Source organism: Massilia scottii (assembly GCF_030846495.1).
GTDB lineage: Bacteria > Pseudomonadota > Gammaproteobacteria > Burkholderiales > Burkholderiaceae_D > Telluria_A > Telluria_A violaceinigra.
The window spans coordinates 1-57,671 of record NZ_JAVCWM010000031.1 but is presented as its reverse complement, the minus strand read 5'-3'; the positions used below and the strand labels follow the sequence as shown (position 1 = coordinate 57,671).

49 protein-coding genes are annotated in these 57,671 nt (G+C 59.6%); 32 read left to right on the top strand and 17 right to left on the bottom strand.

Annotation, left to right across the window (positions count from 1 at the left end; genetic code table 11):
* The first annotated feature begins 820 nt into the window (after positions 1–820).
* From RBA41_RS28795 to RBA41_RS28725, 15 genes are all read left to right on the top strand, one after another.
* On the top strand, positions 821–1,639 hold the full coding sequence (locus tag RBA41_RS28795; protein WP_306627804.1) for a hypothetical protein: 819 nt from the start codon (positions 821–823) through the stop codon (positions 1,637–1,639).
* Between the two features lie 116 nt (positions 1,640–1,755).
* Complete coding sequence (locus RBA41_RS28790; RefSeq protein ID WP_166899142.1) at positions 1,756–2,757, top strand: N4-gp56 family major capsid protein; 1,002 nt, start codon at positions 1,756–1,758, stop codon at positions 2,755–2,757.
* Positions 2,758–2,828: 71 nt separating this feature from the next.
* On the top strand, positions 2,829–3,182 hold the full coding sequence (locus RBA41_RS28785) for a hypothetical protein (protein WP_166899199.1): 354 nt from the start codon (positions 2,829–2,831) through the stop codon (positions 3,180–3,182).
* A gap of 9 nt (positions 3,183–3,191) precedes the next feature.
* Entirely contained in the window at positions 3,192–3,821 is a 630-nt protein-coding gene (locus RBA41_RS28780) for a hypothetical protein (RefSeq protein WP_306627803.1), read from the top strand.
* A 44-nt stretch (positions 3,822–3,865) separates the two neighbouring features.
* A complete protein-coding gene (locus tag RBA41_RS28775; RefSeq protein WP_306627802.1) occupies positions 3,866–4,486 on the top strand; it encodes a phage adaptor protein in 621 nt (206 codons plus the stop codon).
* A gap of 31 nt (positions 4,487–4,517) precedes the next feature.
* On the top strand, positions 4,518–4,928 hold the full coding sequence (locus RBA41_RS28770) for a phage tail fiber protein (RefSeq protein ID WP_306627801.1): 411 nt from the start codon (positions 4,518–4,520) through the stop codon (positions 4,926–4,928).
* Positions 4,929–4,935: 7 nt separating this feature from the next.
* Positions 4,936–6,114, top strand: coding sequence for a hypothetical protein (locus RBA41_RS28765; protein WP_306627800.1), 1,179 nt, complete (start codon positions 4,936–4,938; stop codon positions 6,112–6,114).
* Positions 6,111–6,389: a phage fiber-tail adaptor protein gene (locus RBA41_RS28760; protein WP_306627799.1), complete on the top strand. Its 279-nt coding sequence runs from the start codon at positions 6,111–6,113 to the stop codon at positions 6,387–6,389. The genes RBA41_RS28765 and RBA41_RS28760 overlap by 4 nt, the downstream gene beginning before the upstream one ends.
* On the top strand, positions 6,389–8,299 hold the full coding sequence (locus RBA41_RS28755) for a hypothetical protein (protein WP_306627798.1): 1,911 nt from the start codon (positions 6,389–6,391) through the stop codon (positions 8,297–8,299). Before RBA41_RS28760 ends, RBA41_RS28755 begins: the two co-directional genes overlap by 1 nt.
* Before the next feature lie 7 nt (positions 8,300–8,306).
* Positions 8,307–8,768 carry a hypothetical protein gene (locus RBA41_RS28750; RefSeq protein ID WP_306627797.1) on the top strand — a complete coding sequence of 154 codons (462 nt, stop codon included), beginning with the start codon at positions 8,307–8,309 and terminating at the stop codon, positions 8,766–8,768.
* Between the two features lie 323 nt (positions 8,769–9,091).
* On the top strand, positions 9,092–9,520 hold the full coding sequence (locus tag RBA41_RS28745; protein WP_306627796.1) for a hypothetical protein: 429 nt from the start codon (positions 9,092–9,094) through the stop codon (positions 9,518–9,520).
* A complete protein-coding gene (locus RBA41_RS28740; RefSeq protein ID WP_306627795.1) occupies positions 9,517–10,047 on the top strand; it encodes a glycoside hydrolase family 19 protein in 531 nt (176 codons plus the stop codon). The genes RBA41_RS28745 and RBA41_RS28740 overlap by 4 nt, the downstream gene beginning before the upstream one ends.
* Positions 10,044–10,583: a hypothetical protein gene (locus tag RBA41_RS28735; protein ID WP_306627794.1), complete on the top strand. Its 540-nt coding sequence runs from the start codon at positions 10,044–10,046 to the stop codon at positions 10,581–10,583. Before RBA41_RS28740 ends, RBA41_RS28735 begins: the two co-directional genes overlap by 4 nt.
* Entirely contained in the window at positions 10,580–12,340 is a 1,761-nt protein-coding gene (locus RBA41_RS28730) for a hypothetical protein (RefSeq protein ID WP_306627793.1), read from the top strand. Before RBA41_RS28735 ends, RBA41_RS28730 begins: the two co-directional genes overlap by 4 nt.
* Complete coding sequence (locus tag RBA41_RS28725; RefSeq protein ID WP_306627792.1) at positions 12,341–13,891, top strand: phage tail tip fiber protein; 1,551 nt, start codon at positions 12,341–12,343, stop codon at positions 13,889–13,891. It begins immediately after the preceding gene.
* A gap of 14 nt (positions 13,892–13,905) precedes the next feature.
* Here RBA41_RS28725 and RBA41_RS28720 read toward each other — a convergent pair whose 3' ends face one another.
* Positions 13,906–14,922 (bottom strand): hypothetical protein, encoded by a 1,017-nt coding sequence (locus RBA41_RS28720; RefSeq protein WP_306627791.1) that lies wholly within the window; start codon positions 14,920–14,922, stop codon positions 13,906–13,908.
* A 72-nt stretch (positions 14,923–14,994) separates the two neighbouring features.
* Between RBA41_RS28720 and RBA41_RS28715 the strand changes: the two genes are divergently transcribed.
* The 8 genes from RBA41_RS28715 to RBA41_RS28680 all read left to right on the top strand — a co-directional run bounded on the left by RBA41_RS28715 (position 14,995) and on the right by RBA41_RS28680 (position 33,126).
* Entirely contained in the window at positions 14,995–15,339 is a 345-nt protein-coding gene (locus tag RBA41_RS28715; protein ID WP_306627790.1) for a hypothetical protein, read from the top strand.
* Positions 15,336–15,512 carry a hypothetical protein gene (locus tag RBA41_RS28710; protein ID WP_306627789.1) on the top strand — a complete coding sequence of 59 codons (177 nt, stop codon included), beginning with the start codon at positions 15,336–15,338 and terminating at the stop codon, positions 15,510–15,512. The genes RBA41_RS28715 and RBA41_RS28710 overlap by 4 nt, the downstream gene beginning before the upstream one ends.
* A gap of 103 nt (positions 15,513–15,615) precedes the next feature.
* Entirely contained in the window at positions 15,616–16,038 is a 423-nt protein-coding gene (locus RBA41_RS28705) for a hypothetical protein (RefSeq protein WP_306627788.1), read from the top strand.
* A gap of 144 nt (positions 16,039–16,182) precedes the next feature.
* Positions 16,183–16,761: an aspartyl/asparaginyl beta-hydroxylase domain-containing protein gene (locus RBA41_RS28700; RefSeq protein ID WP_306627787.1), complete on the top strand. Its 579-nt coding sequence runs from the start codon at positions 16,183–16,185 to the stop codon at positions 16,759–16,761.
* The gene (locus RBA41_RS28695; RefSeq protein ID WP_306627786.1) at positions 16,742–17,050 is read left to right on the top strand and encodes an AraC family ligand binding domain-containing protein; all 309 of its coding nucleotides are present in this window, start codon (positions 16,742–16,744) and stop codon (positions 17,048–17,050) included. The genes RBA41_RS28700 and RBA41_RS28695 overlap by 20 nt, the downstream gene beginning before the upstream one ends.
* A 1-nt stretch (position 17,051) precedes the next feature.
* Positions 17,052–17,762, top strand: a complete 711-nt coding sequence (locus RBA41_RS28690; protein WP_306627785.1) for a hypothetical protein — start codon at positions 17,052–17,054, stop codon at positions 17,760–17,762.
* A gap of 11 nt (positions 17,763–17,773) precedes the next feature.
* Complete coding sequence (locus RBA41_RS28685) at positions 17,774–19,489, top strand: hypothetical protein (RefSeq protein WP_306627784.1); 1,716 nt, start codon at positions 17,774–17,776, stop codon at positions 19,487–19,489.
* A gap of 23 nt (positions 19,490–19,512) precedes the next feature.
* Positions 19,513–33,126 carry a PLxRFG domain-containing protein gene (locus RBA41_RS28680; protein WP_306627783.1) on the top strand — a complete coding sequence of 4,538 codons (13,614 nt, stop codon included), beginning with the start codon at positions 19,513–19,515 and terminating at the stop codon, positions 33,124–33,126.
* A gap of 250 nt (positions 33,127–33,376) precedes the next feature.
* Here the strand turns inward: RBA41_RS28680 and RBA41_RS28675 are convergent, their stop codons facing one another.
* Positions 33,377–33,685 (bottom strand): H-NS histone family protein, encoded by a 309-nt coding sequence (locus tag RBA41_RS28675; RefSeq protein ID WP_306627782.1) that lies wholly within the window; start codon positions 33,683–33,685, stop codon positions 33,377–33,379.
* 305 nt (positions 33,686–33,990) lie between these two features.
* On the opposite strand from RBA41_RS28675, the gene RBA41_RS28670 reads away from it, so the two are divergent.
* Both RBA41_RS28670 and RBA41_RS28665 read left to right on the top strand, forming a co-directional pair.
* On the top strand, positions 33,991–34,188 hold the full coding sequence (locus tag RBA41_RS28670) for a hypothetical protein (protein ID WP_306627781.1): 198 nt from the start codon (positions 33,991–33,993) through the stop codon (positions 34,186–34,188).
* A gap of 591 nt (positions 34,189–34,779) precedes the next feature.
* Positions 34,780–35,358, top strand: coding sequence for a hypothetical protein (locus RBA41_RS28665; protein WP_306627780.1), 579 nt, complete (start codon positions 34,780–34,782; stop codon positions 35,356–35,358).
* Positions 35,359–35,527: 169 nt separating this feature from the next.
* Here RBA41_RS28665 and RBA41_RS28660 read toward each other — a convergent pair whose 3' ends face one another.
* Positions 35,528–36,598 (bottom strand): PDDEXK nuclease domain-containing protein, encoded by a 1,071-nt coding sequence (locus tag RBA41_RS28660; RefSeq protein WP_306627779.1) that lies wholly within the window; start codon positions 36,596–36,598, stop codon positions 35,528–35,530.
* Between the two features lie 219 nt (positions 36,599–36,817).
* Complete coding sequence (locus RBA41_RS28655; protein ID WP_306627778.1) at positions 36,818–37,705, bottom strand: SprT-like domain-containing protein; 888 nt, start codon at positions 37,703–37,705, stop codon at positions 36,818–36,820.
* Positions 37,706–37,899: 194 nt separating this feature from the next.
* On the opposite strand from RBA41_RS28655, the gene imuA reads away from it, so the two are divergent.
* Positions 37,900–38,484 (top strand): translesion DNA synthesis-associated protein ImuA, encoded by a 585-nt coding sequence (gene imuA / locus RBA41_RS28650; RefSeq protein ID WP_306627777.1) that lies wholly within the window; start codon positions 37,900–37,902, stop codon positions 38,482–38,484.
* Positions 38,485–38,572: 88 nt separating this feature from the next.
* Here the strand turns inward: imuA and RBA41_RS28645 are convergent, their stop codons facing one another.
* The 3 genes from RBA41_RS28645 to RBA41_RS28635 all read right to left on the bottom strand — a co-directional run bounded on the left by RBA41_RS28645 (position 38,573) and on the right by RBA41_RS28635 (position 44,548).
* On the bottom strand, positions 38,573–39,061 hold the full coding sequence (locus tag RBA41_RS28645; RefSeq protein ID WP_306627776.1) for a hypothetical protein: 489 nt from the start codon (positions 39,059–39,061) through the stop codon (positions 38,573–38,575).
* Between the two features lie 173 nt (positions 39,062–39,234).
* Positions 39,235–39,702, bottom strand: a complete 468-nt coding sequence (locus tag RBA41_RS28640) for a DUF4265 domain-containing protein (RefSeq protein ID WP_306627775.1) — start codon at positions 39,700–39,702, stop codon at positions 39,235–39,237.
* On the bottom strand, positions 39,692–44,548 hold the full coding sequence (locus RBA41_RS28635; protein ID WP_306627774.1) for an RHS repeat-associated core domain-containing protein: 4,857 nt from the start codon (positions 44,546–44,548) through the stop codon (positions 39,692–39,694). Before RBA41_RS28635 ends, RBA41_RS28640 begins: the two co-directional genes overlap by 11 nt.
* A 570-nt stretch (positions 44,549–45,118) precedes the next feature.
* On the opposite strand from RBA41_RS28635, the gene RBA41_RS28630 reads away from it, so the two are divergent.
* Together RBA41_RS28630 and RBA41_RS28625 are read left to right on the top strand one after the other, a co-directional pair.
* A complete protein-coding gene (locus RBA41_RS28630; protein WP_306627773.1) occupies positions 45,119–46,162 on the top strand; it encodes a DNA-binding protein in 1,044 nt (347 codons plus the stop codon).
* A gap of 6 nt (positions 46,163–46,168) precedes the next feature.
* Complete coding sequence (locus RBA41_RS28625) at positions 46,169–47,347, top strand: tyrosine-type recombinase/integrase (protein ID WP_306627772.1); 1,179 nt, start codon at positions 46,169–46,171, stop codon at positions 47,345–47,347.
* A 51-nt stretch (positions 47,348–47,398) separates the two neighbouring features.
* Here the strand turns inward: RBA41_RS28625 and RBA41_RS28620 are convergent, their stop codons facing one another.
* From RBA41_RS28620 to RBA41_RS28590, 7 genes are all read right to left on the bottom strand, one after another.
* A complete protein-coding gene (locus RBA41_RS28620; protein WP_306627771.1) occupies positions 47,399–48,151 on the bottom strand; it encodes a hypothetical protein in 753 nt (250 codons plus the stop codon).
* A 447-nt stretch (positions 48,152–48,598) separates the two neighbouring features.
* Positions 48,599–49,666, bottom strand: a complete 1,068-nt coding sequence (locus RBA41_RS28615) for a ParB/RepB/Spo0J family partition protein (protein WP_167093070.1) — start codon at positions 49,664–49,666, stop codon at positions 48,599–48,601.
* Positions 49,667–49,668: 2 nt separating this feature from the next.
* Positions 49,669–50,877 (bottom strand): ParA family protein, encoded by a 1,209-nt coding sequence (locus RBA41_RS28610; RefSeq protein WP_167093072.1) that lies wholly within the window; start codon positions 50,875–50,877, stop codon positions 49,669–49,671.
* Positions 50,878–51,012: 135 nt separating this feature from the next.
* Positions 51,013–51,384 carry a hypothetical protein gene (locus RBA41_RS28605; protein ID WP_306627770.1) on the bottom strand — a complete coding sequence of 124 codons (372 nt, stop codon included), beginning with the start codon at positions 51,382–51,384 and terminating at the stop codon, positions 51,013–51,015.
* Positions 51,385–51,469: 85 nt separating this feature from the next.
* Positions 51,470–51,952, bottom strand: coding sequence for a hypothetical protein (locus RBA41_RS28600; RefSeq protein ID WP_306627769.1), 483 nt, complete (start codon positions 51,950–51,952; stop codon positions 51,470–51,472).
* Positions 51,915–52,229: a hypothetical protein gene (locus RBA41_RS28595; RefSeq protein WP_306627768.1), complete on the bottom strand. Its 315-nt coding sequence runs from the start codon at positions 52,227–52,229 to the stop codon at positions 51,915–51,917. Before RBA41_RS28595 ends, RBA41_RS28600 begins: the two co-directional genes overlap by 38 nt.
* 279 nt (positions 52,230–52,508) lie before the next feature.
* Complete coding sequence (locus RBA41_RS28590; RefSeq protein ID WP_099883110.1) at positions 52,509–52,694, bottom strand: hypothetical protein; 186 nt, start codon at positions 52,692–52,694, stop codon at positions 52,509–52,511.
* 201 nt (positions 52,695–52,895) lie between these two features.
* Here RBA41_RS28590 and RBA41_RS28585 point away from each other — a divergent pair, with 201 nt between their 5' ends.
* Positions 52,896–53,897 (top strand): DNA-binding transcriptional response regulator, encoded by a 1,002-nt coding sequence (locus RBA41_RS28585; RefSeq protein ID WP_306627767.1) that lies wholly within the window; start codon positions 52,896–52,898, stop codon positions 53,895–53,897.
* On the opposite strand, the gene RBA41_RS28580 is transcribed toward RBA41_RS28585, so the two are convergent.
* The 3 genes from RBA41_RS28580 to RBA41_RS28570 all read right to left on the bottom strand — a co-directional run bounded on the left by RBA41_RS28580 (position 53,898) and on the right by RBA41_RS28570 (position 56,094).
* Positions 53,898–55,034, bottom strand: a complete 1,137-nt coding sequence (locus tag RBA41_RS28580; protein WP_306627766.1) for a DUF4902 domain-containing protein — start codon at positions 55,032–55,034, stop codon at positions 53,898–53,900. It abuts the gene before it with no gap.
* A gap of 415 nt (positions 55,035–55,449) precedes the next feature.
* The gene (locus tag RBA41_RS28575) at positions 55,450–55,623 is read right to left on the bottom strand and encodes a hypothetical protein (protein ID WP_306627765.1); all 174 of its coding nucleotides are present in this window, start codon (positions 55,621–55,623) and stop codon (positions 55,450–55,452) included.
* 24 nt (positions 55,624–55,647) lie between these two features.
* Positions 55,648–56,094, bottom strand: a complete 447-nt coding sequence (locus tag RBA41_RS28570; RefSeq protein WP_306627824.1) for a helix-turn-helix domain-containing protein — start codon at positions 56,092–56,094, stop codon at positions 55,648–55,650.
* Positions 56,095–56,346: 252 nt separating this feature from the next.
* On the opposite strand from RBA41_RS28570, the gene RBA41_RS28565 reads away from it, so the two are divergent.
* The 3 genes from RBA41_RS28565 to RBA41_RS28555 form a co-directional block, all read left to right on the top strand.
* Entirely contained in the window at positions 56,347–56,658 is a 312-nt protein-coding gene (locus RBA41_RS28565) for a hypothetical protein (RefSeq protein ID WP_306627764.1), read from the top strand.
* Between the two features lie 118 nt (positions 56,659–56,776).
* A complete protein-coding gene (locus RBA41_RS28560) occupies positions 56,777–57,079 on the top strand; it encodes a hypothetical protein (RefSeq protein ID WP_306627763.1) in 303 nt (100 codons plus the stop codon).
* A gap of 334 nt (positions 57,080–57,413) precedes the next feature.
* The coding region (locus RBA41_RS28555) for a helix-turn-helix domain-containing protein (protein ID WP_306627762.1) at positions 57,414–57,671 on the top strand (258 nt) is incomplete at its 3' end.

Sequence of the window (57,671 nt, the reverse complement as noted above, 5' to 3'; positions counted from 1 at the left end):
TCCCTTTTCTCCCCAGCTCTAGCATAAATGTCCCTATGCAACAGTGGAAAGTTCATTTCTCCTCCGGACGCACTGCCTTACGTTTGCTCGACCAAACAATCCACAGAATGAGAGCCGCGATGTATATGGTCAACATCGTCAAATCGCTATGGACCACACGTTCTAGTGGGGTCAAGGAGCGCAACCCATTATTCACAGCGCGCCAGTCGGGCCGCACTGTATAGAATGTCAGAGTCTGCACGACCAATACACATGCCAGGACGGCATGGAAGCGCAGCGCAGTTAAAGTAGCGCCGTAGTGTCGTGCTCGCACGACAGCAAATGAGCACGTTGAAAACAAGATGTTAAAACTCATCATCAACCCTAAAAATACGGGCCAAAATCCGCAGTCGAAGCTGTAGTAGTACATTATCCCGGTCCGTAACAAGTCGGCGGCTAAAAGCGGGCAGAGGCATGCAAGAAAAAGAGCCGGTGCCTTCCATGTTCGTTTGCTCATCGTAGTCTCAGTGAAACGGCCAGCGATTATCAAACCACCAAATCGCCTGGAAGGATGTCACTGCAGGCACAGTAGCGCAGGTTAATACTACGAGTGTTCTGTCATGGCGCCTTCCCTTTCGACCGGCATGGGACCGCTAGGGTCTCAGAGGTCATCAGTGCTCCCCGTACGCTCCCGACCGCGGCTGTCAATTGAACTTGACGGTAAAAAACGTGATCGGCCGATCAGCTGTGCATAACCGTTCCATCGAATCTTGGACATCTCCCGCACCCGCCACGAGCGGGATTTTTTTCGCCCGATTCTGCTATCCCACAGGAGAACCACATGCCAACCACCCAAAAGCAACAGACACAAGACGCGGCCGATTTCGCTGCAGAGTTCGATGCGGCCGACGCCGAACCGACGGCGCAGAGCGAGGATGAGGCATTCGGCCTCGCCGATGAAGCTGGCGCCGGCGCCGCGGCCGAGGACCCCGCCGATGCCCCAGCTGCAACCCCCGCCGCCGCACAGCCGTCCGGCGACGAAGCGCGCCTCAAGGAAGGGGAAGCGCAGCTGCACGCCAAGGAGGCCGAGCTGGCGGCCAAGGAAGCGACGCTCGACACGTCCAGCGTGGACGAGAGCCAGGAAAGCGAAGGCGCCGCCGACCCGGCCACCGACGCCGTCGGTGCCGCTGACAACGACTATCCTGAAAAAGCCCTGGCGGACGACTTCGGACCCGAATTCGTGGACCTGATAAAGCGGCTGATTGCCAAGGTATGCGCCGACAAGGTGGGCGAAGGCCTGGGAACACTGTCGAGCACGGTTGACGAAGTCATCCAGCACTTGCAGGGCGAGCGCAACGCCAACCACTTCAAGGCCATCGCGGCTGCGCATGAAGATTTTACCGATGTTGTTGAATCGTCCGAGTTCAGCGCCTGGAAGGACGGTCAGGAGCCAGCCGAGCAGGCGCGCCTGTCGCAGGTCATCGACGCCGGCAGTACGCAGGAAATCATCGACATGCTTACGGATTTCAAAGCATCGAAGGGCGGCGGCGTGGACGACAGCGAAATCGACGGCGCCGAAGGCGTGCGGTCGAGCGGCCTGACCCTGCCCAAGGAACCGTCCGGCGACGACGACTTCGCGGCGGCCTGGAACGAACACTAAAAAAGTGGTCCGTGCCAGTGCGGATCTCACTGGTGAACGCTGCTGTTGGCGCCCCAACAGATCCACGCATCTCTGCGGCTCCCGCCGCTATCAATTCCCCCTTATTAGGAAACTCCATGGGCAATACCACCTACGGCGACATCTCGCCGCGTACAGCCGCGTACGCGAACAAGCAACTGCTCAAACGCGCCATCCCTTACCTGTGCCTCGAAAAATTCGGCCAGGCCAAGACCCTTCCCGCCAATTCGTCCAAGACCATTGTCTTCCGTCGCTATTCGGCACTGGACACCACTCCGTCGGCGCTGGTCGAAGGCGTCACGCCTGGCTCGCAGACCATGGCGTCCACCGATGTGCCGTGCATGCTGACCCAGTACGGCTCGATGATCACCATCACGGACATCATCGAAGACACCCACGAGGACAACGTCCTGAATGAAGCGATCGACCTGCTGGGCGAGCAGGCCGCGCAAATGATCGAGCGCATGCGCTACGGCGTGCTGCGCGCTGGCACAAATGTGGTGTACGCCAATGGCGCCACGCGCGCGGCAGTGACCGCCCCGATCTCGCTGGCGGTCCAGCGCAAGATTGTCAAGGCCCTGAAACGCCAGAACGCCGAGCCCATCACCAAGGTGGTCAAGTCGACGGCGGCATTCGGCACCGAACCGGTCGCGAAAAGCTACATCGGCCTGATTCACCCCGACATGGAGTCGGACGTGCGCAACATGCTGGGCGCAGACGGCAAGTCATGCTTCGTGCCGATCGAGAAGTACGGTTCGATGACCCCGTACGAAAACGAGATCGGCAAGGTCGAGGACGTGCGCTACCTGTCCTCGACCATCTTCGTCCCATTCATCGACGCCGGCGGCGACAAGGGGCTGATGACCTCAACCACCGGCGTCAAGGCCGACGTCTACCCGGCCCTGTACATCGCAACCAACGCCTATGCGGTTGTGGCGCTCAAGGGCATGTTCGCGCTCACGCCCATGGTAGTCAACGCGAAGCCGAGCGATTCGGACCCGCTGGCACAGCGCGGCCGCGTGGCGTGGAAGGCGATGCAGGGCGCCGTGATCCTCAACGACCAGTGGATGGTGCGCGGCGAGTTCGCCGTCACCGCATAACCCCGGCCAGCCCATGAAACGCCCACTTCGGCGGGCGTTTTGCATTTCCCCTCAATTTCAGGAGCATCACCATGGCAGCAAAAGACACCACCAGCGTTACCACCATCGACGACGTCCCCAAGCCCGTCGAGATCAAGAAGGGCCTCGACATCGCTGTCGTGGACCACGGCGACAACCTGACGGGCGAGAAGGTCCAGGTCACGATCGCCAACGGCGCCGGAGAGCTGGGCCGCCAAGCTGTTTTCCTGAGCATCAACGGCCACGGCTTCAACGTGCCGCGCGGTGTCCCGTGCGACGTGCCTATCGAAGTGGCGGCCATCCTGGAAAACGCCACGATGACCGAATACGAGGCGGGCGCCAACGGCGCCACCATCGAGCGCGAAGTGCAGCGCTTTAGCTACAGCATCAAGTACCTGCGCAAATAAGCGGTCGCCATGGCGAACCTCTCCGACTTCTTTTCGCACGTGCTGCCCTATGTGACCGGTTGTTCGTATCCGCTCGCGGAACAGCATATCCGCGACATCTGTATCGACTTCTGCACGCACGCCCCTGTCGCCCAGGTGGCAACCGATCCCCTCGATGTGATCAGCGGGGAGCGGCAATACGACATCGACACCCCGGCGGGCAGCGTGGCCACGATCATCCTTGAAGCGGCGTACTACGCGCGGCCGCTACGAATCTGCAAGACGGGGGACCTGCACCTGGCGTCCCAGCAGGGGCGAACCGGGGAGCCGTGGAGCATTCAGCAGGCGGCCGCGAACGTCTTTACGCTCGACGCCACGCCGACGCAGGATGCCGCCCAGGCGATCAAGCTGCTGGTGGCGACCAGACCCGCCCGCACGGCCGACACGGTCGCCGATGTGCTGCTTGAGGATTATGCCTTCGACATCGGACAGGGTGTTGTCGGGCGCCTGATGCGAATAGCGGGGCATGAGTTCACCAATTTGGCCGCGGCGGGCCTCTACACCCGGGACTACGAGATCGCGCGCACCGCCGCGCGTATTCGCGCCGAGCAATCATTCGGCCGCACTACGAGCCGCGTTCGCCCCCGCGCCTTCGGCTGAACACCTCCAGGGCGACGCTGTCGCCCCACCACGCAAGGATTCACATGCCAACCATGCTCGCCGGCGCCGTCATCGGCCGCGCTGCCCGTCTGCTGCAGGACCACGAGTACATCCGCTGGACCCAGTCCGAAATGCTCGACTGGTTGATCGACGGCCAGCGCGAGGCCGCCCTGATCAACCCGGCGATCTTCGTCTGCACTACGCTGGTGACGCTCGCAGCCGGGACCCTGCAGCACTTGCCGAGCGACGGCAAAGTGCTGCTGGACGTGCCCCGCAATGCCAACGGCTACGCGATCACACGCATTGCCCGCAAGGCGCTTGACGCCCAGGTCCCCGACTGGCATTCGCCGGCGCGCGCCAAGACGAAAGTGCTGCACTTCTGCTTTTCGGGTGATGACGCGAAGACTTTCTATGTCTACCCCCCGTCGCCTGGCGGCAATGCGGTGACGGCGGTTTACGAGGCGGTCCCGCCCGCGCTACTACTGGGCGACCCGATCGCGCTCGATGACAGCTATGTCGGCGCGCTGGTCGACTACCTCATGTACCGCGCCTACGAGAAGGACAGCGAGTACGCGCCAGAAAACGCCGGCTTCGCGGCCCTGCACCGGGGAGCTTTCAACGCCCTTGTAAAAGGCAATGCGCCGGCAGCCGCTTCACCCACCTGACTTACCCATTTCACATTTATAGGAGCCACTCATGGCTGGATTATCCGTTTACGCCGAAACTTCGGTGCTCAACGCACTGCTGCGCGGTACGAATTTTGTAGCTCCGCCGACGGCGGCGTTGCGCCTGGCGCTGTGTACCGCCGACCCGACCGATGCGGGCAACCTGAACGAAATCGCGTCGGGCACGTGGTATACACGTCAATTGACTGGCGCGTTTACCGCGCCGGCACCGGGCGGCGCCGGCCAGCAAGTGTCCAATTCGGCGTCCATCACCTTCCCCGCGGTGACTGGTGCCGCCGTCACCGTGACGCACGTCGCCGTCTTTGACGCCCTCAATGCCGGCAACATGCTGTTCTCGGCGCCGATGCTGTCCTCGAAGACGCTGCAAACGGGCGATGTCCTGTCCTTTGCCCCTGGCACCCTGATCGCGAATCTGAACTAAGCCAGGGATGAATTCCTTCGGCTTAAACAGCGCGGCCGTCAATGGAAGTGCATCGCGGGCGGTTTTTGGCGAAGCGCTGTTTTCCGCCACCGGGTCCCTGGCCGCCGATGCGACCCGTACGCAGTACGGGGGCGCTGTCGCAACTGGCTGGGCGGCCGGCGAGGACGCCGGCGGCGTGAGAATGGCGATGGGCGCCGCCATGGTCCGTCCGGAATTCTATGCGTCGGCCGAATGGGTGCTGGCCACGACGGCGGGCGCAATCTCCTACGCGGTCCTCACCGCGCGGGCCGCGCACACGGAAGTGTTGTTCACCGCAGCTTTTGGCTTTGCCGCTGGCGGCACGACCATCCGCCCAGGCGTCGCCGGCGCCGCCGCTGCCTTCACCGCGCACGCCGACCCGCTGGTCACGATCGGCTACGCCGCCACAGGTATCAGTACGCTCTCCGTGTATGCGGAAGCGAGCGTAAAGCGAAGCGGGCAGGGTACGACGGAGCGCGACGGCTACGCGTCGGCCACTTCCGGCCTGACGGTCATTGCCACTGCAATGCGGACGGCCATGGGCGTCGCTGCCACCTTGGCCAGCTTCAGCGCGTCCACCGACTCGGTGAAGATTCACGCCGGTGGCGCAATCATGGCGTCCACGCTCGGGATCTTGGCCGTCGGGTCTTCGGACGGTTGCCGGGCAGAGTTCACCAGCTCGTTGAGCGCGCAACCGACGTTGACTCACCCGGGGCAGGCCGATTTCGCATCCGGCCTGCGCGCCACGGCCGTGCCCACGGTCACGATACAAGGCGAGGCGCAGCTTGTCCTGATCGTGTCCGGATGCACTGCCGACGCGCGCCTTGCCCTGCAGGGCGCAGCAGACTTCCTCTTGGCGGGGACGCTGTCGGCAGATAGCCGGCTGGCCCTTCAAGGCGCCGCGACCATGGCCGGCCTGGCTCACCTGGCGCCGGCACCGTGGGTGTACCGCATGGCGGAAGCGCCGGCCTACCTGGCAGGCTCGCTGATCGCCGACGGGGTGCGTATTTGCATGGGCGAAGCCAAGGCATCGATGGTATTCGGTGCGAACGCCGAGCCGGCCACGAACGCCGCAGTTGCGGCCCCCTCCAGCCGCACCATGCACATCACGCGCGAGATCCGCAGCACGCGCACTCCATTTGAACGACGCACCATGAGGGCGACATGAGTTTAGGCACCTTTACCAAGCAACCGATTGAAAAGCTTGATTACGACGTTCTTTACGACGACTGGCTCACCCCGGGCGATGGACTCGGGGTGGTCAAAGTCACGATCGACAAACCGGGTTTGACGTCACCACGCCAGAACGTGTCGTCATCGGCCCTGAAGGTGTGGATCGCCGGTGGCACCGATGGCGTCACCTACAAGGTGACGGTGACGGCGGAAACCGACGACGGGCGCATCAAGCAGGACGAATTCAAGATCAAGGTCAAGGAGTATTGATGACACAGCTTTTTACCAACAACGCCGAATCGGTGCTCGCCGCGGGCATCACCGCCGCGGCGACAACGATCACCTTGAAGGCCGGGGAGGGGGCGCTGTTCCCCAACCCTCTCAACGGAGACTTCTTCCTGATCACGCTTTTTCAGCGCGTGGGCGCCATCGAAATGAATTGGGAAATCGTCAAGTGCACCGCCCGCGCTGGCGATGTGCTGACGGTGGAGCGGCTGGTCGAGGGGAGCACGCCACGCGCATTCAACGCCGGCGACCCGGTCAGCCTGCGGCTTACCGCCGGTGCGGTCCTGCCGGTGCACCAGGGCGCGCTGACCGGCGCGTTGAACGAAGCTGCTCCCATTCCCGTGATCGCCGCATCGTCGATGGCGATTGCCAACGCGGGCGCCAACACGCTGATCGTCAGCGGCGTGGCGTCCATCTTCACGTTCGATGCCGCGCCACCTGGCGCAGTGCGCCGCATGGTCTTCACCGATGCGGCGACGCTGGTTCACAACGCCGTGTCGATGATCCTAACCACGGGGGCCGATATCCTCACCGCCCGGGGCGACTGTGCCGAATGGCTCTCTGGTGGGAAGGGCAACTGGTCGATGTTGAGCTACACCCGTGCCAGTGGGAGCCCTGCCGGCGTCGTCCCCATGGCGCAGGCAGTGGCCGGACAGACCGCGACGGGCAGTGCCCTGATCACTGCCGCCGACGCGGCCGCTGCGCGCGCAGCCCTCGGCGTCAGCGCCAGTAATTACAGCCCGGGCGATTTGCTGACGTCCGTGCGCAAAATGGCGGTACCCGATTGGCTCCCATGCGATGGAAAGCCCTACCTCAAAAGCAGCTACCCCGCGCTGTATGCCGCCGTCGGCCCTGCTGCTGCCGGCATTGTCAAGCTCGCCGCGCCTGTCTCGCCGCCCGCAGCGTCGAGCGCAGGGTGCGCATTCACCCCGGACGGACAAATTCTGGCCATGGCGCAGGCTACCGCACCCTATCTGATCCTGTACAAGCGCAGCGGCGATACGTTCACCCGCCTTTCCCTGGCCGTGCCGCCAACCGCGTTCACGTACAAGGTCGCCTTCAACGCCGACAGTACTTTGATGGCGGTGGCGCACTCGGCATCGCCATTTTTGGCAATGTACAAGCGGTCCGGTGATACTTTTACCCAAATCAATGTGTTGACCCCCAATCCGGCCGGAACGTCAAAAGCGGTCGCGTTCAGCCCGGACGGCAATTTTTTGGCGTGTGGGGACGATACCGGAATCAACCTCCGCCTCTATAGCCGAAGCGGCGAAACGTTCTACTCAGTCGGGATTGCTGCGCCGAAAGGTTATGCTACTGCAGTCGCTTTCAGCGCCGACAGCCTGTATTTAGCCGTGGCGGCTTCGGCATCTACCGCGCTGACAATCTACAAACGCGCCCCAAACGGCCAGAGTTATGTTGCCTTACCGGAGCAGACCGTTTCGGGGCTGAGCGGTGTCAACGGCGTCGCGTTCAGCCCCGACGGCGCTGTGTTGGCCGGTGCGCTGACAACTGGCAATTTCATCTGTCTTTTTGCCCGGGATGGGGACAAATTCACAAGGTTGCCCGACCCTGCAGTCCTGCCCGCAGGGCAGAGCAACTCCATTGCATTCACCCCCGACGGCGGTACGCTCGCCCTGGGCCATCTCAGCACGCCGTTTCTCACCTTGTACGCCCGTGAAGGAACGACATTCACGAAATGGCCCAGCTACACATCGCCCGGGGGAGGGGTACAGCATATCTCGTACACCAGCGATGGCGCGTATTTCGCGCTGTCGATGAGCGAAGCCCCCTACATGGCCGTCTACAGCGTGCTCTACGACGTGGGCACCCAGTTTCTCGTGCCGACGCTGGCGTCGCCAGGCGGGGGATTCAAACAGTACATCAAGACATAAGGAAGCCATGATTACTTTGCATATCCGGGACGAATACGGAATTTTCCTTGGCAGCGTGACGGTGGACGAAATGGGGCCGCTCCCCGAGCGTTCGGTCGCGCAGGCCCCGCCGATCCTCACCGGCACGCAGGTCGCGCGCTGGAACGGCGACGGCTGGGATGTCATGGCCGCGCGGCCGGCGCAGTCCGACGGCGCAGTCGCGCCAACCCAGGCCGAGTACACCGCGGCGCTCGAAGCGACGTACGACGCCAAGGCTGCGGAACGCGGTTACGACAGCCGTTTGACGTGCGCGCTGCGCGCGGGCTACGCAGGTCCCTTTCAGAAGGAAGCGACGGTCTTCGCGATCTGGATGGACTCATGCAACGCCAAGGCGTACAGCATCATGGGCCAGGTGCTGCGCGGCGAAATAAAGTACCCGACCGTCGTGGCCCTTCTTGCCATGATGCCGACGATGGCGTGGCCGCAATGACGCGCCTGACCCTGTTCGGCTTCCTGCTGCTCGGCCAGGCCGCGAACGCGCTGACCGTGGTGCGCATGGCATAGGCAATCCTTGTCGGCAGCGACAAGGCGCGGGTCATCGCCATTTCCTACGACCAGCTGGCCAATGCCGCGTTCAATGGAAGCGAGGACGAAACCATCAGCGGCCGTGCCGGCCGGGCGCGCACCCAGAGGCGTGTTTGGGGATGCGTCCTGTGTCGACTGTTAGACCGTATCGACAAGGATCACTGTACGCGCTCCGCCGGAACGTGACACCCAACCCCGCTTCGGCGGGGTTTTTCATTCAAGGACCCTATGGCAGTCGAAACCACCGCGGCAACCGGCGCACTTATCAAATTCTTCGGCGTACCGCTACTCACCAGCGCCGCCGCCACTTCACTGGGATTCATGTTCATGTGGCCTAAGACCCGCAAAGAAGCCTTCCTTCGTATCGGCACCACCATCATCTTTTCCACCCTGTGCGGCCCGCTGTTGGTCGTGGCCGTGCGCTCATGGTGGCCTGGCCTCTTCGATGCCGCGCGCGACATCGCGATCATGTACGGGGTCGATCCGGCGCTGGGCGTGGTTTTCATCGCCGCACCGGTGCTCGTGCTGGCCGGCCTGCCGGCATGGTGGGCACTGGGCGCCATCGTGCGCTGGTTCGGGCGCCGCGAAGACAAGGACATTGGCGAACTGGCGCGCGATGCGGCCGCAATCGTCCACAACGCGCGGGGTGGAGCATGACGCTCGATCAGCTGGTGCGCATCTTGCCTTACGCGCGGCCCCGCGCCGCCAAGTACCTTGCGTGGCTGAACGCGGCCATGACGGAATTCGACATCGGCACGCCGGCACGCCAGGCGTCGTTCATTGCCCAGCTGGGACATGAATCGGCGCATCTGCGCTATGTCGAGGAACTGGCGTCCGGCGCCGCCTACGACACTGGCCGGCTCGCCCTACGACTTGGCAACACGCCTGGGGCGGACGGCGACGGCCAGAAGTGGAAAGGGCGTGGGTTCATGCAAGTGACGGGCGCGGCGAACTACGCCGCGTGCGCCGCCTACTTCGGCATTCCGCTCGGGCGCATTTCGGCCTGGCTGGTCACGCCGGAGGGCGCCAGTCGTTCAGCCGGCTGGTTCTGGAAAACCCACGGGCTGAACGAACTGGCCGATGGCGGCGATCAGGTCGCGGTAACGCGGCGCGTCAACGGGGGCGTCAACGGCCTGGCCGACCGTCTGGCCCTGTTCAACACGGCGCGCAAGGTGCTGGCATGACCGGCGCGCTGCTCTCGCCCGTGCCGCTGTGGGCGCGCTGCGCGTTGCTGGTGGCGGCCTGCTGGTGCCTCTTCCTTCTCGGCCAGCTGCATGGCGAACGCAAGGCCGGCGAGGCCCACTTGGCGTACGTCGGGCAGCAGGCCGCCCAGGTGGTCAAGGTCGCCAAGGCCCAAGTCCAAGTGTTGGTGAAGACCGAAACGAAATACCGCGACCGCATTCAGCGGATCTACGTCAAAGGAGACGAAATTGAAAGACAAGTACCTGTTTATGTATCGGCTGTGGATAGCCGTGCTTATGGCGTTAACGTTGGCTTCGTGCGCAGCTACAACGCCGCCTGGAGCAATGAGCCTGCCGGACCTGCCGGCGACGCTGACCGTGGACCCGCCGGCGTTCCGCTTACTGATATTGCCCAAGCCGATGCCCACAACGCCAGTTCCTGCTTCGCCTGGCGCGAACAGGCTCTCGGACTGCGCGAAGCCTACATCAACCTGCAGGCCGTAACGAACGGCAACAGATCGAAGGACGTTACCCCGTGAGCCCTCCCATCAACTTGCGCAAATTCGGCGGTTTGCTTCCGCGCGTGCCGCTGACCGACTTGCCCATCAACGCGGCCGCGGTCGCGGAGAACATCGATTTCGGCTACAACGAACTGCGCTCGCTGCGCGGTGACTTCAAGATGCGCGATCTGGCGATTGTGGCCCGCTCGGTGTTCAGCGTCGACGGCCTGCGCTTCTACGTGTGGCCGGATGACGTTGACGCCGTTGTCAGCCCGCTCCAAAACGGTCCAGCCAGCGACAGGCTTTATTACACCACCGGGAGCGACTTCCGGGTCGCGCCGATCTCGCTGGCCACGATCGCCGGCGCGCCGCCGTCGACCAGCTTCCGCGTCGGCGTGCCGCGGCCGTCCACACCGCCCCGCATTAACGTCGAGCACCCGGTGGCCCCGAAAGGGCCGATCGCCACCGTCGAAGCCACGCCAGCGGACACGTATCAGGCGCGCCTGACGGCCGCGCAGCAGGCGGCCGATGCCACCTTCAAGTCGTCGGTCGTCACCGGTACCGAAAACCGCACCTACACCTACACGTACGCCAACGTGTATCAGGAGCAGGGGCCGCCCAGCGAGGCGGCCCTGATCGAAGTGAAGGCGATCACGTTCAATGGCGTGACAACCTACAGCAAGGTGACGGTCGAAGTGGCGTTTGACGGCACCGGGGAATATGTCCCCATTACCGGGGCAAGGCTCTACCGCCAGGGCGGGGCCAGTGAAGAATATTTCTTCGTCAAGACCATCAGCGGCACCGAAGGCAAGGTGCAGACGGTCGACACGACTGGCGCGGGTGCGCTCAACGAGGTGCTTCAAAGCGAGAACGCCTACCCGCCCAGTCCACAGCTTACCGGCCTTTTCAACATCGGGAACGGCATCCTGTGTGCATGGAAGGGACGGGAACTGTGGTTCAGTGATGCCTACCGTCCTTGGTCCTGGCCACCGGCCTACATGATCACGGTCCCGCATACGATTGTCGGCGCCCACGTCCACGCCGCTGGCGCGCTGGTGACGACGGTTGCCGAGCCTTCGCTAGTTTCCGGGGTCAGTCCGGACGCGATGGCCGAAATCCCGCTCGATATCGCGCACGCCGGGGCGTCGAAATGGTCGGTCATTAGCATCGCCGGCCGCGCTCTATACGCCTGCCATGACGGCATTGTGGCCGTTGAAGGCAGTTCAGCCAGCATGGCGCTCTCCGATCGCTTCTTTACGCGTGAGGTCTGGCGCGAGCGGTGCGGCGCCGGCCTGGCCAGCATGCAGTTCGCGCGCTACGACGGCAAGTTGATCGTCTTTTCCAAAACCGGCGCCTTCGTGCCGTTCATGATCGACTTGTCCGAAGGGGGCGAGATGACCGACCTGCCGCAGCTGGTGGCCAGCACCGCCGCCGTCCTCACGACATCGGACCAAATGTATGTCGTGAGCGGGGCGACGCTGCGGCAGTTCGGCGGCGGCAGCATGCTTCCCCTGCGCTGGGCCACGGGCGATATCGTGCTTCCCGCGCCGGCCGTGCTGGCAGTCGCCCAGGTGGAATGCACTGGCGACTTCACGATCCGGTTCTACCAGAAGGGCCGGCTGGGTTTTACCAAGACCGTCGCCAGCGGCGAGACGATTTTCTATCTGCCCACCGAGCCGCGCGACGGCCATGCAGGGCTGGAACCGTCCGACCGGTGGAAGTTTGAGATTTCCGGTACCGGACGATTCAAGCGGTTGCGCGCGGCGGCATCCATTCGTGGTTTGAAGGAGATCTAGATGGCCGTATCCGTACCTCCAATTTCCACCGCGTCCATCCTGGCCGTCAAGGACCCGCAAACGCGCGAGGTGTTGCGCGCCATGGCGAACGGCATTGCGGTGCGCAACGGCGATGTCGGCTCGGGTAACGACGCTTTTCTGACCTTGGGCGACCTGCAGAACGATCCTGCCATCGCGGGAAAGCTGGCGAAGTCACTGGCGGGCCCGATCATCGAGGGGGTGGGCAAGCCGGGCAGCCCCATGTTCGACCTGGCCGAAAAGCTGCAGGACAAGATCATGGCGTCGCCGGCGTGGCTCAATATGTTCTCGGCCGTCACGCTGATCCAGGCGCCGGACTCGGTCCCCGGCAGCGCGGCCTGGCTGCTGCAGCAGGAAGCCAAGGCGCGTGGTGCCGCGGTCACGCGCGTGGACACCGTGATCAAGGAAACCAACCTGTCGCTCGCGAAGACGACCGAAACACTCACGTCGTCCATTGGCGCGGCCGGTGCGGCGATCAAGGAAGAACGCGAGGTGCGTTCCACGCAAAACGAGGCGATGTCGCAGTACGTGCAGCAGTTCGTCACGTGGACGAACCAGTCCTTCGTGGGCGTGCAGAACGAACTGACCACGCGCACCAACAACGACAATGCCCTGGCCAGCGCGATCAACACCATGTGGGCGCGCGTGGGCCTCAATCAGGCGCTGGTCCAGACAGGCACCCAAATTGCCGTGAACCCGGTAGGGAGTGCCCTGACGAAGTTCGAGCAGTTGCAGGCGACCGTCACGGACCCCGCGACCGGCTTGGTCAAGAGCTACGCCGCCCTGCGCCAGGAAGTGAACCTCACGAATGACAAGGTTGCGGGCCTGTCCGGCAAATGGGCCGTCAAGCTCGATCTGAACGGCTACATTGCCGGCGTCACGCTCAATTCCAGCGTGTCTACGGGGGGCAAGGCCGAATCGTCGTTCATCGTGCTGGCCGATACTTTCGCCGTAGGCGCTCCGGGCAAGCCGGGAATCGTGCCGTTTGCGATCGATGCCAAAACGGGGCTCGTCGCCGTGCGCGGCGATCTGGTCGCCCAAGGCAGCATCACCGGCTACCAGCTAGGGGCATACTCGATCTCCCGCGACAAGCTGGCCCTGAAAGTGGTGGGCGGCGCGCAGATCGACGACTTGGCCGTTGACACGCTTAAAATCGGCAACAACGCCGTGACCATCCCGCTGTACCTGTCGGGCTCGGGCAGCGGCGCGATTTCGGCCGGCACGACGCGCATGGTGGGCCAGATCGCCGCCTACTACCCGGCCGAGGTCGACATCGTGGCGCTCGTCACGTGGAAGGCCGCAGCCTGGAACATCGGCGGGAACACCGGCGTCATCCTGCACGTCGACGGGCGCCAGTTCCACTACCAGTCCGATTCCAACATCAACACGTATGCCCTGTCGCACGCGACATCGGCCAGGGTTCGATTGTCCCAGGGCCACCACACATTCACGGTGACGTTCAATAACGAGTGGCACCAGGGCACCTACGACCTGGGCGACTGGTCCGTCACCCTACTTGGAGTAATGCGATGACCACACGGCTGATATCATTTATTAATAACGCGCGTCCCTGGCGCCGGTAGTAAAGCTGGTGAACTGGTCGCATTTCCTCGCTCAACCTCCAAGAGAGTTTGTCCCTTCAAAATCCCACTAATTGTCGCTTTCGATGGCACGGTTAACGAATCAACAGTTTCTATCGATGCGTCTTTAACTGGGACACGCCATCCATGGCCCGTATCAGGGTCCCATAAAATAATGGCTGTCGAAGTAGTAAGGACGACGCGACCTCGCCCAAAGTCACGGCGATCGTTAGCAACTGCTACGCACTGCGCGTAGGTCGTTTTTGAATTTCCTACCTGTTTCTTTCCTACCTGTTTCAAAAGCGCGTTTCGGTTTCTAATCGGCGCGCATTCTAATGGCGATACGACGTACTTTTGAATGTGAGCTTTGCCGAATTGCAATCCAATAGTCGTTGGTGTAGTGAGAAGCCCAATGACTCCAAAGAATATGCCTAACCCCAAGACCAATATAGCCGGGAACCCGGCATTAAAAACGGCGCCAACCAATCCGCTTTTGGCGATCAGCATGGCGTTGCTGTCAGCTGGTTTAGGTGGTTGAAAAACAGCTAGTATTCTAGTATAGAAGCGTGCCTTTTGGAGCCTCACTACGTTGTGCCGATTCATAATAATTATAACGAAAAAAACAACCATGGCTATAGTTGCGGGAAGAATCGCAAGAAATATTTCTATATATAAATATTCTGGTGGCTTATCAGTCAAGCTGTTCAACATTTGTACTGCCGCCCAGAGTGATAACTCAATGTAATCAAATGACGAGCCAATGAGGAGGTGATGCGGTATTTCCACAGTGCTTTCGACAGCCATTGCCACTCCTTCGCCTATCAACGCGAGCGTTGTGCCTATCAATGCGAGGAACGCCGCGATTATTGAAAAAAATGCAGAAATCTTAGCGCTGATAGAAAAGGTTTTTTTCTCTTTCGGTTTGGCAGGTTTTTTTTTGAATTTTGAGAAAGCAGATTGTCGTGCGTTGAGTTTAGGAGACATATATTTATGTATTTCTCATTTAAATAAAAAGAATGAAGGGGGCATTTTGAAATTTAAACTTAGAGTAATGCGATGACAACATTTGCGAAATACGATATCGACGGCCGGGTCCTGTTCCATGGCGACGTGCCCAAGTCGATGATTGCCCTGCAAGGGGACCGGGTGTTCGTTGGCGACATCGACGGCCGGACCCACTACGTGCGGGACGGGCACAAGTACGCCCGGCCGGCCAATCCGGCATTGCTGGTCGGGCTCGACCTGACCCAGCTGCCGATGCCGTGCGACGTGGTCATCAACGACAAGACCTACCCATGCGGGGACGGGCGCGCGACGCTCAGTTTCAAACTTCCGGGCCGGTACCGCGTGCGGGTGGTTGCGTTTCCTTTCCTTGACGCAAATTTCGAGATCCAGGCATGATTATCTATCACAACGAAGATGTCGATCAGTTGCGCCGCGCAGCGTACCCACCGCTTGCTGACTTGGCTGATGCGATGTACTGGCAAAGCCGGGGGCAGCGCGGCAAGATGGATGAATATAATGCCGCAGTGGAAGCGGTAAAGGCCCGCTACCCGAAACCTTCCACGGTATAGCGGCTAACAAGTGTGGTAGGAATTTTCCTATTTGTATTTGAACAAAGTTTGGGGCAAAACGCGGGTATAGAATTCCTGGCAAGAACATGATCAGGGGATAACCATGAATCGGGTCAACAGCAACAACAACAGCGGCGAAAATGCTTTCTGGACCATTTTTGGCCTCATGGTCCTGGCTGGAATCTGGCTCTGGCGGCTCGTCCACGGCATGGCAGCGACGATGGGCGTCGAACCCCGTTCCGCCGCGATTCTCTTGCTTGGCGCTGCAATTGTGCTCACGGGGTGGTGCGCTGTGGCACTTCTGGAGTTGGGGTGGAAGTTTGCAGTCTGGCTAGGCGCGCTGTTTCCCGCATTTCTCACGCCGGCGATCCATGACTGGGCTCAATCACAGCCCGCGCGGCTGGGCGCCCAATATGCTCCCTTCGAGGACCCGGCGCAGGCATGGTGGGGAAGCAGCTGGGTCCATGGCATTGCTTTTGGCCTGATTGTATTCGTTGCCTATCTCATCACAAGAGAGCCCGACTAAAGTGCACTTCTTCCAATCGGAATTCCCCCCTTCATCGGGGGTTTTTTTTCGCCTGAATTTACCCACCAGGAGCGCGCCGCCTAAATTCTAAGTTTTTCAAAAACCGGCCATATGATCCCGCCTCAATCACAGCGGGGGAATCAAATGGCTAGTTTTAAACACATCGCAACAGGCATCGAGGTCGCGGCGCTGCTGGCCGCGCTGGAGGCGAAACCCCACCTGTTCGGCCTGCAAACGGCACGCGCGGCCGCCTACGATTCCCCGCACCGCGCGATGACGGACATCTGGGTCCGGTTCAACGACATCGCCAACCTGGGCCCCCATTTCACCGACGAGCACGATTCGGTCTGGTATCCGGCTTACGCCGAGCTGCCCGAGCTGACCCCGATCATCTTCGGGCTGATGGCGCACGTCCACGGGGAGCGACTCGGCGGCGTGCTGATCACGAAGATTCCCGCCGGCGGCCGCATCGAACCGCACGTCGACCATTGCTGGCACGCGGACTACTACGACAAGTTTTATATCCCCCTGCGCAACGAGCCCGGCGCCCTGTTCCATTTCCCCGAGGGTGACATCGTCGCCGCTCCTGGCGACTGCTATTGGTTTGACAACGGCGTGACGCACAGCGTGACCAACGACAGCCAAGCAGACCGGATCTCGCTGATCGTCTGCATCAAAACCGACAATTTTAAGGAACTGAAACGTGATCGACTTGAAGATTAAGCATCATTTCTCTGGCCGCGAGTATGCCAAGGAAATGTCCCTGCCAGCCCGGCACTACGCCGAAACGCACTCGCATAACTTCGACCACCTGAGCATCCTGGCGCGCGGCACCGTGACCGTGACCATCGACGGCGCCGTGGAAACACATGTCGGGCCGACCTGCATCACGATCCGCGCCGGCCAAGTGCACCGCATCGAGGCAATCACCGATTCGGTGTGGTTCTGCGTGCATGCCCACGTAGGCACGGACCCCGACAAGGTCGATAGCGTCCTGATCAAGGAGGCTTGATATGCCATGGGCAGCAGCGGCAGCAATTGGAAGCGCACTTATTGGCGCGAACGCATCGAGCAGAGCCAGCAAGAAAGCGGCGGCATCCGCGAATAAGGCCATCGATGCGAATGCCTATCAGGGCGAGATCGCCATGGACCAGTACGAGGACTACAAGAACTTCGCCCGTCCGGTAGAGCACTCGGTGTACGCCGACGCTATGAATACCGACACGCCGGAAGCGTACGACAAGGCGGCCGGCGACGCGCAGGCGTCGGTATCGAGCCAGCTGGGCATGGCGCGCGAGCGCATGGCCCGTACGCCCGGCCTGGACCCGTCGAGCGCCGCCGCCCAGGCCGCTACCACGAGCATGGAACTGAAAGGCGCCGCCATGGGCGCGGCGGCGGCGAACAAGGCCCGTGACGGAATCAAGGACAAGGCATTCGCCCGCAAGCTCGATGCGGTCGGCATCGGCAAGGGCCTTGTCTCGAACGCGTCGAGCGGCCTGGCCAGCGCCGCCGCGACCGCCAGCAACATCGCCGGCCAGCAGTCGGCGCAAGCGGGCCAGACGGCCGCCGGCGTGGGGAACATGGTCAGCGGCATCGCTAACGGGCTCTCGAAAGTCAACTGGGGCGGCACCGGCACCAGCGACTACAGCAAATGGGAATCGAACAACTCGGGCGTGATGCAGAGCACCGGCTTGTCTTCTTCCGAATTGGCCGGCGCATTTTAAGGGATCGAACGATGACAAACTGGAGCGGCATGGCCGCCGGATTCAAGGGCTATCAGGACGGCGAGCGCGCCATAGCAGACGAAGAACGGCGCAAGGCCGACGAAGCGCGCCGCGTGAAAGCGGACGCACGCGCCGACACCGAAGCGGCGTTTCAGGAAGAGGCACGCAGCCGCCAGCGCTACGACTGGAACGAGGTCGACCGCATCAAGGCGGCGGACAAGAAGGACATGGCAGAGATCCGAGGCCAGCTCGCCAAGGAAGCGGAAGCCGCCCACGGCGAGGCAAGCCCGGCCGAAGCGCTTGGCCCGGCCCCGGCCGACAATATCCAGGCGGAGATCGACAAGGCGATGGCGCCGCCGGCGGACATGCTGCCGGGCGTGGCGGCGCGGCCGGCATCGATGGTCAAAAATCCGGGCGCCTTGAGCCTGGCGCCGATGGCGCAGTCCGCAGCTGGGCCGCTGGCCACACTGCCGGCGCCGAAAAAAATGGGCGTGATCGGCACTCAGGCGGGCACCGTCCACAAGGGCGACTTCAACAGCGCGCTTGAAGTGCAGACCGCGTTCCTTCGCCGCAAAAATGCCCGCGGCGACCTCTCGCTCGAAGAACTGGCCCAAAAACAGGGACTGCTGACCAAGATGAAGAACGAGGGTATTGCGGATGCGCTCTCGTTGATGGGGCAAGGTCGCTACGACGAAGCGATGGAGGCGTACAACGCCGCTGGCGCGATGAAGGGCGCGCGTCTCGTCAAGGGCGAGCCAAGCGTGACCAAGATCAACGGCGAGGAACACCCGACCCACATGGTCACAATCCGGAACCGCGACGGCAGCGAGGTAACGATGGACGTCGCCAAAGCCCGGTATCAGCTGCTCGATTTCGAGACTCAGCTGGCACAGTCCGCACGGGCCGGCCAGAGCGCCATGCAGCGCGAGCACTATCAAGGGACCCGCGAGGACAACAAGGCCGCGCGTGCCCAACAGGCTCGCGATTCCGCCGCCGGCCGCGCCATTCAAATGGCGCACCTCAACATGTCGCGGGAGCAGCACGCGCAGTCAACCCCGCTCGGCCAGATCCAGGCCAAGGAAAAGGCGCTTGGACGCCAGCTGTCGCCGGTCGAGCGCGCCGCCCTGCTGGGCGTGGACACGATGAACCCGGCCACCCGCGCCCAGCTGGGGAGCTTGCTGAAAGAGCAGGACCAAATTTCGGCCGCAATGACCAAGTCGCAGGCGGAAGGCACGTGGGCGCCCGAGTCCCCCGGCGCAAGGAGCCTGCATACGCGCTCAGCCATGCTCAACCAACAGGTTTCCGACCTGCTCGGCGGCGCGCGTGCGCCGGCCGACCCGCTCAATCTGAACGGTCCCGCCAAGGGAGCGGCGCCCGCTGCCGCTCCCCCTGCAGCAGTTCAGGGCCTGGCACCGTCCGCCCTCAAGGCGCCTGCAGGCGTGCGCGCGGCGGCGGCGCCGAAGCCGAGTCCACTCTTGGAGCTGATCGGAATGTCCTCCGGCAACAGCGCGTGGAACGAGGTCGCGGTTGCCAAGGCGGCCACCCTGGAGGCAGCAGCGGCCAAATATCAGGAAGCCAAGTTCATCCTCAACGCAACGGTCCCTTCGGGCGACGTTGCCGCTACCGACGCGGCGCTCAAACGGGTGAACGCCGCGCGCGCCGTTGTGGAAGACAACATCGGCCCAGCCCTCAACAAGACCGCGATGCTCGAAGCACTCGGCATGTAATGACAATCAATTCAAGGATCGCAATGACTGGTTTGACCGAAGCGCGCAAAAAACTCCCCTCACTGAGCACCCTGGACGACGCCGCGTTTGTCGACGCCGTTCACACGATGTATTACCCGGAGATGGACAAGGCCGAGCTGTCCGCCAAGCTGGGCTACCAGCCGCCAGCGGCGCCGGCACAATCCGCGGGGCTGATGCGCACGGCCGGGGACGTCGGCGTCAAGCTCGGTCAGGGCGTGGTCGACCTCGGTTCGGCCGTCGTGGGACTGGGTAGCCTCGCCACCGGCGGCATGGTCGGCAAAGGCATGCGGGCGGCTGGCTACGACCCGAAGCGGACCAATGAATTCCTGGGCGATTATTTGAGCGACAGCCAGAAAGCGTCCGACGAAAAGGTCGCGCAGGCAGATGGCTTTGTCGGCACGGTGGCGGAGTCGATCAAAAATCCGCGTGCGATCCTGGGTTCGATTGCCCAGTCCGCCCCGGGCATGATCGGCGGCATGGGCGTCACCAGCGCCCTGGCGCGCAAGGTAGCGGTGCGCGCCGCCCTGGCGACCGGGGAGGGCGCGGCCGCGAGCGCGGCCAGCCTGGCGGCCGGCAGGTCGGCGGCCGAAGCGACGGCCGCCGCCATGGCGACCGGCGCCGGCAAGAAAGCTGCCACCGAGGCAATCAATACTGCGGGCACCAAACTTATCGGCGCTGGCGCCCTGACGGAAGGTGCGCAAACGGCCGGCAATATCGCGGACCGCGCGCAGGCCGAAGGGCGGGAGTACAGCGAATATGCCTTGCCTGCGGTCGGCGCCGGCCTCGGCACCGCCCTGATCGGGCTCGGTGCGGGCAAACTCATGGGCGATTCCGCCACGCAGATCGCGACCGGCTCGGCCGGGGCCCAGGTGCGCGGCACCCTCGCCGGCAGGGTTGGGAAGGGCATGCTGAGCGAAGGCGTACTGGAAGAAATGCCGCAGTCGGCGCAGGAGCAGGTATTTACCAATATGGCCATGGGCGAGGATGACCTGGCCAACGGCGTGGGTAACGCCGCCGGTACTGGGCTCGTCACGGGGATGGCCAAGGGCGGCGGCATGGCCGCATTACAGGGCGCGCATGCGGTCCCACCTCCACCCGCACCAGCGGCATCGCCCGCACCTACGCCGCTGCCCGATACCGGGCCGCTTTCGCGCGCGGCAAACGCCGCCCAGGAAGCACTGGCGGCGCAGCGCGCCGCGACGGCCGTGGCTGCAACACCAGCGGCAGCGCAAGCGCCATCGCTGGACCGGATCGACAGCCGGCTGGCGGAACTGATCGCAATCGGGCACGGTGCGGTCGCTCAACGCGCCCAAGATGCAGCCGGCAACGTCGTCGTTACGCCACCGGTGGCGGGGCGCCGCCTTACCGCCGCCGAGCTTGCGGAATTCAACTCGCTCAAGCAGGCCCGCAAGGCGCGCACGGAGATCCCCGCGGATCAACAGGCCGAATTTGCCGCGTTGCTGGCAGAGGAAGAAGCGGCGATCAACGCCAAGTTCGAGCCGGCCAAGGCGGCGGCGGCCGAGTCGCGCGCCCTGGCCGAGGAAAAACAGATCGCCGCCATGCTGGAAGAAGAAGCGCGCGCGCAGCGTGCGGCCGCCGCCGAACGCGAGGCACACGAAGCGCAAACCACCAACGCGATTATCGAGCACGAGCGTGCCGAGCGCGCCGCGGCCAATCGCGCGGCGCTGCGCGCGGAGGTGCTGGCCAACACTGCCATCCCGGCCGATCACAAGAAACCCGCCTTCCTGGCTGCGCTCAAGCGCGACGGTTACGTCAACCCGGCCCTGACCCCCGAAGATCACGCCGACATCGACGACGCAACCGCCCCGGTTCCCAGCCTGCCGAACGAGCTGGTCGACGCCGTTCCGGAGCGCGCGGCGCCGGCGCCGACGCCGGCCGCGCCGAACACGCGCGCCGTGGATGACGCGATCGCGGCAGGCATGCGTCTGAAAACCGCCAACGGCGCGCTGCTGCACAAGCCTGGCTCAAGCAAGGTATTCAAGCTGAGTACCGCGCAAAAAGCGTATTACCAGAAAGTCATGGCGCGCCTTGCGCGTGAGGCGGCCCCCCGTGCGGACGTAGCCGATGTGGTACCGGCACCTGACGCCGCGCCAGCCAGCGATATTGATGTTCAAAAGACAATTAACGGATTGAGCGTGGACCGCGCAGACCTGGAATCGCTTACCGCAGCCTTGGCCGACGATCTCGACCCTGTGACGGGGAAGAAGCTTTCGTCGCAGGGGTGGCGCGACACTTACGAGGCTGAACGCAGTGCGCTGGAAGACTCGGTTGCAAACGCAATCGCTTTCTTGAGCGAGCGCGGGGCGCTGCCCAAAACCGAGCGCCCGGTCGTGAAAAGCCCGCCGCGCCGCAGCTTTCGTGCGGTCGAGGACATGCAGACGGAAGCAACGCTGCTGGGCGCCGCGCCTGAGCAGGTCGACGGCATCGCCTCCGGTGAAGAACTCTGGCGCAAGAACTTTCCGAAAACCTACGGCAACACGCCGGTGGAACGCAAGGCCGCCCCGCCCCTGGGCAAGCAGGAACTGAACCGCATGACGACACGGGACATGACCGACGACCAGCTGCTGCAGGCACAAAAACTGTTCGCCGGCGGGCCCCGCGCCAAAAAAATTGAAAAGGCGATCGCCGCTCGTCATTTGAATGCCCCCTCAGCGCAGGCAGCCCCTGAGCCAGCCGTCCATGACGTGGTGCCCGCCGATACCGCTGCGGCCGAACCGATCGCCAACGCGACGGCACCCGAGCACGTCCAGATCAGCGTGGATGACCGTGAATTAGCCCAGATCGTGGGGGAATTCAACGGTGCGCAAGTCGGCACCCAGGCCGACCAGTTTGGCACCAGGGAACGCAATCGCATGATGCCGGTCGGCCTGTCCGCCGTGGAGCTGGCCGAACAGGCAAGCCAAGCGGTCCACGCCAAGGCCATTTCGCGTGCTGAATTTGCAAAATCAGACGCAAACACTGATACTGACCCCATTCCCGCGCCTGCGGAAAAGAAAGAACAAACCAATGATTCCACCACTGCAACAAGTGCGCCTGCGATCGATTCGCCGGTGGCTGACGGAAAACGACCCGCAGGCAACGCTGTCACCCGAGGTGCTCGACAGCCGCGCGTCCGAGCTGGACGAAACGATGCTGGAAGCGTTCGAGAGACGCGAGGACGAGATCAAGTCGCAGATGATGCAGGCGAAGACGTGGGGCACGGACGAGGGGCTGACCCAGTTCCCGACCGCGCGCCTGATGCTGTGGGGCGAGGTGACAAGCGAGTTCCTGCCGACTTCCGTCCCGGCATAGGTGGCCTGACCCGTGAAGGGTCATGGTTCGATACCGCAGGGCGCAACGTCGACCTGATTGAACTGGCCCTCAAGATCGAGGGGGAAAACCGCCCAGCAACCGCCGGCGAGCAGGAGCAGCTGGCGAAATACGTCGGCTTTGGTGCCTCGGCAATACGCAACAAGCTGTTCCCGATTCCACCCGCTCACGCCAAGCAGCAAGAACCCTCCCGCCTCATCTGGCCGGACCTGATCGCCGAGGCCAGCTGGCGCGCGCTTGCCGTACGCATGGAGGCGCTGCCGGCGGCGTGGCAGCGCTCCGTCCTCCAATCGTCCCAATACGCCCACTACACCAGCGAGGGCATCATTCGCTCCACGTGGAGCGCAATGCAGCGCCTGGGCTTCACCGGAGGTAAGGTATTCGAGCCGGGCATGGGTATCGGTTCGTTCTCGATGCTGATGCCCGACAGTGTGCGCCAGACGTCGCGCTATACCGGCGTCGAATTCGACGGCCCGACCGCCCTCATCGCGCGCCTGCTGTCGCCCGAGCAGAACATGCTGCACGATGACTTCATCAAGCGAAAATTCCCGCGCGACTATTTCGACGTGGCCATCGGCAATCCGCCCTTCTCGCAAACAAAAATCTTTGCCGATCCGGACTACGAAAAGCACGGTTTTATGTTGCACGACTTCTTCTTCGCCAAGTCAATCGACCGCGTGCGCCCGGGTGGCCTACTCGCATTCGTGACCAGCAAGGGCACCATGGACAAGCAGACCGACAAGGCGCGCAAGTACCTGGCCGCGCGCGCCGACCTGCTTGGCGCAATCCGTCTGCCGTCAACCGCCTTCGAGGACAACGCCGGCACGTCGGTCGTGACCGATGTCATCTTCCTGCGCAAACGGCTGGAGGGCGAGGCCCCGGCGGGGCAACCGTGGGCCAACGTCGCTACCGTGGATACCAAGGACGGACCGGCGGTCATCAATGAATACTTTGCCAAGCATCCGGAGATGGTGCTGGGCCAGAACCGCATTTCCGGGAACGTCGACGACATGGGCCGCCGGATCAACAGCAACGGCCGCGGCATCGCCAAGTACACCGTTGTGTCCTATGACGGCACGCCGGCGGAACTGGATGCCAGGTTCGCGGAGGCAGTCGAGCGCCTGCCGGCGAACGCCTATTCGGTCCTGACCCAGTCGGCCGAGAGCGTGCGCCGCGAGACGGCCAAGGTCGATTTCGATCCGAGTGTCAAGCGTGAAGGCGTCGTCTACCTGGCCGAGGACGGCACAATCATGCGCGTGGAGAACGGGGTTGGCCATCCCCTTGCATCGGGCATGAAGATGACGGAAAGCGACAAGGCATGGTTCGCCGGCTATATCGGCCTGCGCGATCTCGTGAACGAGGCGCGCCTGGCGCAGTCGACCGGGGGCAAGTGGGAAACGGCTCTGAAGAAGCTGAACAAGGCTTATGACGCCTTCCGCGCCGAGCATGGTCCGATCAATGATTTCCGGGTACAGGTGCGCAAGTCCACCGACGAGGAAGGCAATGTGGTGGAAACCGAGTCGCGCGTGTTTAAGAACCGCCGCCGCTTCCGCGAGGACTACGATTCGGCCATCCTGACCCAGCTCGAAACCATCAACGAAGCCGGCGAAATCGTCAAATCGGCTTTCCTGCTCGGCCGCACGATCGGCAAGCCGGTCACACGGGACATCAAGACCATTGGCGACGCCTTGGCGGTGTCGCTGGACGATGTCGGCCGCCTGAATCTGGACGACGTCGGCCGACGGCTTGGCCTGTCGCGCGACGAGGCGATCGAGGCGCTTGGCAACCAAGTCTATCAGGCGCCTGCCGGCGACTGGCAGCTTGCCGACGAGTACCTGTCGGGCGACGTGGTCAGCAAGCTGGAGGAAGCCGAGCAAGCCGCGCGCCTGGATGCGAGCCTGGCCCGTAACGTCGAAGCTCTTACGGCGGCGCAACCGGAAAAGCTGGGGCCGTCACAAATCAGTGCCAAACTCGGTGCGTCGTGGATTCCCGCGGAGCACATCAACACCTTTGCGGCCGAGATCGGCGCCGGCGCCGTTTCCTTCGACCCGCAAACCGAGACTTGGCAGGTTGATGGCGGCAATCTGCGCAGCGAGCGGCGCGCCGGCGCCGAATACGGCACGGGCGCGCGATCGCCGTCCGAGTTGCTGGAATCGGCCCTGAACAGTCGTTCGCTCAAAGTCACCACCAAGATCGACGGCAAGACCGTGACTGATGCCGAGGCGACCACGGCCGCCAACGAAATGCGCAAGAAGATCAAGGACAAGTTCAAGGGCTGGATCTGGACCGACTCCGAGCGCGCGAGCGAGCTGGTCGAGTCGTACAACAAGCGCTACAACAATATCGCGCCGCGGCGCTTCGACGGCGCCTACCTGACCTTGCCGGGCGTGTCGATGCGCTACACCCTGCACCCGCACCAGAAGAACGGCATTGCGCGCATCGTCCATACCGGCGATACCTACCTGGCGCACGCCGTCGGCTCGGGCAAGACCATCGAAATGATCGCTGCGGGCATGGAGCAAAAGCGCCTCGGCCTGATCAACAAGCCGATGTACGTCGTGCCCAATCATATGCTGGAGCAATTTTCCAACGAGTTCATGGAGCTGTACCCTCTGGCGAACATCATGGTGGCCGACGACGAGAATTTTTCTGCCGAGCGCCGCAAGGCATTCATCGCCAGCGCGACCTTGAATAATCCGGATGCGGTCATCATCACCCACGATGCCTTCCAACGCATTGGCGTCAAGGAAGAATCGGTAGCGCCGATCCGTGACGAGATCCTGGCCGACCTGGAAATCGAGCTGTCGGAAACGGCTCAAAATAACGAGTCCCGCGTGCGTCGCAGCCAGCTGGAACAGCAGATCGAGGCGGTCACCCAGCGCTTCGACCGGATCGTCGCCGCTGGCGGCAAGGACTCGACGCTCAAATTCGAGGATATCGGCGTCGATTTCATCTTCGCCGACGAAGCACACGTATTCCGCAAGCTTGATTTTCACACCGCCCAGCAGATCAAGGGTATCGACCCGAACGGATCGAAGCGTGCGCTGGACATGTACGTCAAGACGCGATGGCTACAACAGCAGCGCCCGGGCCGCGCCATGGTCTTCGCATCGGGTACGCCCGTGACGAACACCATGGGCGAGCTGTACACGATCATGCGCTTTTTCGCGCCGGAGGAATTGGACCGCGCCGGCATTGCCACGTTCGACGCCTGGGCGCGCCAATTCGGGGAAGTTGCGCCGGCGCTCGAACCAAACGCAGCAGGTAAATACGAGCTGATCGAGCGCTTCGCCAAGTTCGACAACGTCCCTGAGCTGATGAGCCGCGTTCGCCAGTTCATGGACGTGCTCACCTCGGAGCACCTTGGCGCGCTGGTCAAGCGCCCGGACCTCATCGGCGGCAAGCCAAACCTGAACATCGTGGCGCCGGGGGAAGACCTTGAGCACTACATGAAAAACGCGCTAGGCCCCCGCATCGAGAAATCGAAGCGCTGGAAGCCCACGAAGGACGAGCCGAGCAACCCTGACCCGATCGTGTCGATCATCACCGACGGCCGCTTCGCTGCTATCGACCCGCGCTTCTTCCGCGGCAACCTCGGGGAAGAGGGCAGCATCATCACCTTCATGGGCGACAAGGTCGCTGCCGCCTATCATGCTGGCAAGGAAAACGTTTATCAGGACAAAAACGGCAAGGATGAACCGATCAAGGGAAGCACGCAGATCGTGTTCTACAACATGGGCTTCGGTGAGCAGTCGCAAAAGAACCGCGGTTTCGACGCGCGCGGCGCCTTCACCAAGCGTTTGACCGACGGCGGAATCCCGCGTAACCAGATTGCATGGTTTGATGACGCCAACACCGATGCCAAGAAGGAAGCGGTCTTCAAGGACATGCGCAGCGGCAAACTGCGCGTGCTGATCGGTTCGGCAAAGAAGATGGGCACCGGCGTGAACGTGCAAAAACGCCTGGCGGTTCTCCACTACCAGGACCCACCGTGGTTCCCGGCCGACGTCGAGCAGCCGCACGGCCGCATCATCCGCCAGGGCAACCAGAATCCGGAAGTGGCGATCGAGTGGTACACCACCAAGGGCACCTACCAATCCACGATGTGGCAAATGGTGGGGCGCAAGCAGCGCTTTATCGATCAGGCGTTTTCCGGCGATAAAACATTGCGCAGCATGGACGACATGGGCGAAGCCTCGCTGTTTGAGCAGGCGGCGGCCGTGGCGTCGGGCGATCCGCGCGCAATCCAGCTGGCTGGCCTGAAACAGGAAGTCGAGCGCTTCGAGCGCCTGCAGGCGGCGCACGCCAACGAACAGATCGGCGTGCGCTCGGCGCTGCGCGGGGCGCAGTGGGAGGTCGAGCACGCCGGCAAGGTGATCAACCACTATGGCGCCGCCTTCAAGATCATCGGAGAGCGCATCTATACCTTCACGGCAGGCAGAGTAGGCAGCGCCCTGTTCGACAAGGTCGGCGAGTTCGGCCAAGCCGTCAAGGATGCGTTCAACCGGGTCGCGGCCGATTCGATCACCGGCGCGGCCGTGCGCGACGAGCGGATCGGCATGCTGGGCGAAGACCTGCCGATCACCGTCGACGCCGAGTCGTTCGGGGACAAGCTCAATGGTGAATTTACACTGTATGTCAACGTGGGCGACCTGCCGCTGACCGTCACCACCACGAGCGCAATGGGCGAGAACGTCGATGCGGTGGGACTGGGACGCCGGATCGTGAACCAGGTGAACAGCATCAGCCAGGACCTTGCCAAGGCCCGGGCAAGGCTGTCGGCGGGCCAAACGGATCTCGTTCGCCTGCGCAAGAAATTCGGCGCGCCATTCGAGTATCAACAGGAGATGGCAGAAAAGTATGGCGACCTCAAACGCCTTGAGGAAGAACTGCGCCTGGAAGGAATGGCGCCGCCCGCCGTGCCGGTCGTGATCGATGCGGCCGGGATGACGGCCGCCGAAGCTGGATCGACTGCAGACGCACCGGGCGCGCCGCCAGCCCCGGGCAAGTTGATGTTCAGCCGCGCGCGGATCGACACGGACGCACCGCTGGTCAACATCTTTTCGCAGATCGCGACGGACGACGCCGCTTTCCGCCTGCCCGACAGCAATGCCAAGACGCTTGACGCCATCCTGGGGATGATGGCGCCGGCTCTGTCGGTCGATGAGTTCGTCGGTGAGGGGGAGCTGGAAGATGCGGCGGCGCCGGTCGACCGCGCCTGGCACATTACGGCCCCGACCGGCGAGCAGGCCAGCGTCTACCGCAACAACCGCAACAAGGAAATCTGGCTCGACATCTCGAACTGGAAAGAGGGGCGCACCGGTTCGGCCGTCTATCAGGCCGTGGCCACGTTCGCCCATAATACCGGCCATGTCTTTATAGGCGATCCGGCCGGGCTGTCCGACAAGGCGCTGTATCGCCGGACCGAGCACATGATTTCGTCCGCGCTGCGCCATGGCACCACCAAACACTTGGCGCCGCACGCGCGCCAGGTCGAGGCGACGGGAACGGCCAGCGGCGCCGACGTACGCCCGCTTGCATGGCGTGTGGGCGACGACGCTCATAACTTGCAGGAAATGCTGGTTTCGTCCTACACTAACATCCTGCACCTTTTCCCCGAGATCGCCGATGTCACCTACAACTTCGCCCGCGACCGCTTCGAGCGCGCATCCGTTCGGGCACCTGCCAAGGCACTTCGAGCTGACCAATCCGATCGCGGAGAATGGTCTGATGAACATGGACTGGGATCAGACGACAGTGGAAGCACTGTCGGACGAGGATTTGACGGCGCTGATGAAGGGGTACGGGACCTCGGCCGAGTGGATGCAGTACCTTTCACAGACGCGGATTTTAGAGCTGCTGCAGAATCGGTTCGCAGTGCTTATGACCTCTTCTTTCCTGCCAATGGAGGAGCGTATACGCCTCCGCTTGGGGTGTCTGATCTTAAGAGAGCGGTTCTTACCCAGTCTGTTCTACAAGAGGCTGGACGAGACGGAGGGCGAGAAGTTCTGGATCACGTTTCAGAGCGGCTCCTACAACGTGTAAGCCCCCAGCTCGCCCGCCTGCTCTATAGCCGCGACGCGGGATACTTCCGCGACGACGGCCTGTCTTCCCTGCCATCTGTTCCCACCGGCGCCGATTCCGGCACGGCCGCGCCGCTGGACCTGAGCGGCGTCGAGATCCTGCGCGCCAAGAAAACGACTGAACAGCTCAACCGGGAATTGGCTAAAGCAGGCATGGCGCCGGTGCGTTCGCTACGCACCGCACCGAACGCCCGCTTCGCCCTGGCGCGGCAAGTGGGCAAGGCGCTCGGCATCGAGGTCAATTTCGTGAGCAAAAACACGGACTTCGAGGGCGTTGCGTACAACGGTGTGGCGTACCTGACCGAGAGCATGCGCAATACCGAACTGGCGATCGCCGGCCACGAAACGCTGCATGCCCTGGAGCAGTCGAATCCCGAGCTGGGCGCCAGGCTGCGCACGCATATCCGAGCCTACCTGAAAGACGGTGTCGTGGAAGACCGCCAGGCGCGCGAATACGCGGAAAACGGGTTGCAGGACGTCACCGAGGATCAGGCAGAAGCCGAAGTCATCGCGGATATCAACGGTGCCATGTGGACCGACCCGGTGTTCTGGTCCGACCTGGCCACGTCCGACCGGTCGCTGTTCCGGAGCGTGGCATACAAGTTCATGGAGGTGGCGGCGAAGCTCATCAAGCACCTGCGCGGCTCGCGCTTCGATGTGGCCGCGCTGGTGCGCGACGTCGACGCCGTGCGTGCCATCATGGTGGCTACCTGGGCGGAACACAATGCCGTCCGGGACGCCGCAGCGGCGCCAGGCGGTTCGCCGGCATTCCAGGCATGGTTTGGCAATAGCAAAGTCGTCAAGGACGACGGCACACCCATGACGGTCTACCATGGCACGAGCGCGGACATCCGCACATTTCAAGCGTCGGCGGGCTGGTACGGCCGCGGCATCTACTTTGCACACGATCCAGCGTGGGCAAGCGAATTTGCCGAAGAAAGCGGGTTGGACAGTGGCGGAGGCGACAATGTCATCCCCGCCTATCTCAGCCTGCAGCGTCCGTTCATCTTCCGCGATAATACCAACGGAGCAGCCTCTAACATCCAGTTGATGAGAGAGCTTGGGATCAGCGAGCGCGAGATCGACCTGGCGATCGGCGCCGACGACAACGCGGCCGATCTGATCACCGATACCTTGGAAAGCATGGGGCACGACGGATTGATGGTCATCTCACCGGATGGGAACGAGTACATGGCCCTCTACCCGGAGCAGATCAAGTCCGCCGTGGGCAATTCAGGAGCCTTCGCCCCTGGGAATCCGGATATCGCATTTAGCCGCCAGGGCCTCGGCGACGCCCTGGCCAACGCCACAAACAGCATCGCGGACGTGCGCCTGCCGGCGAACTTCCGGGTGGGCGACCTTTTTAATAGCACCGGCAAACTGAGCTGGTGGCACAAGTCGATCGGCACCATGGACAACCTTGCGAAACGCCAGCCGGCTTTCGCTGCGGTCTACGGCGCGGTCCAGCGCTTCCTGGGCGACGTCTCGCGCTACGCGGTGGTGGCGGCGGACCTGGCGCCGACGCTGCTGCCGAAGCTGGAAAACGTGGCCGATATTGTCGGCAAGAATCGCAAAAAGGCGCTGACGGCCGCCGACACCAAGGCGATCGGCGCGCCCATCTTCGAGGGGACGCTGACCTGGGCGCGCGACGCGAACGGCAAGCCGGTCAAAATCGATGACCTTGAAAAGCGGGCTACGGCCATGTCCACGGCCGACAAGGCACGGGTGCTGCTGCAAAAAGGCATCATCGACGACCAGCAGAACCGCGCCTGGCAGCACAACCCGCTCGACATGTACGAGTCCATCATCGACAGCCGCTTCGCCACCACCCAGCTGCGCGCGGGCGTGGTGTGGTCCGATGCGGAGCTGGGCGCAATGTTCAGCTTGTCGGCCGACCAGATCGCGCTGTACCGCCAGTTCCGCGCGGCGCTCGACAAGAGCCTGGCGAACTTGACGATCAGCGAAATGGTCAAGCTGGGCGGCAAGGACGCGAACGGCATGCTGGAGCAGGCCGTGGCGGCGCCGGATCTGCTGGCGGCGGCCGCGCTGCTGCGCGACCATTTTATCGCCCTGGCCAAGCTGGACCCGGAAAAGACGGACATGCACCTCGACACGGCCAAGCAGATCATGAACCTGTCCGACAAGGGCCAGGACCTGATGGACCGCGGCTACGCGCCGCTGTCGCGCTTCGGCAAGCATACCGTCTATGTGCAGCAGGACGAGGAACAGGTGTATTTCGGCATGTTCGAGACGCAGTACGAGGCATCGAAGATGGCGCGCGACATGCGTGCCGAGCATCCCGCCGCCCAGGTATCGCAAGGCACCGTCTCGGCCGACGCCTATAAGCTGTTCGCCGGCGTTTCTCCAGAGACGATCGAGCTGTTCGGCACGCTGGTCGGGCTCGACAGCCAGGCCAGCGCCGCCAGCACCGAGGTCTACCAGGCCTACCTGAAACTGGCGAAGAACAACCGCAGCTCGATGAAGCGCATGATCCAGCGCAAAGGCATTGCCGGCTTTTCGGAGGACGCCGGCCGGGTGCTGGCCGGCTTCATCTACAGCAACGCGCGGCTGACTGCGGGAAATGCGCACCTGGGCGAAATCGACGAAGCCGTCACCGATATCCCGAAGCAGCAGGGCGAGTTGATCGACGCGGCCATGCAGCTGCGCGAGCATATCCGCAATCCGGAATCCGGCGCGCCACTGGGCGGCCTGATGTTCGCGCAGTTCCTGGGCGGATCGGTCGCCTCGGCCATGGTCAACCTTACCCAGCCGTTCACCATGACGTTGCCCTACCTGAGCCAGTTCGGGGGCCTGACGAAGGCGGGAGCGCGCCTGGCGGCCGCCGTGAAGGATGCGGCGAAGGATGCGACCGGCGACGCCCAGCTCGACGCCGCGATGCGGTGGGCGACTGAAGAAGGGATCGTCGCGCCGCAGGAAGTGCATTACCTGCAGGCGCAGGCGTCGGGCAAGGGCGCGCTGCGCGCCGGCGACGGCACCAAGGCCGGCAACACCCGGGCCCACCTGAACAATTCCATGGCCAAGGTCACGCTGGGCTGGGGCAAGCTGTTTGCCATGGCGGAGCTGGCCAACCGGCGTATTACCTTCATCGCGGCCTACCGCACTGCCGTGGACGAGGGAATGGGAGATCCCGCCAGGTTCGCGCAAGAGGCGGTGGCGCAGACGCAGGGCACCTACAATTCGGGCAACAAGCCGAAATGGGCGCGCGGCGCGGTCGGCTCGCTGCTGATGACGTTCAAGCAGTATTCGATTGGCTACCTCGAACTGCTGTCGCGCATGGCATTTGCCGGCGCGCCGGGCTCGAAGGAGCGCGCGGCCGGGCGCCGCGCGGCGCTGTACATGATCGCCGTGCTGATGCTGATGGGCGGTGCCGACGGTCTGCCGTTCGAGCAGGATCTGGAAGACGCGATCGATGGCATCCTGCAGCGTCTCGGCTACAACTTTTCGAGCAAGCGGAGCAAGCAGGAGTTCCTGACCGATACCCTCGGCCAGGGCGGCGCCGACTTCGTCCTGAAAGGCGTATCGAGCATGCCAGGCATGCCGATCGACGTCGCCGGCCGGTTCGGAATGGGCAACCTGATCCCGGGTACCGGCCTGCTGACCAAGAAGGATTCGTACACGCGCGACCTGGGCGAACTGGCCGGGCCAGCGGGCGACGTCGCCAAGCGCGCATTCACGGGTACAGGCAAGCTGCTCGGGGGCGACCTGGCCGGCGCCGTGCTCGACATCACGCCGGCGGCCGTGCGCAACGTGGTCAAGGGCGCCGACATGCTCGCAACAGGTGCCTACCGCGATACGCGCGGCTACAACGTCAACGAAACAAGCGCACCGGAGGCGGTGATGAAGATGGTCGGCTTCCAGCCCAACAGCACCGCGGATGTTCAGGATGCCAAGGGCCAGGCCCTGAACATGGTTGGCCAGAACCGCATGCGCTCGGTGGAGATCGCCGAGCACTGGGCGCAGGGCCTGGCCGACGGGGACATAGCAAAGGTGGAAGAGGCGCGCGCCTGGCGCGACGAATGGAACGTGAAGAACCCAGGCACGCCGATCAGGGTCAGCATGCCTGGCGTTATCAAGCGCGTAAAAGCCATGAGGCAGGACACATTGAACCGGACGCAGAAAACAGCGCCGGTCGCGCTGAAACAAACCGTACGGCGCGAGCTGGCGGAAACGCGGGCCGAATAGCGGCGCAATAGAAAAGGCCCTGGATTAAAATCCGGGGCCTTTTTGACTTAATGAATCCGCCCCCACAACTTGGGCAGCGGGCGGAAGCGCAAAAACAGCAATTCCGGGTGGTTACAGGTTTCGGTCAGACCGATAGTGTACAAAGAATAACCGCCTGTTTACGGAATCGGAAAAGCCCGGACCATAAATAGCCGACCCGCGCGATCGCGGCACTTATTTTTGTTCCACAGCGATTTCGGCGGCCGTGAAATTATACCTTGGCGCTATCGAGCGTACCGGCTTCCGCCATGGCTTTTACCCAAGCTGGAGAGCGCCCACGGCCCGTCCATTCATTGCTCGGATCGGCCGGGTTACGGTATTTCACCGCCGCCTTGTTTTTGACTGCCGTCTTGCCGGCTTTGCCCATCAGCTCTCCAATTGGAACGCCGACACGGGCCGCGATCGCGGTAATTTCCGCGCGCGCTTTTTCGATCGCCTCGCTTTCACGCGTTTTCATGTGGACCGCGATTTGGTCATACAGTGCTTTTAATTCAACAAAAGATAAATTTGACAAGTTCATAGAGGTCTCGTTTGGCTAGTTTTTACAATAAACTGTTGTAACGATAACCGCCAGCTTCCGGCGTGTCAAAATATTTTTAAACAAATTGGCACAATCGATCCGGCGCATAACTCAATTCCATGGCGACTACCCACACAGTCTGGATAAAACGGAGGCGGTTTTTGGAAAACCCACCGGAGGAAGCAGAAATATATTAGGACGAAAATAGCCCCATCCGCAAGTCGTGACAACCTAATAGGGAGTGCGGCATGCGATGCGTGCCGTGCTGAGCGGAATCCCGCCCAGCGGCTATTTGGAGAAGTGTAATGCGTAAGCTGCCAGTTGAGTTTTTGAGGACTTGTTTTGAAATACTGCTGACGAGTGGTGAGGCCGTCGATCTGGTGCATGCCCTGGAAGCGAACCCCCATGGTGGAGTACTGCTGGCCGTGATCGTTGGAACGATCGTGGTTGGGGTAGTGGCGTGCTGCGCGATTAAACACCGTAATCGTCCGCCGGCACCGTAAGCGAAAAGGAACAGGGCCGGTGTTCTTCCCCTGACCGGCGGCCCTGTACAGCGAAACCAAACGAGCTTATGGGGGCGAACGCACCCGCAACGAGCTTCGACCGCGTCGGGCATCGGTCGTGGTCATGATAAGGACCGCCTCACGGTGCACACAAAATAGCTTTCCCTGGCGATGCTGAGGCCCGAACCGTCGACCGGCGCGGGCCCGATCCAGAGCCGCACACATTTCAGCATCTGTCGGGCGAACTACGCGGTGCGCCCGCTGTCCAAACATCATAAAAAGGCCACGTCGACCATGGAGCACATCAGGTCGATATCGCGCAATGATGCAGACGCTCTTTTGCCCTGATAAGAAATGATGGCCAAGGCGAGTGCAGTGTGCGCGGAACATGTAGCGTTTTTTCACGATGTACTCCAGAAAATCTGACCACTAGAAAATAGCATCGGTTCCAGCTCATCAGCCATCGTTTGATCCTGGGCCAGTCGGAGAAAGATGACAGTGGCAGCCTTACCGAAAATTGGCTAACAAATATATATCTTAGCCTGTTTGACACAGCGTTCATCCGCAATTGCAATTTATAAACATGCAGAGATGCTAATCAACCTTCGGCCTCCAAAATTCGATCCCGAGTCGACCTTTCTCGCCGATCTCCAAGCCGCATACGATGGGCTGACCATCGAATTCCACGGCATCGGCCGTACGTCCGACGGACTGCCCCGCTTCCCCGAACACGACGATATGGCACGCCGTGAGATCAATCGGGCGATCGCCCGGTGCGCGGCCGCAGTGTCGGCCGCGGTCAAGCGCGAGAAACGATGGTTGGTGCTACGCACGCTTCAAAGAGCCAAGGATCACGGGCTCGACATCACCCCGACTGTTGTTCAAAACACCGCGCGACGCTTTCTTGGACGCGGTCTGGATCAAAAGGCCGTGGCAACTCTGTTCGCCACGCCCGGGCGCACGGCGGCAAACCACTCTCCAGTCCGGGCTGCGGACTTGGTGCAATTCGAGAGGGAGCTGGTCGGCCGGATGCAGGTGCTTCTGTTCGAGATGGATCTTGAAAAATCCAAGGCGAGTCATCTGTGGGCGACGTCGGTCGAACGCAAAAACGTCTTGGCAGACTGGTCGCGACAGCGACTGGCGCAGCTGCGGGGCCGTATGCCTAAATAGCTGCGATACCTGGGCAGAAAAACTGGAACATAAAATCGGCTAACATATACATAAAATTGGCTAACATATATATTTGTTAGCCAATTGACGTCGTGAATCACGGTGCCGTGTCGTCCTGATCCGGGGTGGAGACGCGGGTAGAATCGATTCGCATGAGCCAGCCCCTTTCTCACTTGACTTCGGTTATGGCCGGGTCGAGCCGATCGGGCCCAGGCCGATTCTCCAGGCGCGCCCTCGACAGCGCTACCGCCTCATTCAACTTTTGCTCCAGCAATTGCCGGGATGGCAATCCGGTCAGATATTCGGCGACGTGAATGCCGCTTTGGTCAAGTTCCAGCAGTTCTATCTGTTCACGGTTCTTGCCTGTGCAAAGGATAATGCCCAGTGGTGGCGCTTCGCCCGGCTCTTGTTCATGTTTGGCCAGCCACCGTAGATAGAGCTCCATCTGGCCTTTGTCAGCCGCCTTGAATTCGCCAAGCTTGAGTTCGATGGCGACCAGGCGCCGCAAGCGGCGGTTGTAGAACAGCAGGTCAATGTAAAAATCGTTGTTGTCGATTTGCAGCCGTTTTTGGCGGGCGACAAAACTGAAACCGGCCCCCAGCTCCAACAGGAAATTTTCCAATTCGCGCAGGATGGCGTCTTCGAGATCTTTTTCAAGGTAGTGATCGCGCAACCCCAGGAAGTCCAGCACGTAGGGATCCTTCAGAACGAGGTTCGGGCCAAGCACCCCCTCATCGCGCAAGGTCGCCAGTTCGCTTGTCAGCAATTCGTCGGGCTTGCGCGAGAGCGCCGTGCGCTCGAACAGCATGGAATCGAGCCGGCCCTGCAAGGTGCGCGTGCTCCAGCCCTCGTCGCGGCACATCTCCAGGTAGAACTCCCGCTTGAGGGGATCGTCGATGTAGATCAGGCTGCGCAAATGGGTCCAGCTCAATTGTCTACTCAGTGCGTAGACAATCTCCTCGACCTCGAACACCTCGCCAAAACGCAGCATGTGGCGCAGGTTTTTGGCGCCAAAGCCGCGCCCGTGCTCGGCTTCTAAATCGCGTGCCAGCGAAGCGACGATCTGTTCGCCGTAGCCGGCCCGTTCCCCTTGAAGCACCTCGGCGCGTATCCGCCGGCCAATGCGCCAGTAAAGCATGGTCAGGGCCGAATTGACCGTAGTGGCCAGTCCGGCCTGTGCCTCGCCGATCAGGACGCGGATGTCGCCGGCCAAGCCGGTTGTCACTGCTGCAGCTTGCATGTCTTACGGTTCCTCCTGTCCAGTTGGCTTACGGGCATCGCTAGCGACATCGGTCGACGTCGCTAGCGAAACGTCCCGCTTGGTGCCGCTCTCCGCGCGGCGCTTTCACCTCCGCCAGCGTTTGACGCATGTTGCCAGTGAGGGCTTTGTCCCATTTCCCGGCCGTGGCGCCCAGCACGGGCGTTTTAGCAGTCAACACGGCCACTTTTCCGAATCGCTTCACGGTTCCTCCAAAAATGTGGCGCCACAATCACCGCAGAAGATGTTCAGGCCCGGCTTGCCCCACACGCTGGCCTTGATCGGGCAGCTGCAGGAATACTTGGACCGGTTGCTCTTGTTCGCCGCGCTGCCGGTCGTGGTGCTGAGCGCCGGCGGCGCCAGATCGACGCCGCTGACCGCCGCGATCGCGGCCCCTTCCGGCGGCAGGCCCGCCAGCATCCCGGGCGCCGCAGCACCGGTGGCGCTTCCTCCTGGATGGTACGCCACAAAGCGGTCGTACCACGAGATCTGAAAATCGCGCGTGAGCAGGCCCCGACACACCTCAAGGAAGCGCCCGCCCTCGATCGGATAATCCGCCATCTTGTCGCCGGTTTTCTTCCCGCCCGGCAGGCCGGTCGCGGACGGCATCAGGCCGATCGCCTCCATCTTATCTCCCCATTCCTTGTCGTGGTAGCGGCGGCGCGCTGGAATGCCGTGCTGATGCTGCCAGAGGTGGCACATCTCATGAACCATGGTCCCCATGATCTCGACTAGCGGGACGACCGCAAAATAGGCCGGGTTCATCGCGATTTCGTGCAATTTTTCCTTGCTGCGGTTGCCGAAGCGCCCTGCAGAGAAGTAACCCATGGTGCGGTCCTTGCGCTGCAGCGTCAGCAGGCAGTCGGCCAAGCTGTTGTCGAACAGCTCGGCGTTGAACGTGTCGTAGGCGAGCTGCAGCTCGGCGTAGACGATGGCCGTCTGCCTGACTTCGCTTTTCCATCCGGGCGCATGGCCTGGCGCTCGTGCGGGGCTAACGCTTCCCCCATGAAGAGGCCCAGCATCAAGCGGGCGTGGGTGCTCGTGTTGGCGAAGCGCTGTTTGTGGTTCATGGCTGCTGATGTCGGGCATGTCGAGCTACCGAATACAAAAAATGCATTTTAGCAATTTTGGATTGCACAATCCAAAATTTGTGTCCTTATGCTTTGGATTGTGCAATCCACGCGAAGTTCCCGCAAGCGCCCCAGTGGTTGCAAGCGTCGCCCTTGCCAAGGCGCGCCAGATAGACTACTGTATATAATCACAGTATTTAGAGCAGCCCGACAATGCCCGCCGACCCTCATCCCGCCCCCGAAGAATTGCACCCCGCGTTGTGGCGCGCTTCCCAGCTTGCACGCTGCGCCGCGCGGTGCATCGATACGGGGTTTCCGGCATTGTCGAATCAGCTACCCGGCGGCGGCTGGCCAACCGGAACCCTCGTCGACGTACTGCCCCAACAGGCGGGACTGGGGGAGATGCGGCTGTTGGCGCCGGCATTGGTCAAAGTCGCATCGCGTAGCGTCGTGCTGCTGCAGCCGCCGCACTGTCCGCAGATACTCGCGCTCGGGGGCATGGGCCTGGCTGCGTCCCAAGTGCTTTGGATCAAGAGCAAGAAGGGGACGGACGCGCTATGGGCGGCAGAGCAGGTACTGCGCAGCGGGAGCTGCGGCGCCCTGCTGTTCTGGCCCAGCCACGTGCGGCCGGAAGCCTTGCGCCGGTTGAACCTGGCAGCGCAGGCCGGCGAAACGCTGTTTTTCATGCTGCGCCCGATCGCGGCCGCGCAGGATGCGTCGCCGGGCACCGCTGCGTCTGCGGCCGGCGCCCAGCGGGATGGACGTGGGATTCGTCAAGCGCCGCGGTCCACAACGTGACGACAGCCTGTTCCTGCCCCTAAGCGGTGAAGGGCATTTGACGGTGCCGCAGCCTGCCAGCGGAGTAGAACCATATGGGTCTTAATACCTAAGGCCGTATGCAAATCACTTCCACTTCAGCGGCCTTGTTAATAACCTCTAACGGAACCGATACAAACCGTTTACCTAACTCTAGTACTTTGAATCTTGCCCAGTTACGCTTCTTCTGTTGGGCATCCAGAGCTGCCTGCCCCATTGCAACAGTGAGGGATGGGTCACCAGAGGAAAGAAATTCCACATTGTCATAGTGAATCTCAATTATTCTATTTTTCAAAGACCAATTACCAGAAGCCCTGTTCCGAGTTTTGATAACCTTGCCATTAGTCAGGCGGATATCTACCTCAGCTATTGCCCAAAATTTGCTGTCATTTGAATAATTTGAAGTCTGCTCTACAGTTATTGTCAGTTCCGGGCCAGCCATAGTGTATGGGCCACATTTCCACTCACCAAGCAAGGCTGCGCGTTCTGCACTTTCGGCAACACAACATGTTGACACAAGAAAAACGGATAGCGATACGAATTTGAATAAACGTGTCATGAGAAGGTACGTGAACGATAAAAATCTGATTAGAGAAAAATTGTAGCGCAGATTCATAAGACGCGCGTTCAATGATAAGAACGGTTGCGTCAAGCCGACGGCAAGATAAGGGTAGCACCAGTCCAGCGCCGTGATCTTAATAGACTTGCCATCAGCCAACTAAAAACGGACGCTTATTCGCGAATAGCCCCCTCTTGGTAATCAAACAGATCTTGAGAAAAACCTTCCGAAAGAAAAGAAAGAATTTGAGAAAGGTCCGCTGATGGCGGTACATCAATAGCAATTAAACTAGGTTCGTGACTGCCCTCCCAAGCACATCCCAGTGCCTCAATTTTCCGGATCAGTTCATCTCGGGAGTCCAATTCAAAAAATACCATTCTTATTGTGCTATGGCCATGTGAATTAACCAACGAATCGAACTTTAACTCACCGTTCAATTCCAATCTTGCAGAGATCTCATCGCCAAGAGCAATGCCCATTACATAAAACGGGATATTGGCTATCTTGAACAAGCCATTGTCGTTTTTTTCAGCCCAAAGACTTTCCACTGACACAGGCGGAAAACCGTCCACCTGTTCCAAGTCAAAAAAAACTTTTACCATGCCCGCTGATTTGCTGTCCGCACTTTTGTCATTTATCACTTTTTTCCCTATTGCAATCTCGGCATAATATTTGCCCGTTATCCGGAGTTCCCGAACCACCTTTCGATTTTGGATCTATATGATCGACCTGAGCCTCGTTTCCTGGAGGTGAGACGTCCTTCACTGATTTATTGGCTGGAACCGTTTCGACACCGCATCTTTCGCAAATCACTTTCCCCCCGTTCTTCTGGGCGTTCGCGTCTTTAACAATCTCTCTACCGCGTTTTGTAAAGTCCTTCCCAGGCCTCGAAAGATCTGGGATCTTTTCCGGCATCTTACCGTTGAGGATCGAGGCCGCCGCTCGGACTGCAAAATAGCCGTTTAACGCCTTCGAACCAGACGCTCCGGCTGCACGTTCTCCGCTTTGCCAGATTTCTTGCTCACGCGGCGTAAGACTCATGACTCCAACGCTCGCACCATACAAGGTATCGGGGTCGCGACCGTCTGGATCGACGTATTTGTACGGATTGTTGAGCCCGTAAGCGTATCGATTGAAGCTGCGGCCGGTGTTAGCATCAGTGATGACCGGATCAATGCTCAACATTCTACCAGCAACAGGGTCGTAATACCGCTGCTGCATATAAACCATGCCGATATTGACGGCATTCATGTGCCCCGTATAGCCCAGGGTGGGTACTGCACCTGCAGTTGTAAGCCCGAAAGGTTCATAAGCTGTTCGGTCCAGTACGGCACCCTTACTGTCCGTCCATGCTACTGGACTACCTAAACCATCGGTATGATCATATTTGTTGCCAGCGGGGCTACTCTCCGCAATTACATGATTATGCAAATAGATGAATTTTGTACCGCCACCTAAAGCAACTGAGGTAGGGCGCGTATATAACATTTTTCCTTCTTGACTATAAACTTGAACTTCATTTAATCCATCTGTTCCGATAACGCTAACCCGATGGCCGAGACCATCATATATATAATTTCCACGACCTGGTGCAGAGGTAAGCCGATTTGCTTGGTCGAAAACAAACGCACGGCTTCCACGCTGAATAACATTCCCGCGCGCATCATATTTATATGCAAGATTATATTTTTCAACTGCACTTGCAATACCACTTAACCGGTTGGTTGCAGCATCGTAATTATGAACGGCCGTGCGAGCGGTCCAGCCGGAAAGTAAGGTGCTTGTAGTTATATTATCTAGGGCATCATAAGTATAGGACGCCGTCCCCCAATGAACCGGTGACTTAACGGACTTAAGCCGATCTAGATCGTCATAAGACATTTCGCGATTAGTAATGGATCGCTGTACATCCATTATTTTGACTACGTTCGCGTTCTCGTCATATGAATAGACATCATTAACGACGCCGGCATCTACCGATTTTTCCGGCAACCCACGAGCGTTCTGAGTAAGCGTGTGTTTGATTCCATTGCCATATGTAAAACTGGCAATTGCACCGTTCGGATGATATCTGACGTCACTCGCAAACGCACCAACCTTGCCGGGCTCGCCCAATGCATTTGGCGCATAGGAGATAGCGGTGCCATCCGGATATGTAAGCTGAGCAAGCGACGCGTTTGCATCATAGAGTCGATCAATATTATAAGCCACGCCACCATATGTCAGATTTTCGCGCTCATTTAACCCCCGTTTATTATATGTATTTGTCCAAACCGCGCCGTTCGACGATATAGTAAGCGGCAAATTATCAGGCGTATAAGCGCGCATAATAGACGCCCCGCCATCACCATAAATAGTGCTGGTCAGCTGATTCACTGAGTCATACGCAAACCTTACCTTATTTATATCGGCGACTTTTTCAGTATCACATGCGGAGGTTGACGGAAGTACCAACCCGCTAGCCCGCCAAGCAATATTGCCAGCAAGGTCATATTCTTGAACCGTTGCGCCAGTTTCTGGCTCAACGGTTTTGCACAGCCTTTGAAAATTATCGTAGACATAGCTACGCGTCGCGGTTTTTCCGCCGCCGCTCCGGGTTATCGATGTTGGCTTTCCAAATATATCGCGCCCGATTGACAACATAGTGCCTTCAGCAGATTGTATCCCTGCGATAGCATCTCCAGACGGGAGATCGAAGACTTGGTAGTTAGTAGTTGTGCTAATATTGCGCGGGTTCTTAAGAACGGTTTTGAAGCCACTTACATATGCATACTCTGTAGTCAGAGTTCCCAGTTCAGAGTGTTCCCGAATGAAGCCCTTACGTCCCAACTCATCGTAATACGTGTCAATGCCGACGCTAGCCTCTTCCAACGTACGCACCGGCCTTGAAGTAAATGTCATCCGGCCTGCAGAATCAAATTTTCTTTGAACAATACGGGAAGTTCCTTCAATGTCCTTTTGATCGTATGTTTGCGTTATGAGCGGGCGAAATAATCCATCATAATAAGTTATCTTACGCGCATCCCCTACCTCCTCGATTTGACGCCAATCTCTGGGTTCCGCCATATCGGACCAGCCATCAAATGGCAACTGTTCGTAGCTAATTTTTATGGGATTCCATTGAACAGAGTCTTCAACTGGGGGAGTAATCAGCGCCAAGCGTCCTACAATATCATAGCCATATGTCGTAGTGTGCGACGCTGCATTGGTTATGGATGTGATAAGTCCAATATCGTTTACAGCACGACTTTCAGTTGTTTTATTCGCGTAAGTTGTTAAACGAGGCAACCCGCGTTTGTAGTTCCCAAAGGAGGTAATCTGATTTTTTGCGTCTTTGCTTGTTGCCAGGGTTCCGTCCAAATTATAGGAGTACGTCTCCGCTAATTTTCCAAACTTTTTGACCGTTTCCAGATTCGCCGTAGTTGGGTTGTATCCATTCTGAATAACAATTTTGCCGGATCCCATTTCAGTAATGCTCTCCAGTTGCCCGAGCACCCACTTTGTTTTGTTGTCGTGATAAGCCATCTTTTCGACAATACTCATTCCCAAGCTGCTCGAACGTACAACTTTTAATGGTCGAGCGAATGCGTCGAAATCACTATTACTTGGCACCGCCCAAGTAAATTCAACATCTTGCTGATGGATCGTTCGCTTATCTTGCGGAATATGACGGGCACTGACTTTTCCGTCGCCGCGATCTTGATCGCTAAACCCGACCGGCTGAATAAAGGACTGGTTATAGTTCGTAACGGTAGTTTTAATTGCCTTGTTACCGTCCCATCCTACATCAACCTGCTTTAACAGTCCCTCATCGACGCCGAAGGTACTGCCGAAAGTATATCTCGTTACCACGTATTCAGGATCAGTAACACTGACCTTACTTGGAATGGCGCAGGTAGTACAATCGACAGTTCCGGGATTAAAAGTATCATATGTGGTTGTCCACTCTTGATCAGATCCGCGGCGAAGAATTTTTTTACTTGTGAGGGCATATGTATCGTAATATTGAGGAAAGTACCTACGGCTGCCAACAGTGTGACCATCGCTGTAACACAACTTCGGAACCCCGTTACGTGCGTGTTGGACCGGGGACATAGTGAAGACACCAATCGCCCCAGAAGGATGCACAATCGAACCAGAAACAATTTTGCTTTTTATACCCGGTGGCTGAGCATCACATTCCGTTGAAGCTTCTTCTTCGCTACCGCCATAATCCATATACATATTAACCAACCCAGTGCCATATTCCGCGTCGTCTAATCCGCTAAGTTCCCATGATGAGTAGTCGGGCAACCGTACGGTACTGAGAATCGGCCCTCCCCAACCATTTCCGCCATAGGAATAATTCCAAGTGCGTAGACCATCGGTAACTGCCGCTACCGTATGGGAATCAGGATAATACGAGAAAATTAATGAACGTTCTGCGTTTCCATCGCCGTCAGAGCTTTTTATACTTAGCAATTTCCATTTATCGGTAGAATCATACGTGTATTTAACTACGTTTCCGTACCGATCAGTTATTTGCGTCGGAAAAATAAATATCTCATCGCGCTTAATAGCGAATTTTGATTGTCCGGGACCCGCGTTAGGCTCTGGATTTTCAGTAGTTTCTGACTTAATAATAAGCGAGCTAGGTGGAGGCTGACTGACGGTCGCGGCACTGAATGGGACTGATTTTGATAGAACTGATAAGGGTCGTGACACAAGCCAATCAAACCGATAGTGAGACCCATCGGGTGAGATGGCGAGAAAACCCTCTCCCCGCTCCAATCCGGACGAATTCGCGTCGGTGCTAGATAAAGTGGAGAGACAGCGTATAGCCCAACCGTCACGGGTTACTAAGGGAGTATCGGCGCCGTCGAGAGGCACGTTATTATTAAAAGCCGTATTGCGCTTAAGAATTTCTTGATCCCCAGTACCTGGAATATATAGCATGTTTCCATGCCAAAATTCCGCAGGACGAAATATTACATTGGTACCGGATTTTTGGAGCAATGGGGGCTCACCAAAATTTGAGCATCGCGCCAGCGATATCTGACCGTTGCTATCAAGACGACTCCATCCTTTCTCGTTGGAGAACGTACCATGAATGCTAGGGATTTCCAGATCCCAGTTTTTAAACAAGCCGTTCCGTCTAAATCCCTCACTGCCGGTCACCATTCGGCGCCCCACTGCGACCGGTAACTTGCTATTTCCGGGGATACTTACATCAGTTTGGACAAATTCCAGGGCACCATTATAAATATTGACTTTGTCACCGAAGAGGTCAGGGCCCAACACTGTCATGGCCCTCGACGCGCGAATGAGCTTTGCGTCCTCCGTCCTAACTGTGGCCGTCTGGCTGTGCGCCGCCATAGTAACGAATAATAAGAACGGCAGAGAAGCCGAAATACGCTTCGACGTACTCCTATCCGGAAAAACTATTCCGAGAAATTTTTTGGTCCAGCTTGGATGAGACGTTGGCATATACACGTTTTTAAATTTCATGCTAATTAAATGAATTAAACACTGTTGGGGAAAGACGCAACGAGATTGCCTGCGTCGTCCGACTGGGCAATATTGCCAGTAGTGTAACCGTGCTATCCCTGTTTAAGGAACTTTGCCAAGAAATATTTTTCAAAGGTCAGATTTAGAATTTTCGGTTGATTTAGTTTTATCCTGTAAGCATATTTCGGCCGGAAATATGGATTCTGTTGCATTGGAGAACCTCGGCGGACGCCAGGTCGACAAGAAAGGGGGACCGTCGACTTCCTGCTGGCGGGCAAGTGCGACGTGGCTGCGGCAAGGCGCTTCTTCGATAAGGCGACTAGGACTAAGACTAACGGCGATCCCGGCAAGATCGCGCTGTACAAGAGCGGTGCCAGCACGGCGGTGATCGACGGGGTCAACGCTGATCGCCACATCCTGCATGTTTGACGCATGTGATGAAATATGTTTTCAGCGGTTCCAAGAGCCACTTGAACGCGTGATTATTGCCCTAATCACGCGTTGAGGAACACCCGCCATATCTCGGGTAAACCGCGCTACACTTGCTGCACAAAAAAGGTACAACGTTGCTTGTTCTCCGATAATTCATATCGTATCATTTCATTCGTATCATATCGTATCATTACAAACGGAGAACAATCGATGGGTAGAGAAGCGAGCATCACACTGGCCCAGGTAGCCGCCATCGCGGACGCGATGGTTGCGGCCGGAAGCACCCCGGCCTTGCGCACTGTGCGCGAGCGCCTGGGAAACATGGGGAGCCTGGGCACGATCAGCAAGCTGTTGCAGCAATGGCGCGCTGATCGGGAAAAGAAGATCGCCAGCGCATTGACCTTGCCGGCGGGAGTGCAGCGCGCCATCCTGGAATTTATGGCACAGGAACTGTCCAGCGCGAAAGCGGCGCTGGAAACGGAACTGGCCGAACAACAGCAAGAAGCGGCCGATCTCGCCACCGAGAATGAGCGCCAGGCTGCCGAGATCGAGAATCAGGTCGACGCGCTGACAGCGCTCCAGGTAGAACTGGCTACCGTGCAGGGCAAAGCCGGTCAATTGGAACTCGACTGGCAGGCCGGCCAGGTCGAAATGGATCGCGAGCGCAAGGCGGCCGAGTCGGCGCGAACCGAACTGGCCAAGGCCCAGTTGCGCCTTGAGGCGATGCCGCGGCTGGAAGCGGATCTCGGCGCGGCGCGCGAGGAGCTGGCCGTCGAACGCACGGCCCGCGTGGCGGCCGAGCAAGCAGCAGCGGTCACCGTAGCCAAGTTCGATGCGAGTGAACGTCGCGCCGGCGAGATCGAGGCGCGCGAGGTGGCAGCCGTTGCCCATATCGCCGAACTAGAGCGGATGGCGCAGCAAGCGGCGCGCGAGCTGGCAACGGCCAACATGGCTGTACAGGCCAGCCAGGCGCGGTTGGAAAGCGCAGCACGCGAGCTGGAGCAGGCGCGCGCTCTGGTGACCACCGCCCGCAAGGAGTCCAAGCATGCCACCGAGGAAGCGGCCGAGCTGCGCGGCCAGATGCGTGCCGATACGCTCGCCGCTCAGGATGGCGCCAAGCGCACCAGCGAGAACCACGAACCTGGCGAGCCTCGCGCAAAAACCCCGCCGTCCAAAAAGTAAGTACCAATGTCGATCCCCCTGCCCGCCCCCGCGCAAGGGGGTGACATCGAATCTGTTTTACTGGTGCCAGCGCCACATCGGCCGCTCGCCGCCGGCGGCGAACCTCCCCTCCCCTCCGGGTCCCTGACCCGCGCCATCAATGACGAAGAGCTGATCGCGCTTTGGCTACGCCGGCCGAATCTGTCGCCGCGCACCGTACGCAACTGCCGCAAGGAGGCCGATCGGTTTTTGTTCTGGATACGCGTTCACGGCAAGCAGCTTGCCGACGTGCGCTACGAAGACCTGCTGGCCTTCGCCGCGTTCATCACCGATCCGCAGCCGGTCGACCAGTGGATCGCCACGACGCGCTTCGCACGCGCCGACCCGCGCTGGCGACCCTTTTGCGGCCCACTCGCCGACGTCTCCCAGCTGCAGGCGCTGACCGTCATCAAGAGCCTGTTCCGCTGGGCTTGCACCGCCGAGTATTTGCAGGCGAACCCGGCCCAGCTGCTTACCGGCATGCGCGCGGTCGGCAGCGAAGCCATCGAGCGCCACCTGCCCCCGGCCGCAATCTCTCTGCTGCTCGAAGCGGCCGACGTCCTGCAGGACGCTACGCCAGGCGCCGTCTTGCGGCGCGCCCGCGCGCGCTTCCTGGTGCAGGCCTACTACCTCACGGCCGTGCGCCTGAATGAACTGATCGGCGCGGACATGCGCAGTATCCGGCGCGACGACAGCGGGGCATGGTGGCTGCATGTCCTGGGTAAGGGTAGTAGGCGCGGAAAAGTCCCTGTCCCCCCATCCTTGCTCGCCGAATTCCGCCAGTACCGGCAAGCGTTCGGCCTGGCCGCGCTGCCGGCGCCAGGCGAGACGATATCGCTCGTGCTGGCGAGCCGCGGCCCCCAGCGCGGTGTCAGCCATTACGCCGTCGCCGCCGCCCTCAAGGCCGTGATCAGCCGCGCGCACGCCCTTGCCCTGGACGCCGGCATGCCCGAGATCGCCGTTCGCCTGGCGCGCGCGTCGACGCACTGGCTGCGGCATTCCTCGCTGACACACCAGGCCAACGGTGGCGTGCCGCTCAAGACCGTTCAGCATAATGCCCGCCACGCCTCGATCAAGACCACCGGGCGGTATCTCCACAAGGACGATGTCGAGCGCCATGCCGAAACGGTTGCTGCGATGACGATCCATCCTTCGTCCCGGAATTAATCGGAGATCATGGTCGCGAGCTGGGCTGTGACGTCTGGGCTGCGACATGAATCATTCGATCACCTCCACCAAATTGCCATTCGCAATTCCCTTGTATAGCCCCTGCATCTGCGTCCCAGCATACAGCTCGCAATTTCCATTACGGCTAACTTCGGCAGTGCCATCGAAGAAGCGCACGCGGATACCATTGCTGACGTGGTAGTAGCGCTTGAAGCGGCAATGCGCGGCGATTGCTGCGAGTGCCTTGGCAGGATCAGTGTCGCCATTGCGGCGCTCCTGGGCGGCCTTGCCTGCGTAATCGACCTTCTTCGGGTTTACCAGCATGGCATGCAAGTAGCGATAGCACCTGGCTGCATTGGTGCCGATTTTTTCGAGGTATGGCTTGGCGAGGAGGTACACGTCTTCGAGCTTGTAGTCGGCACGCCGGGCGACGCCCAGCAGCTTGCAAACGCCTGTTGCGCTGATACCAGTTTCTTCCGGAATTTTGGTGACGGTCGGTGGTAAGGTTGGGGGTTGCCCTTCTCGATTTTTGATCGAGATCTCCTGTAGATCTTTTTTTAAACTAAGATCAACGTATATAGCACCGTCGGACATTTCTGTCTCCTGGGCTAAAGCTGGGGCCGGTTTGCTCTTGGTCGGCAAATCGATCAGCTCGCACAAGCCCGGCGTGAAGACATAGCGCTTCGACTCGAACACCCCGTATTCCGACCGGCCTTCCGTCGCCGGAAGGACCCACTCGAATTCACGGAACGTGCGCATGGCACGCTGAACCGTTTTGTAGCTGACGCCAGCCTCATCGGCCATCTTGTCTACTCGCGCGCGAATGATCGCGGTTCCGTTAGTCGCCGAGGATCGCGTAACAAGTGTTTTGAGTACCGCCAGGGTTGCTCTCGTCAACGCTCTGAACACTGGATGGGTTTCGACCCTGACCAGAGCGCACTGGACTGTAGTAGGAAGGTGAAGGTAGGGCCTGACAATGTCATCTAGGGTTTTTGGGTGCACGATCTCTCCTAAGCTGCCTAAAAGGGAAGCAAAAGTGTTTGACGAGTCACACCAAGGGGACTAAGATGGAGTTCTTGACGCATCACCCGTACCCTTTAGCATGATTCAATGGTCTAAAAGTAAAAAACCCCGGCTGGCAGGCTGGGGTTTTTTCATTAGAGCTTACGTTTTCATACGCTCAGCTCCGGTGAGGCTGGAATTATAAGAATCTTATAATTCCTAAGTGATTGATTTATAAGGATTTTCAATTTATGCGCCTGTCATAAGTTCATCAACTGATTTCGCCTGCTCTTGAAGCCATAGACGCAGGCGCTCCTCGAAGATCTCAATATCCATTCCTGGAATTTTGCATGAAACGGTCACGGAGCGCGGGTCGCGTTTGGTCGTGAACACTGGGCGGCCATTGCTCGTGATAGTGCGCCGGTCATCTTCCTTATGCTCTGCGCTCTGTTTGATGGATTGACGTACCCAACCCTTAAGGGCGTTTTGCTGCATTCCCTCGCCCAGTCGGGCAACGCCACGAATAATCGTATCAATGTGCGTAGGATGTTCTTTGATAAGAGCTTTGACGACTTTTGCACACTCGTATCCCATCAGCCGAGGTTTTGAATCCAATAATGAAATAATTTCGGGAGGCAGGTCAAGCATGCCCAGGCAAGCAGAAACAACAGGTTGCTTTGCTGCAAAAAAAGCTGCACAGGCGGTCTGATTAGCAACTATTCCTTTGGAGATAGCCCGGTCATACATTTTTGCCAACTCATAGGCGGAAAGATGCACATTACCGACAACCAAAAGCATTGCCTCAACTTCTGCTTCAATATCGTTGCGTACCTCAATAATTGCATCAATTTCTTCCCAGCCCAATGTCCGTGCAGCTCGAACTCGCCGATGACCGCTAATGAGTTCAAAGCGATCTCCCACCCGACGAACCTTGATAGGATCTGCCTGATGGGCGGCTGCCATAGTCTTTGCCAGTTCGTCAATTTCCTCTGGATCAATTTCGAGTCGAGGTTGGTACGGACTGTCGTCGATTAGGGGTAGTGGAATACGTGTAATCGTATAGGAGCCTTGATTAGCTGCTGCTAGCTTTGCTTGTAAATCTGCAATTACAAGCTCGTACTTTTGCGCTTCCAAGCGAAAAGCGCCTAATTGACCAGGCATAGACATAGAGCGTCGTGAGCCAGATGTAGCATCGCTATCCACGGTTGACAGCGAACTGTTTGCGGTGCCGAGAACCTCATGGGCCTCACTAGGAGAGGCGACCCGCTGGATGGCAGCTGTCTTTCCAGCAAGCCGTTGTTGTAACTTACTTGCCATTTTCAATCTCCATTTTCCATTGAGCGCCGATGCCAAGCGTTCTGAATATCGCTCTCGACCTCGTCCACAACAGCGTCAAAGGATTCCAAGGCGCGATTGAAAGTTTTCACGCTGCCTTCGTAGCTCGACAGGTCATACACGGTTTTGAACTCTGCCGATGCATTCATAACAATATCAGTTTCGATAATTTCTGCCGTTGCAAGAAGTTCATGATAGGTCTGTTTGATCCAAGCCTTAACAACAGGCGTTGTCGCGGCCGACTGCTTGACTTTAGACAATACAATCTTGATAAACTCAAACTCTTTTTCAATCGACTTGCTATCGTTCAATTGTTCAAACAAGTCAGCGAATTGGCGGAAAAACTGCGTGGAAGATGCGTAATCAAGTGTCTCTGGAGGGAGCGGAACAATTAATCCATCAGTTGCCATGAACGACCCGATGGCCAGGTAAGACAGTGTTGGCGGGGTGTCGATCATGATAAAGTCATACTTGTGCCGCAGCGGCTCAAGTGCGTTGTCAAGGACTTTCCAGAACTCGAATTTCGGGTCCGCAGCCTGTTTATTAGGCAGGAAATAATCGGCGCCGAATAGAGCAGGGCACGAGGGGATGAGATCTAGGCCTGGCCAGTAGCTTGCGATCGGAGCATATTCAAGGCTAAGTTCATCGCCATACACTACGGGCATTACGGTCATATCCTCCGTAATTTCTGCGTCCGGCACGTATCCCATAAGCGTAGTAGCGCTCGCTTGCGGATCGAGGTCGATCAGTAAGCCTCTATAGCCGCGCAACGTTAATCCTTGCGCGATAGCGACTGTTTGAGTAGTCTTGCCTACGCCGCCTTTGAAATTTCCAACAGCGCATGCAATAGCCTTCATCCCAGGAGGCTTTCCCTTGAACGCGCCATTAGCCCGTACGAAGTCTTGCGCTTCGGCGACGGTAAACATCCGGCTACGCTTCGTGCCGCTTAGAGTCCCGGTCGGGTAGGTACCTTTATCGCCCCGCGTACAGAGGTAATTAAGTTGGGTGCGGTCAATTTGGCAGAGTTTGGCTAACCGACTGCTCGAAATTTCAGGCGCCATTTTTCTCGGCCACGGCTCGAGCAGGTCATCGCGAAGGTTTGTCAAAGTCACTTGCGCGCGGTCAGCGATCTCCACCAAGCCCCGAATGTTGATCCGCGACTTAACGGGCGGCAGCGGCTTCAGAGCAGTCATTCAGGTATCCTAAGTTGATTTTTCTAAGGATTCGCCAGATTTCTAAGAAACGTCGAAAATCTGGCGAATCGCGTACTGATCGAATACTAGCGCAACTTAGGGTGATTTGGAAGTTAACTGATGAATTTTGCTAAGTTAATGATCTCGTAAGACGTGATATGCCGCCTGGAGATCGTGTCGGGCACGGGCAAAGGCGGAGCGCCGTGTGGCAGGGTGTTGGTCAATCGCGGTCCGTAGATCTGTGTACCATTCATCGGTACCCAACATTCGGTAGGCTGGTTCGCCGGCGTCGCGGCCGGTGACGAACCCGGAACTGCCGCTCAGCGCAGCGAGTCGTGCAGTATCTTCGCCGGTCTGCGTCGTCACTGCAGCCACCGCCTCCGCAAAAGCGATCACGTCCCGTTTTGAAAAGCTGTAGATCGCCTTGGCCTTCGACGTCGCGTGCGCGTTGGCCAGATCGAGGATTGCCACCGGCGTCAACGGGCACCGCGTCGACTTGGCCGTCATGCCGGCAGCTCGGCCGATGCCACGCCAACTGCATCTCGCTTCGCCACCCCTTCGTTCAAGAGCTGGTCGACGGCATCGAGCCAGGTTAGGCCCCGCCAAATTCGCGGATGATCGCCCGCGTCCCCTTGGTGCGCACCACCCGGTGCGGCTTGTTCGCGCTGTCGGCCGGCGTCCATAGCACCGACATTGCCCACTCAAGGCGTTCCGCGGTCCGCCGCTGCGCATGGAGGACGATCCGGATTTGATCGAGCGCGGTAAGCGGGTTGAATTCCATCTGCGGTCCGATGCCAGCTGTGGCGGCGATGCGATCGCAAATCAGCTCCAGATAATGTTCGGCGGTCGTTTTCCCGATGTCGGCCAGCTTGCCGCGTATGCTGGCGATGCACGCCTCGGCCTGCGCTTCATCGATCCCGTTCGAAGATGCGATGGCTTCGACCAGAATGCTGGCCGCGCTGTCCATTATGGTCTGTTGGATCGCGACGCGTTCACTTAGCGTGGCGATGTGGTCGGCGGCTACGTCAGCGGTCGGGTCATTGGCGAGGCGCAGTCGCGTGATCAAGTCGTTCATGTCGTGGTGTGTAAAGGTCGAGATAGTTGGCGATGGTGGTGGCGCGATCCTTGCGGTAGCCGCCCAGGATGAGGGCGGTTATTGCATAGCCGTCGTTGCCGACAATGGCAAGCAGCTCGCGCAGGATCTGTGTGCCATCAGGAAAATTCGCGCACGCCACACAATGGGCGGCGTGGCGGCATGCGGGTGTAGTTTTCAGATGCGCGGTCTGGTAGAGCGGGCCACGGTTGGAGGCCAGGTTCAGCGCCGTGACGCGTGTGGTGATTCGTGCGGACAAAGCCTTTACGCTGGCGTGTCGTCAGAGGGCAATGGCGTAATAATGGCTGTTGGATCGATGGCTTTGTAGGCCGCCATCAGCGATGCGGGCACGGTGCCGTCCTTGTTCGGCGTCGCGTACAGGAAAACAGTGCCCCGTTCGGCGTAAGCGGGATGACGAACGCGGCGATAGCGCAGATGTCGTGTTCCTTCAATAACTGTTCAATGCGTCCCCACAGTGAATCGATTTCATTCTGGAATACTTTTTGGACACCCCGATAGTTGGTTGACATGTGGGGCCTTACTGGGACAGCTCGGCGCGGCAGCCGAGAGGGGCGGGCGAGGAGTGCGCGACGTTGAGATAGACGACTGCGCAGACGAGCACGACCAGGGCCGCGATGTAATGACGTTTCACGGATGGTTCCATTGGCTGGGCGCACGGCAGCAGGAAGAAATCCGGTGTGCGATTGTTGTTGAGTTCTTTCATAGGGCTCCGGGGTGCGCTTTGAGGGAAATGGCGCCGGCACGTCGCCACCAGTTGCAACATAATATTGCAGTTTAGCGAATTTGTTGTAATTTTTTATTTCATCAAAAATGTGAGAATTGGTGATAAATGCTTTTATCCAACATTGGCCTTTTTTGTAACTTCATTCCGCTATATACTGAAAAGCCGCCCGAGGAGACATGCATGCCAGTCCAGTTGCCGCTTTACCGTCACCCGACAATGACGGTTGTGATTGACGATGATCGTTCTTCAGTGGCCGTACTGGATTTCCAACTCGAACAAAGCCTGGCGAAGACCGCCTTCAATCGGGCTCGCGCGGCGCTCCATTGGGTGTCGGATATTTTCAGCAGGGTGGACCCAGGTGGACTCCAACTGTTGGGCTTTGAAGATGAGTGCGGTGAAGGGGGCACGACCGCCGAAAGCGACCTGGAGCGGATCTATCACTTTGTCGGCGATCCCCAGCGTTTTTCGCTGCCCACCGTCGTGGTAATCGATTACGCGATGCCGGACATGGATGGGCTGGAGTTTTGCGAGGCGGCCGCCGATCTGCCCTGTAAGAAAATCATGTTCACTGCGCGCGCCGACGCGAGCTTTGCCGTGGCGGCCTTTAATCGTGGCCTCATCCATCGGTTTATCCGCAAGCAGGAGCCCGACGCGCTCGATCAGCTGGAGGCGGCCATCGACGCCCTGCAGAACACCTACTTCCTCGATCAGTCACGCAGCCAGGCCGGCCAGCTGGACGCCCACGAGTTTGGATTTTTGCGCGACCCGGCTGCGGCCGCCATGGTCAAGGGCCTGTGCGATCGCTACGGATTCGTTGAATACTATCTTTTTACTAATCCCCACGGCTTTCTGTTCTTTGACGCAGAGGGAGCGCCCACGCTGGTGCCGATGATGAACGCCAAAAGCCTTGAATGGCACGCCGATATCGCTGCAGAGGAGGGTGCGCCAGCGGAGCTGTTGGCCGCGCTGCGTGAGCGCCGCGTAGTGCCGTTTTTCCATACTGGCGACGGATGCTGGTCCTCCGATCTGCCAGGCGACCCGCTGAAATACTGCAAGCCACCGCAGGTCACGCGGGGCAGGGAAGCCTACTACTGGGCAATGTTCGATCTGCCCGACCACTATCGCAAGCGCGAACCGTATTCGCACGCCAGGTTCCTGCGCGAGCACGTCGACCGCGCCTGATTACCGTGTAACGGGAAGCATGCCGTGCAGCTTGGCCTTGTTGATCGCATCGATGCTGGACTTGGCTTTCAATTCGACCTTGAACGACTTGATATGCCGGTCCAATGCAGACAGGCTCATCCTCATGCGGTCGGCGATCTCCTTGCGCTGCAGGCCATCGTGCATGTGAAGCAAAATCGTCCTCTCGATATCCGATAGGACCGCTCCTGCGGCTGCTTGGGCGGCTGCGGGCGCCCGCAGCTGGTGCCGCATCATGCTGTGCGCGAACCGGGCGATTTCAACCAGACTGGGCTCGATCAAGCGTAGCTCCCTTTCCGTGACAGCTTCTCCCTTGCGTGACAGGACCAGCGTGGCCAGGCCGTCGTCGGACGTCATCAGCCAGCCGTGCTCGATGCCTTGTTCGATAGCTGCGGTCCAGAACGCCGGATCTTCGGCGTGCCATTGCGCGGCGTGCCAGGTATGGGCGCCGCGCTGCATGTGCAGGCGTGGATCGCGCATCGCTAGTTCTTCCGTTGCATACACCTGGCGCCAGGCCGGCCGGTGATTTTCTTCAAGCACGTAGATGTTGATATCTTCCTTGCAGCGGGCGTAGGCGAGGGCCTGGTCGAAGGAAAACTTCTGCCTGGCAAGCTTGGCGATCTGCGCGAACTGGTCCGCCGGCGGGAGGCAGGCCAGCTCGCGTGCGGTCTTTCTGCCCCAAGTCGCGGTTCCATCCCGGTGAAGGGGCCGCATGGCGATGGGTACGGGACGCAACGCGGCACGCATGGACGGCAACTGCGGATCGTTGCGCACGTCCTGCGCCTCCAGGTTGAGCTTCACATAGGGTTGCCAGTCAAGCCGGCGTCGAAGGCGGCGCATCAGCATGCGGTAGAACGTGGGCCGGGACAGATCTTGTTTGAAGGGAGTGACAAGAACGATGTTTGTGCTTACGCCCTGCGCCGGCACGACAAAATCGTCGCGTACCTCATCGAAATACCAGTGAAAACGGACCCACACTTCGGAATCAAGTTGGCCGCGCCATTCGCTGAAGCCGGCGACCTTGGCGGGAACGATGCGCCGGATCTCGCGTAGCAAGGTGTCGTCAGCCTGTATGAGCGTGGCAAGGTGCGCGACCGCGCGCAGCTGGGCCGTGGTCATTCTCACTTCGGGAAACGGGGTGCTACAAGCCATTTAATTCCGCATTGCAATAAGCGGTGGCAAGTGTAGCGCAGATTGTTAATCTTAGCTATTGGGCAAAGTTGAGGGCCGCGTCTGAGGGCCTGGCAGCTTCGGCAGGCGCTACTTCACCCAGGCCGCCCCTTCTCCGCAGTGAGCGATACCAGTTTGTCGGCAATAAAAATTGCACAAATGCAACATTGAACAGCCACATAATTTGATGTATTGCTCAACTTGCAGCTGATAGTTTACTGTCAAACGTAAATTATTGCTTCGGAGAAAGGTGATAGTAAACTTCGGTTGCCATGAGCCCTACGCTCTGGCAAAGTGTCACTACAGTTTCCATGTTGTAACATTATTGTTAACAGATCAATACCATGTCCACTCAAAGCGCCGCTCAATTGAATCTACCAGTACCAGAAGTGCCCATCGAAAATACCTCGTCGAACCAGGCGCGCAACGTCTTGATAGGTTTGTTCGACTCCACCTCGACCGCGTCAAAAGCGTATCTGTTGAATGTCGCGCGTTCGCTCGCCATCGCAGATACCATCGCCGCCTTGTCGGCGACCATGCCACTCCGGAACGGCAATTGCGGCTAGTCCGAAGCCGCACCTTTCGGGGGTAACTTTTCTGAGGACAGTTTCTCGGCATGCGTCGATGAGATCATCATCTGGTGTTGGCCTTGCTCCGTCGACTCGCGAAAGTTTGTCAGCAGCTTGGCTTCGAGCGGCTTGACGTACATCAGAATAAGGGAATCTTCGGTCGGTGGTGGGCGTACCGTAGGCGTGCCGAATTTCAGGTATTCCGGGGTCACATTAAGGAATTCTGCCGCCAAGTCTAAGGCCCTGTCTCGCGGGAACTGGGTGCCTGTGAGCCACTTGCTGACTGCTTGCGGGACCACCTGCGCGTATCGCGCAAGCTCCGACGCGTTGCCGCCATTTTTTCGCTGCAACGCCTCCCGAAGGCGCTGGGTGCGATCAGGGGCGTCTTTTTGCACATCTGTCATTTTTATATTTTTACCAAAATAATTTTTTAAAATCACTAAATGCAATAATTTATTGTAAAAACCTGCGAAAAACTGTAATATTTTGTTAAAGATTTATTGGTGGCAATAATGTTTGAGGTACAGAAAACTGAAACTGACGTCGCGGCGCAGTTGTATAGCACGCGGTCCGCACGCGCCAGGCTTATTGCACGTGGCGGCCCAGCTTGACACGGATCTTTTCGACCCTCTCATTCTTGCCTACGGCCGGTACTTTATCAATTTTTTACCCATGCAGCATAGGATTTCTCCATGCCTAACAGCCCCGCCATGGATACGGCCCCGTCCGATGCCGAGTTTAGCAAGAGCGAACTGGCCGACTTGGCCCAAGTATCCCCGGAAATTGCCGACCAGTCACGCAAGAATTTTACGACAATCTTGCATTTTATCAATAAAGCAACGGCTACCGCTATTGCGGATCGACTGGGTATGCACGAATCGTCCATTTCTCGTGCGAAATCGGGCGGGCAGCTCAATTACTGCGCGCGTTTGCTCGCAGCGGCCGGGCTCAAGGTCGTGCCCGTTGACGCCATTGTCTACCTGCAGCCGGACGAGTACCGATGAAAACCTAGTCCCCCGCAGTTGACCTCCTAATCGAGTCCGCTGGCATGAAGTGCGCAAGTCTGCATTTTTAGCGGACGGCGTTGTGCCGCCCCTACTGTTTGTCCGCGTGACTGGAAACATGATCTCCAATAAAGAAGACCGAATGAATGCATTTCAACACTTTGCGGCGCAGCACGCCGCGTTGCACGCCAGGCATGTGATTGATGAACCTGCGCGGCGCGCAGGACGGCGCCCGCCCAGCGACATCGAGCGCAAGACATTTGAGCACGTACGCGCGCATGGCGGCCGTACTGTGGCCCAGATCGCCAACGCACTCGGCGTCAAATCGCCCGAGCTGTATGCGCCCCTGCAGCGCTTGAAAATACTTGGCCATATCAAGCCAAACGGCACGAGCGGTGCCATTACCTGGAAAGCGGCGTGATGTGGGCGGTCGGAAGTCGGATCGGCTCCGACATGTTTAGCGAACGGACGCGGGCTTCCAAGCCTGGGCCGGTGCTCAGGCCAAAGAAATGCGCTTGCGGGAAGAACGTGTTCGCCAAGCAGCTGGCCCAGTACGGCAAATGCGTCCACTGCGTCCGTGCAACCCAGGCGGGCCGTAGCGCCGAATGACATCCGATGAGTGAACCCAGCCTTCCTTGCGGCACTCGCCGCCAGCGTCGCCCAGCAGAGACTGCGTGGTCAACACCGTATCGAACATATGACGGGCGGCGCGCCGTTCTGATGCAGCACATAGGATTCAAATGAGTATTAGTTTAATGACAGCAGCATGGAAGTCGCCGTTGCCGTCGGGGCAAAAGTTCGTGTTGATCGCGTTGTGCGACAACGCCAATGACCAGGGCGAGTGTTATCCGTCGATCACGACGATAGCGTACAAATGCAGCATGGGCGAGCGTACCGTTCAGGGCCACATCACGGGCTTGGAAGCGCTCGGCATCGTACGACGCGAAATGCGGCGTGGCCGCAGCACGATTTATCACATCTATTCGGCCCATTTCGGCACCCCCGCAGAATCC

Coding starts and splice junctions, on each gene's coding strand:
- RBA41_RS28605 (WP_306627770.1), bottom strand. CDS start 51,384: ATGACGGCCAAGTCGACGCGGTGCCCGTTGACGCCGGTGGCAATCCTC.
- RBA41_RS28790 (WP_166899142.1), top strand. CDS start 1,756: ATGGGCAATACCACCTACGGCGACATCTCGCCGCGTACAGCCGCGTAC.
- RBA41_RS28625 (WP_306627772.1), top strand. CDS start 46,169: ATGTCGATCCCCCTGCCCGCCCCCGCGCAAGGGGGTGACATCGAATCT.
- RBA41_RS28775 (WP_306627802.1), top strand. CDS start 3,866: ATGCCAACCATGCTCGCCGGCGCCGTCATCGGCCGCGCTGCCCGTCTG.
- RBA41_RS28645 (WP_306627776.1), bottom strand. CDS start 39,061: ATGACACGTTTATTCAAATTCGTATCGCTATCCGTTTTTCTTGTGTCA.
- RBA41_RS28665 (WP_306627780.1), top strand. CDS start 34,780: ATGCTAATCAACCTTCGGCCTCCAAAATTCGATCCCGAGTCGACCTTT.
- RBA41_RS28720 (WP_306627791.1), bottom strand. CDS start 14,922: ATGTCTCCTAAACTCAACGCACGACAATCTGCTTTCTCAAAATTCAAA.
- RBA41_RS28760 (WP_306627799.1), top strand. CDS start 6,111: ATGAGTTTAGGCACCTTTACCAAGCAACCGATTGAAAAGCTTGATTAC.
- RBA41_RS28685 (WP_306627784.1), top strand. CDS start 17,774: ATGACAAACTGGAGCGGCATGGCCGCCGGATTCAAGGGCTATCAGGAC.
- RBA41_RS28795 (WP_306627804.1), top strand. CDS start 821: ATGCCAACCACCCAAAAGCAACAGACACAAGACGCGGCCGATTTCGCT.
- RBA41_RS28615 (WP_167093070.1), bottom strand. CDS start 49,666: ATGGCAAGTAAGTTACAACAACGGCTTGCTGGAAAGACAGCTGCCATC.
- RBA41_RS28735 (WP_306627794.1), top strand. CDS start 10,044: ATGACCGGCGCGCTGCTCTCGCCCGTGCCGCTGTGGGCGCGCTGCGCG.
- RBA41_RS28680 (WP_306627783.1), top strand. CDS start 19,513: ATGACTGGTTTGACCGAAGCGCGCAAAAAACTCCCCTCACTGAGCACC.
- RBA41_RS28765 (WP_306627800.1), top strand. CDS start 4,936: ATGAATTCCTTCGGCTTAAACAGCGCGGCCGTCAATGGAAGTGCATCG.
- RBA41_RS28725 (WP_306627792.1), top strand. CDS start 12,341: ATGGCCGTATCCGTACCTCCAATTTCCACCGCGTCCATCCTGGCCGTC.
- RBA41_RS28715 (WP_306627790.1), top strand. CDS start 14,995: ATGACAACATTTGCGAAATACGATATCGACGGCCGGGTCCTGTTCCAT.
- RBA41_RS28705 (WP_306627788.1), top strand. CDS start 15,616: ATGAATCGGGTCAACAGCAACAACAACAGCGGCGAAAATGCTTTCTGG.
- RBA41_RS28710 (WP_306627789.1), top strand. CDS start 15,336: ATGATTATCTATCACAACGAAGATGTCGATCAGTTGCGCCGCGCAGCG.
- RBA41_RS28620 (WP_306627771.1), bottom strand. CDS start 48,151: ATGGCCGATGAGGCTGGCGTCAGCTACAAAACGGTTCAGCGTGCCATG.
- RBA41_RS28585 (WP_306627767.1), top strand. CDS start 52,896: ATGCCAGTCCAGTTGCCGCTTTACCGTCACCCGACAATGACGGTTGTG.
- RBA41_RS28565 (WP_306627764.1), top strand. CDS start 56,347: ATGCCTAACAGCCCCGCCATGGATACGGCCCCGTCCGATGCCGAGTTT.
- RBA41_RS28690 (WP_306627785.1), top strand. CDS start 17,052: ATGCCATGGGCAGCAGCGGCAGCAATTGGAAGCGCACTTATTGGCGCG.
- RBA41_RS28750 (WP_306627797.1), top strand. CDS start 8,307: ATGATTACTTTGCATATCCGGGACGAATACGGAATTTTCCTTGGCAGC.
- RBA41_RS28610 (WP_167093072.1), bottom strand. CDS start 50,877: ATGACTGCTCTGAAGCCGCTGCCGCCCGTTAAGTCGCGGATCAACATT.
- RBA41_RS28675 (WP_306627782.1), bottom strand. CDS start 33,685: ATGAACTTGTCAAATTTATCTTTTGTTGAATTAAAAGCACTGTATGAC.
- RBA41_RS28755 (WP_306627798.1), top strand. CDS start 6,389: ATGACACAGCTTTTTACCAACAACGCCGAATCGGTGCTCGCCGCGGGC.
- RBA41_RS28700 (WP_306627787.1), top strand. CDS start 16,183: ATGGCTAGTTTTAAACACATCGCAACAGGCATCGAGGTCGCGGCGCTG.
- RBA41_RS28590 (WP_099883110.1), bottom strand. CDS start 52,694: ATGAAAGAACTCAACAACAATCGCACACCGGATTTCTTCCTGCTGCCG.
- RBA41_RS28580 (WP_306627766.1), bottom strand. CDS start 55,034: ATGACCACGGCCCAGCTGCGCGCGGTCGCGCACCTTGCCACGCTCATA.
- RBA41_RS28740 (WP_306627795.1), top strand. CDS start 9,517: ATGACGCTCGATCAGCTGGTGCGCATCTTGCCTTACGCGCGGCCCCGC.
- RBA41_RS28745 (WP_306627796.1), top strand. CDS start 9,092: ATGGCAGTCGAAACCACCGCGGCAACCGGCGCACTTATCAAATTCTTC.
- RBA41_RS28780 (WP_306627803.1), top strand. CDS start 3,192: ATGGCGAACCTCTCCGACTTCTTTTCGCACGTGCTGCCCTATGTGACC.
- imuA (WP_306627777.1), top strand. CDS start 37,900: ATGCCCGCCGACCCTCATCCCGCCCCCGAAGAATTGCACCCCGCGTTG.
- RBA41_RS28560 (WP_306627763.1), top strand. CDS start 56,777: ATGATCTCCAATAAAGAAGACCGAATGAATGCATTTCAACACTTTGCG.
- RBA41_RS28600 (WP_306627769.1), bottom strand. CDS start 51,952: ATGAACGACTTGATCACGCGACTGCGCCTCGCCAATGACCCGACCGCT.
- RBA41_RS28770 (WP_306627801.1), top strand. CDS start 4,518: ATGGCTGGATTATCCGTTTACGCCGAAACTTCGGTGCTCAACGCACTG.
- RBA41_RS28575 (WP_306627765.1), bottom strand. CDS start 55,623: ATGGTCGCCGACAAGGCGGCGATGGTATCTGCGATGGCGAGCGAACGC.
- RBA41_RS28670 (WP_306627781.1), top strand. CDS start 33,991: ATGCGTAAGCTGCCAGTTGAGTTTTTGAGGACTTGTTTTGAAATACTG.
- RBA41_RS28635 (WP_306627774.1), bottom strand. CDS start 44,548: ATGAAATTTAAAAACGTGTATATGCCAACGTCTCATCCAAGCTGGACC.
- RBA41_RS28660 (WP_306627779.1), bottom strand. CDS start 36,598: ATGCAAGCTGCAGCAGTGACAACCGGCTTGGCCGGCGACATCCGCGTC.
- RBA41_RS28785 (WP_166899199.1), top strand. CDS start 2,829: ATGGCAGCAAAAGACACCACCAGCGTTACCACCATCGACGACGTCCCC.
- RBA41_RS28655 (WP_306627778.1), bottom strand. CDS start 37,705: ATGCCCGACATCAGCAGCCATGAACCACAAACAGCGCTTCGCCAACAC.